This window comes from Variovorax sp. Soil_C_17 (assembly GCF_057657265.1).
Genome location: NZ_JBDGIT010000011.1, coordinates 1 through 55,789, shown reverse-complemented (window position 1 = coordinate 55,789; position 55,789 = coordinate 1). Strand labels below are relative to the sequence as shown.

Sequence of the window (55,789 nt, the reverse complement as noted above, 5' to 3'; positions counted from 1 at the left end):
AAGGCCAGCTTCGCCACCGTGCAGGACGCCAGCGGCCGCATTCAGCTCTACGTCACGCGCGATGCCGTCGGTGAAGAGGCCTATGCCGAGTTCAAGCGCTGGGACCTGGGCGACATCGTCGGCGCCGAAGGCACCGCCTTCAAGACCAAGACCGGCGAGCTCTCCGTCAAGGTCACGAAGCTGCGTATGCTCACCAAGAGCCTGCGGCCGCTGCCCGACAAGTTCCACGGCATGGCCGACCAGGAGCAGAAGTACCGGCAGCGCTACGTCGACCTGATCACCGACGAGACGGCGCGCGAGCGCTTCACCGCACGCAGCCGCGCCGTGAGCGCACTGCGCGAGTTCATGGTGGCCAACGACTTCCTCGAGGTCGAGACGCCGATGCTGCACCCCATTCCCGGCGGCGCCAACGCCAAGCCCTTCAAGACGCACCACAACGCGCTGGACCAGGAGATGTTCCTGCGCATCGCGCCGGAGCTTTACCTGAAGCGGCTGATCGTCGGCGGCTTCGAGCGCGTGTTCGAGATCAACCGGAGCTACCGCAACGAGGGCATTTCGGTGCGGCACAACCCCGAGTTCACGATGATGGAGTTCTACGCGGCCTACTGGAACTACCGCGACCTGATGGACTTCACCGAGACGCTGATCCGCACCATCGCTCAGAAGAGCGTCGGCAAGCTCCAGCTGGACTACCAGGGCAAGCCGGTGGACCTGAGCCAGCCCTTCGAGCGGCTCACCATCCGCGAAGCGATCGCCCGGCACACCGAAGCCGGCGCGAATGCCGACGATGCCGCGTGGCTGCGCGACGCCCTGCACAAGCTCGGCCTGAACGAGGAAAAAGACAAGCTTTCGCAGCGCAGCCTGGCCAGCCTGCAGGTGATGTACTTCGAGGAAACGGTGGAGGAAAAGCTCTGGCAGCCGACCTTCATCATGGAGCACCCGACCGAGATCTCGCCGCTGGCACGTGCCAACGACGAGCGCCCCGAAGTGACGGAGCGTTTCGAGCTCTACATCACCGGCCGCGAGTTCGGCAATGGCTTCAGCGAGCTCAACGACGCCGAGGACCAGGCCGCGCGCTTCAACGCCCAGGTCTCGGCCAAGGACAGCGGCGACGACGAGGCGATGTTCTACGACCACGACTTCGTGCGTGCGCTCGAATACGGCATGCCGCCCACCGGCGGCTGCGGCATCGGCATCGACCGGCTGATGATGCTGTTGACCGATTCCCCCAGCATCCGCGACGTGATCCTCTTTCCTGCACTGCGCCGGGAATCTTGAGCACTCCGGCCCCCGTCCTCGGCATCGACTTCGGAACCTCCAATTCCGCAGTCGCGTGCGTGGCGGGGCGCGAGCTGGCGCGCATGCTGCCGCTGGAAGGAGCGGCGACGACCATCCCGACCGCGGTCTTCTTCAACACCGAGGATCGCAGCACGCATTTCGGGCGCGATGCCATCGCGCTGTACCTGGCGGGCACGGAAGGCCGGCTGATGCGATCGCTCAAGAGCCTGCTGGGCAGCTCGCTGATGCAGGACCAGACCGAAATCGGCCACCAGCGGGTCAGCTTCGAGGACATCATCGCCCTCTTCCTGTCGGAGCTTGCGGCACGCGCCCATCGTCAGCTCGGCGTCCGGCCCGCGCACGTCGTCATCGGCCGTCCGGTGCATTTCGTGGACGACGATCCGGAGCGCGACCGCGAAGCCGAGGCCACGCTGCGCCGGGCCGCACTGAATGCCGGCCTGGGCAACGTCGACTTCCAGTACGAACCGATCGCCGCCGCTTTCGACTACGAGCGCCGCGTCGCCCGCGAATCGCTGGTGCTGATCGTCGACATCGGCGGCGGCACCTCCGACTTCACGGTGGTGCGCCTGGGCCCCGAACGCATGGCGAAGACAGAACGCGCCGGCGACGTGCTGGCCACCACGGGCGTGCACATCGGCGGCACCGACTTCGACCAGCGCCTCAGCGTCGAATGCGTGATGCCGCAGTTCGGATGCCGGCACATCGGCCCGCAAGGCCGCGAGGTGCCGAGCAGGACCTTCTTCGACCTGTCATCGTGGCACCTGATCAACTGGCTCTATGCGCCGAAGGCGCTCCGGCAGGTGCAGGAACTGCGGATCAACTACCTCGACACGCGACTGCACGACCGGCTCATGACGGTGCTGGCGGACCGGCAGGGCCACCGCATCGCCAGCGAGGTGGAGGAAGCCAAGATCGGGACGTCGATGACGAAGAACGACGTCGCGATCGACCTGTCGTTCGCGGAACCGAAGCTGAGCGCGTTGCTCAGGGCCGGCGACATGGAACGTCTGCTTTCGGCACTGCTCGACAGCGTGGTCGCGTGTGCGCGCGACTGCGTCGGCCGGGCAGGCCTGCGCGAGGACCAGCTCGATGCCATTTACCTCACGGGTGGCTCCTCGGCGCTGCGCCCCTTCCAGAGCACGCTGCGACAGGCCTTCCCTGGCACGGAGGTCATCGAGGGCGATCTCTTCGGCGGCGTGGCCTCCGGCCTGGCCTATGCTGCGGCCGGCGCGAGAACGCCGCAACCCGCATGAAATACCTGGCCGCCTACCCGGCGGCGTTGCGCGCCCAGGTCGAGCAGCTCATGGCGCAGGGCCGACTCGGCGACTGGCTGCTGAAGCGCCACGGCGGCGTGCACGGCATCCGGAATGACCGCGCGCTCTACGACTACGTGAGTGGACTGAAGAGCGAGTTCCTGCGCAATGCCGAGCCGCTGGCCAAGGTGGCCTTCGACAACAAGCTGCACGTGATCCGCAACGCGCTCGGCACCCACACGACCATCTCGCGCGTGCAGGGAAGCAAGCTGAAGGCGAAGCGCGAGATCCGCGTGGCCAGCCTTTTCAAGGAAGTGCCGATCGAATGGCTGCGCATGATCGTGGTGCACGAGCTGGCGCACACGAAGGAGCGCGCGCACGACAAGGCCTTCTACCAGCTCTGCACCCATATGGAGCCGGACTATCACCAGCTCGAATTCGACCTGCGCCTCTACCTGACGCACCTGGAGAGCGGCGGCCCCGCACTGTGGTCGGCCGCTGCCTGAACGCCGTCAGAGTCTGGACAGCGTCGCGGCCGACTGCCGGTAGGCGGGCTCGCGCATGAGATCGTCCCAGGCGAGCGCATCGCCCCGCGGCAGCAGCCGGCGCCGGCGCGCCTCGCGAGCCGCCTCCGGCTTCCAGCGGCCATCGCGGCGCGCAGCCGCGAAACCATCGAGCACTTCATCGAGCACCGTGCTCTCGCCGATGCTCTGGTTGCACAGCAGCGCGAGATCGCATCCCGCCTCGAGGGCGGCGAGCGCGGCATCGGTGTAGCTCAGCTGCTCGCCCTGGACACTGCGCGCGGCTTCCATGCTGAGGTCGTCGCTGAACACCGCGCCTTCGAAGCCCAGCCGGCCGCGCAGGATCTGCTGCAGCCACTTCGGCGAGAAGCCGGCCGGACGGGCGTCGACCTTCGGATAGATCACATGGGCGGGCATCACCGCCGCGAGCGTGCCGCCCAGCCAGTCGTAGGGCCGCGCATCTTCCGCGAGGATCGCCTTGAGGCTGCGGCGGTCCACGGGGATCGCCACGTGCGAGTCGGCGCGCACGAATCCATGCCCGGGAAAATGCTTGCCGCAGTTCGACATGCCCGCCTGCAGCAGGCCATGCGCCAGGCTGCGCGCGAGCATCGCGACAACGCGGGGATCGCGGTGGAAGCTGCGGTCGCCGATCACGCTGCTCTCACCGTAGTCGAGGTCGAGCACGGGCGTGAAGCTGAAGTCGACGCCGCAGGCGCGCAGCTCGGCGCCCAGCACATGACCGCAGGCAACGGCTGCCTGGGTGGCGCGCAGCGGATCGCGCGTCCACAGCTCGCCGAGCGTGCGCATGGAGGGCAGCAGGGTGAAGCCGTCGGAGCGGAAGCGCTGCACCCGTCCTCCCTCATGGTCGACGCAGATCAGGATGTCGGGCCGCAGCGCCTTGATCTCGGCGTTGAGGGCGCCCATCTGGGACCGGTCCTGCCAGTTGCGGGCGAAATGGATCACCCCGCCCACCAGCGGATCGGCGAGGCGGCGGCGGTCGGCCGCACTCAACACGGTGCCCGCGACATCGATGATCAAGGGGGCGTGCAGGGGGTTCAGGTCTGTCATGGCTTGCGTTCGACCACGACGAAGCTCGCCGCGTAGTCGGTCTCGTCGGTCACGGTGACGTGCGCCACCAGGCCTTCGGCCTCGAACCAATCCTTCAGCACGCCGTGAAGCACGATCACGGGTTTGCCGCTGCGCTGGTTCGCGATCTCGCACAGGCGCCAGCTCATCGGCATGCGCATGCCCTTGCCGATGGCCTTGCTGAAGGCCTCTTTGGCGGAAAAGCGCGTGGCAAGGTAGCGCAGGCCGCGCTTCGGCCACCGGGCGCTGCGGGCGCGCCAGACATCGAGCTCGGCGTCGCTCAGCACCCGCTGGGCAAAGCGCTCACCCTGGCGTTCGAAGGTGGCGGCGATGCGGCGGATGTCGCAGATGTCGGTGCCGATGCCGTAGATCACGCGGCCTCTCGAATACAGCGAAGGTAGTCCCGCGTGGCCGCGGCGTAGCCCAGTTCCAGGGAATCGGAGACGAAGGCATGGCCGATCGAGACCTCGCGCACGTCGCGCACCGCCCGCAGGAAGTCCGTGAGGTTGTCGCGGCTCAGGTCGTGGCCGGCGTTGACTTCCAGGCCGGCCGCCTGGGCCGCGCGGGCTGCTTCCGCATAGAGCTCCAGCACCGTCTGCGCCCTGGAAGTGCCGCGCGAGGCGGCGTAGCCCTCGGTGTAGAGCTCGATGCGGTCTGCGCCGACCGCCTTGGCGGCGGCCATCATGTCCGGCTCCGGGTCCATGAACAGGCTCACGCGCACGCCCAGCGCCTTCGCCTCGGCGATCAGAGGGCGCAGGCGATCGGCATCGTCGGGGAAGGTCCAGCCGTGGTCGCTGGTCGACTGGGCCACCTCGTCCGGGACGAAGGTGGCCTGGTGCGGGCGAAGCTCGCGCACGAAATCCATCAGATTGTGGAAGGGATTGCCCTCGATGTTGAACTCGGCCTGGGGCCAGTCCTTGCGCAGCAGCTCCGACAGGTCCTGAACGTCCTGCGGGCGGATGTGGCGCTGGTCAGGCCGGGGATGCACCGTGATGCCGTGCGCGCCGGCATCCAGGCACAGCGCGGCGGCAAAAAGCACGCTGGGGATGCCCAGCGAGCGCGTGTTGCGCACCAGCGCCACCTTGTTGAGGTTGATCGACAGGGAAGTGCTCATAGGGCTTGCAAGTCTTTCATCATCTGGCGCGTGCGCAGGGTGCTCACACCGCAATGGTAGTGGAGCAGTGCGCGCAGCTGAGTGCGCAGGGCGCTGCTGGCGCCGGCACTCATCGTGGCGGCCTGGCGCAGCGTGGAGGCCAGCGGTGCGCGCTCTTCCAACGAGCGTTGCAGCGCCTGCCATTCCGCGCCAACGAGCGCGGACTCTTCCTCGGCGGCCAGGCGCAGGCCGGCCTCGGGCACGAGCGCATAGCGGGCCTGCGGGTCCAGCGGCGCGAGCGTCAGCGTCTCGACATCGAGCACCGGCAGCAGTCCCACCTCGCGCAGGAGCAGGAGCTCGAAGGCGCGCAGCGCGGCCGCCTGGGTGGCGGCCTGGGCCCCGCCGTGGTCGCCCGCCAGCACCTGCACCACCACGGCGTAGCCGTCGAACAGCGCCTCGTGCGCGTCGTCGCGCGCCAGCAGGCGCAGCAGCAATTCGTTGAGGTAGTAGCCCGAGAGCAGGGCCTCGCCGGTCGGCATCACATGGCCGCCCATCCACTCGGCCCCCTTGAGCGTGCGGATCTCGGCGTCGCCGCCGTAGTTGAGCTGCAGCGGCTGCAGGGGCAGCAGTACCGGCCTGAAATTGGAACTGGGCCGCTTCGCCCCCTTGGCCACCAGGGCGATACGGCCATGGTGGCGGGTGAACACCTCCAGGATCAGGCTCGACTCGCTCCAGTCATAGTGGTGGAGCACATAGGCCGGTTCATGGGAAACGCGGTGGGTGGCCATTCACAGGCGAGTGCGCTCATTCATAGCCGAACGAGCGCACCCGCGCCTCGTCGTCGGCCCAGCCCGACCGCACCTTGACCCACAGTTCGATGAAGACCTTCGCATCGGCGAGCTTCTCGAGCTCCTGGCGGGTCTCGGTGCCGATGCGCTTGATGCGCTCGCCCTTGTCGCCGATCACCATCGCCTTGTGGCTGTCGCGCTCCACGACGATGGTGGCGGCGATGCGCAGCAGGCGCTTCTGGCCCTTGCGGGCGGGCGGCTCTTCCTGGAATTTGTCGATCACCACCGTCGAGGTGTAAGGGAGCTCGTCGCCGGTCAGGCGGAACAGCTTTTCCCGCACCAGTTCGCTGGCGAGGAACTGCTCGCTGCGGTCGGTGAGCTCGTCCTCGGAATACCACCAGGCCTGCTCCGGCAGGTACTTTTCACAGATCGCGAACAGGCGCTCGATGTCCTTGGGGTTCTTGGCCGACATCGGCACGAACTCGGCGAAGGCGTGTCGCCCCTGCATGTCTTGCAGCCAGGGCGCCAGCTCGCTGCGGCGGTGCACGTTGTCGAGCTTGTTGGCGATCATCACGGTCGGGATGCCGGTGCCGAGCAGCTTCAGCACGCGCTCGTCGGCGGGGGTGAAGCTGCCGGCCTCGACCACGAAGAGGATCAAGTCCACGTCGGAGACCGCACCCACGACTGTCTTGTTGAGCGAGCGGTTGAGCGCGTTGGCATGCAACGTCTGGAAGCCCGGCGTGTCGACGAAGACGAACTGCGTCGCCCCCCGCGTGCGCATGCCGGTGATGCGGTGCCGGGTGGTCTGCGCCTTGCGCGAGGTGATGCTGATCTTCTGGCCGACCAGCGCATTGAGGAGCGTCGACTTGCCCACGTTGGGCTTGCCGACGATGGCGACCAGGCCGCAGCGCTGGTTGGGAGATGCGTCCGGGGCCGCGCCCTCTTCGGGAGGGAGCGGATCGGATTCGATGGGATGGTTCATGGGGATGCCTTTGTCGCGCCGCCTCGCGCCTTGAGCCGGATCAACATGGCGGCTGCCGCAGCCTGCTCGCCGGCGCGGCGCGAGCCGCCGATGCCGCGTTCGCGCAAGCCCAGGTCGGGCACCTCGCATTCGACATCGAAAGTCTGCTTGTGCGCCGCGCCCAGCGTGCCGATCACGCGGTAGACCGGCAGCTTCATTTTGTGGCCCTGCAGCCATTCCTGCAATTCGGTCTTCGGGTCCTTGGCCACGGCGTCCATGCGCGGCGTGATGGCCACCGACTCGTAGAGCCGCCGCACCAGCGCCTGCGCCGGGCCATAGCCGGCGTCGAGGTAGACGGCGCCGATCAGCGCTTCGAGCGCGTCGGCCAGGATCGAAGGGCGGTTCGGCCCGCCGGAGCGCGCCTCCCCTTCGCCGAGCCGCAGCAGCGGGGACAGCGCCAGCTTGAGCGCCAGCTGATGCAGGGTGTCCTGCTTGACCAGGTTGGCCCGCACTCGGGACAGGTCGCCCTCGGGCAGTTGCGACAGCCGCTCATAGAGCAGATGGGCGACCGCGAGGTTGAGGACCGAGTCGCCCAGGAATTCGAGCCGTTCGTTGTGGTCGGCCGAGAAACTGCGGTGCGTCAGCGCGCGCTGAAGCAGCCGCGGGTCGGAAAAGGAATGCTGGATGCGCGCCTGCAGCGCGGCGAGGTCGCCGCCGGTCACAGCCGGCCCGCCGCGGCGCCGCCACGGGGCAGGCACGCGCCCCCCACAGGGCGATGCAAGGGCTGGGCTGCGATCCTGCGGGCTTCCATTTCAGCGCGATTGGCCTTCGTACTTGAGCGTCAAGTAGGCGGGGCCGAACAGGTGAATCTCGCGCTCGTAGGCGAAGGACACGACGACCTTGTCGCCGACCTTCTTCACGTCGAGGTCCTTGCCCGAGACCGACTGGAAGTCGTCGATGGCCTGGGCGCGATCGAAGATCGCCCGTACCTCGGGGACCGTCGTGCCTTCCTTGGCCTTGTTCGCCGCCTTGCTGATCGCCTGGTATTCGATCAGCGTCGGAATGACCTGCGCCACCACCACGCCGACACAGGCCAGCACGATGGCGACAAACAACAGCCCGATGAAGGAGATGCCACGCTGGCGCCTCCTGGATTGACTTGCACTCATGCCCTCTTTTCCCTCCAAACCCCGATTATTGGAATCCGCCGATGCGCTTCAGGTCGCCGAAATTCATCCAGACGAAGAAGGCCCTGCCTACGATGTTCTTGTCCGGCACGAAGCCCCAGTAGCGCGAATCGAGCGAGTTGTCGCGGTTGTCGCCCATCATGAAGTAGTGCCCGGGCGGCACCTTGCACACAACGCCCTCGACACTGTAGCGGCAATTTTCCTGATGCGGGAACGCCATGATCTCGGCCTCCGACAGGCCGGCGCGGCGGCCGTCGTCGTTGAGCAACATGTGCCGCTTGCCGCCGAGGTCCTCCGCATACTGCTTGAGGTAGCGCATCGCCTCCTCGTCGAAATACTCGGGCACCGCCTGCTTGGTGACCGGCTGGCCGTTGATGGTGAGCTTCTTGTTGAGATAGGCGACCTCATCGCCAGGCACGCCGATGACGCGCTTGATGTAGTCCATGCTCGGCTTGGGCGGGTAGCGGAACACCATCACGTCACCGCGCGCCGGCGGCGTGCCCTCGCTGATCTTCGTGTTGATGACGGGCAGGCGCAGGCCGTAGGTGAACTTGTTGACCAGGATCAGGTCGCCGGTCAGCAGCGTGGGCATCATCGAGCCGGAGGGGATCTTGAAGGGCTCGACGAGGAAAGAGCGCAGCAGGAACACCGCCAGGATCACGGGGAACAGGCCCGCCGTCCAGTCCAGCCACCAGGGCTGCATGAGCAGGCGCTCTCGCACCTTGGGGTCGGTGGTGTCGACCTGCGTGATGCCCTGGCGGGCCAGTTCTTCGCGCCGCTGGGCGAGAGAGCCCTCCAGCGCCTCGGCCGCCTTTCGGCGCCGCGGCAAGAAGTAGAAGCGCTCCGCCAGCCAATACAGGCCGGTGACCACGGTTGCAAGAAACAGCAGCAGCGCGAAATTGCCTTCGACTGCACCGAAGTACCAGGCACCGATATAACCAACGAAAGCCGCAAGGATCAGGGAGGTGAGAAATGCCATCGATGCCGTGTTCTTAGTCTTCGACCTGCAGGATGGCGAGAAAGGCCTCTTGCGGGACCTCGACCGAGCCGATCTGCTTCATTCTTTTCTTGCCCGCTTTCTGCTTCTCGAGCAGCTTGCGCTTGCGGGTGATGTCGCCGCCGTAGCACTTGGCGAGCACGTTCTTGCGCAGGGCCTTGATTGTCTCACGCGCAATGATGTTGGCCCCGATGGCGGCCTGGATCGCGACGTCGTACATCTGGCGGCTGATGATCTCGCGCATCTTGGAAACGACCGCCCGGCCACGGAACTGGCTCTGGCTGCGATGCACGATGATCGACAGCGCGTCGACCTTGTCGCCGTTGAGCAGGATGTCGACCTTGACCACGTCCGAGGCCCGGTACTCCTTGAACTCGTAGTCCATCGACGCATAGCCCCGGCTCACCGACTTCAGCTTGTCGAAGAAGTCCAGCACGATCTCGCCCAACGGCATCTCGTAGGTGAGCATGACCTGGCGGCCGTGGTAGGCCATGTTCATCTGCACGCCGCGCTTCTGATTGGCCAGCGTCATCACCGAACCCACGTACTCCTGCGGCATGTAGAGGTGGACCGTCACGATCGGCTCGCGGATCTCCGCCATGCGGCCGACGTCGGGCATCTTGGACGGGTTCTCGACCATGATGACCTCGCCGTCGTTCTTCACGACCTGGTAGACCACGCTGGGGGCGGTCGTGATCAGGTCCTGGTCGAACTCGCGCTCCAGCCGCTCCTGCACGATCTCCATGTGCAGCAGGCCCAGGAAGCCGCAGCGGAAGCCGAAGCCCAGCGCCTGGGACACCTCCGGCTCGTAGTGCAACGAGGAGTCGTTGAGCTTGAGCTTCTCCAGCGCGTCGCGCAGCGAGTCGTATTCGCTCGCCTCGGTCGGGTACAGGCCGGCGAACACCTGTGGCTGGATTTCCTTGAAGCCGGGCAAGGCCTCGGTGGCAGTGGCAGCCGCGCCGCCGCTGCCGGTCTTGATCTGGGTGACGGTGTCGCCGACCTTCGCGGCCTGCAGCTCCTTGATGCCGGCGATGATGAAGCCGACCTCGCCGGCCTCGAGCGACTGCCGCGGTTCGGTCGCTGGGGTGAAGACGCCCAGGCTGTCCGCGTTGTAGCTCGCGCCGGAGGCCATCATCTTGATGCGGTCGCCCTTCGCCAGGCGGCCGTCGACCACGCGCACCAGCATCACCACGCCCACGTAGGCGTCGAACCAGCTGTCGATGATCATCGCGCGCAAGGCCGCATCGGGATTGCCGCGCGGCGCCGGCACCTTGGCCACGATGGCCTCGAGAATCTCGTCGATGCCCATGCCGGTCTTCGCGGAACAGGGGATCGCATCGCCCGCGTCGATGCCGATCACGTCCTCGATCTCTGCCTTCGCGTTGTCGGGGTCGGCCTGTGGCAGGTCCATCTTGTTGAGCACCGGCACCACTTCGACACCGAGATCGAGCGCGGTGTAGCAGTTGGCCACCGTTTGTGCTTCGACGCCCTGGCTCGCATCGACAACGAGCAATGCGCCTTCGCATGCAGAGAGCGAGCGACTCACTTCATAAGAGAAGTCGACGTGACCCGGCGTGTCGATCAGATTGAGGTTGTAGACCTGTCCATCGCGTGCCTTGTAGTGCAGCGCGGCGGTCTGCGCCTTGATGGTTATCCCACGCTCTTTCTCGATGTCCATCGAGTCGAGGACCTGCGCTTCCATCTCGCGCTCGGCGAGTCCTCCGCAGCGCTGGATCAAGCGGTCTGCGAGCGTCGACTTGCCATGGTCGATGTGCGCAATGATCGAAAAGTTTCTGATGTGATTCATCAACGGGAACGCTTAAGTACTTGAATTGGCTCGTGCGCAGCAGGCGACAGGCAAGAAAAAAGGGCGCGTCCCCAAGAGACGCGCCCTGAACCAACAAGCAATGGCAACTGCAGTAGTTGGAACTTCATTGTAGGCAAAAAGGGGGGCGCGTACAGCCGGGCCGGGGCCTCGGATCCGTCGTTGCAGGTCAGCAACATGGGACTTATGAACAACTTATCAACAGGATCGGTGGACCAGTTCCTTAACAACTTGTGGGCGATCTGTGGAGCGTCGGTGGACGGCACGCAGGAATCTCGCATCGTGGAGAAGGCTTGCCCGCTTATGCGCCAGCTGCGGTCTGCGTTGGCCCTATTCTACCGAAAACCGTCATTAGCCTTCTTGGAAGTCAGTGCACACCAACTCAAAAAAGGCATTTGGAAGATCAAAAAATTTTTGCTCCGGGTTGCGAGAACGCCAAAAAGAGATGGAAAAAAAGCCCCAAACCCGACTGCGGGATGGGGCCACTTGACGTCCGCGGCGTTCAGCGTGCGGGCCGAATCAGGGCGTACTGCGCCCATTCGCCGCGACGGAAAAGCACGCTGACGGGCTTGTTCTTGTCGGCCTTCACCAGCGCTGACTCGAACTCCTTGGCGTTGCTCACTTCGGTGTTGTTGACCGCCAGCACGATGTCGCCCTCGCGCAGGCCAGCGCGGGTCGCGGCATCGGTCGCCGAATCGATCTTCACGCCACCCTTGAGCTTGAGCTCCTTCTTCTCCGCCGCGGTGAGGTCGCTGACGGTCAGGCCCAGCGATTTGGCGGCGGCCGAAGCGGAGGGCTTGCTGGCCGGTTGCTCCTCGCGCTCCGAGGTCTGCGTCGGCTTTTCAGGCTCGAACTCGGCGATCGTCACGGTCAGGTCGCGCGAATTGCCCCGGCGGAACACGGTCACGGTGCTCTTGGTGCCGGGCTTGGTGTTGCCCACAAGACGCGGAAGATCGCTGGGCTTCTCGATGGCCTTGCCGTCGAAGCGCGTGATGATGTCGCCAGGCTCGATGCCGGCCTTCTCGCCCGGCGAGCCGGTCTCCACCCCTCGCACGAGTGCCCCCTGCGCCTTGCCAAGGCCGATGGATTCGGCGACGTCCTTCGTCACCTGATCGATCTGCACGCCGATGCGCCCGCGCGACACGCGGCCGTTCGTGCGCAGCTGCTCGCTCACGCGAATCGCCTCGTCGATGGGAATGGAAAAGGAAATCCCCATGAAACCGCCCGAACGCGAATAGATCTGGCTGTTGATCCCGACCACCTCGCCACGCATGTTGATGAGCGGTCCGCCGGAGTTGCCAGGATTGATGGCGACGTCGGTCTGGATGAAGGGCAGGTAGTCGCCGGTGTCGCGCTGCTTTGCGCTCACGATGCCGGCGGTCACAGTGTTCTCGAGGCCAAACGGCGAGCCGATGGCCATCACCCACTCGCCAACGCGCAGCTTGGAAATGTCGCCGACCTTGACCGCAGGGAGCCCGGTCGCGTCGATCTTCACGACCGCAACGTCGGTGCGCTTGTCGGCGCCGATGATCTTGGCCTTGAATTCACGCTTGTCGACCAACGTCACCAACACTTCGGAGGCGCCGTCGACCACGTGGGCGTTGGTCATCACGAAGCCGTCGGTGGTCAGGATAAAGCCGGAACCCACGCCGCGCGGGCGCGCCTCTTCCTGCGGCCCCTGGGGCCTGTTCGGGCGCGGCCCTTGCCGCGGGATGTTGGGCAATGGCTGGCCGAAGAAGCGGCGGAAGAACTCCTGCATTTCCTCGTCCATCTCACCGCTGCCACCGCGCTCCGCCACTTTCTCGACCGTGCGGATGTTGACCACGGACGGACCGACCTGATCCACCAGATCGGTGAAGTCAGGCAGCACACGGGCTTGTGTCTGCGCACTGGCAGGTGTGGCCGGCAACAGTGCGGCGCCGGAGGCGAGCATGAATGCGCCGGCCATGAGGAATGAACGGATCCTGTTCCTCTCGGTTCTGAACATCATCGGCTTCCTTCGTTGGAGAAAACTGGAAAACATGGGATATGGCGGCTCAGCGCGCGCGCACAAGGCTTTGCGCAAACGCATCGAGCGTCTGCGGCGGAACCTCGCCGACGGCGGTCAGCCACCATTCGCCATCCTTGTCCTTCAAGCGGCGTGTCAGCGTGTAGGTCGCGCCGAGCGCGAGAAGGACCTCCCGAGGCTGGCGCTGCGCGTCATAAGGCTCCACGAAAAGCGACACGGTTGCCAAGCCATCCGAGAATATCCACTGCATCGTGTGTCCTTGCCCACCGGCCGCCGCGCCGCCCATCGCGCGCCTGTAGCAGCTGACCGGGTTGAAGCCGGCGATCGGGGTACGGAGGGACCAGCCCTCCTTGGCCGGCGTGCTGCGCTGAAGCTCGGATTTCTCCACCTTGTAACCGGCCGTGCTGCTCATCATCTGCGCCAGAACATGCGCTTTGACCGGTGCATCGAGCTGGAGTTCGGAAAACGCGGACTGTTCGATCACGCGGTTATCGCCGTCCAGGGTCTGCAACTTCACCACGAGCCCAGAGCGCCGCTCGCTCCAGACGCGATAGCCGAAGCGCAAGCCGTCACGCGGCTCCAGCTGCACCACGTCGGCATCGAAGCCCGCGACGCGATCTTTGCCCACCACCCGCGCACCGTAGTAGTTTCCGATGGCGGAGTCGGGTGCACCGAGCAGGTTCGGGAACAGTTCGAGGTTCTCGCGCTTCTCGCTCTTGACGATCTTCGTCTCGGGCAGAAAGGTCACGACGTGATCATTGCGCCTGAAGGTCGAGCGCGGCGGACCGGACAGCACCTCGACGCGCTCGAGCTGAAGATCGCCCTCGCACACGTGCCAGATGCGGGCGCTCGACAAGTTCCCGCCTGCAGCAGAAACGACAAAAGTCCCGGCGTAGGAACGCTGGCGGGACGCGGCATGCATGCGCCGCAGCCAATCGACCACGCTCAAGGCCGGTGCCTCGCCGCCTGACGCACTGATCGACCCCGTCGCAGACGGCAAAGCCCGGGTCTGGGCCACGACCACCTGCGCCATGCAAAGCACAGCAACAAGAATCACCGCACCACGCGCGGACATCGGCATCGACACAGTCATTGCGGAGGTTTGCAAACGAAGGATCAGCGAGCCGGGCCGTCGAAGGTCGCGTTGCGCAGGAAGCCGGAAGGCATCTGCGAAGCGCCGCCCGCCTGCTGGTGTGCTTCGAGCAGCTGGTCCAGGCGCGGATCGCGCAGCATGACCTGCGGATTGCCATTTCCGACCACGACCCGCATCGGGGTCAGTACGGAAGTGGCCTGCGGCGAAGACGCCGTGGCGGCAAGCACGGAACCTGAGCCCTGTTGCTGTTGCTGCTGTGCCAGTTGCGCCGACGGCTGAGGACCGACGCCCCCGACCCAATTCCAACCGATGGCCGCAGCGGCCGCCAGCGAGGCCGCACCGGCCACGAGTTTCCACCGGAACACCGGCTCGTTGGCCGCCTCGGCACGTCGCAGCACAGGCATTGACGCTGCTTCCGGTGCGAGCACCGGGGCGGAGGGCTCGGCCGCCAGCCGTTGCTGGAGTCGAGAGAGGAACTGCGAGCTGTCGCTGCATGCGCTATGGACGCCGGAACGCAAGACATCCCCGACCACATGGTAGGCATGCCAGGTCGCCCGCAACTCGTCGCTGCTGCAGACCTTGTCGATCACCTGAGCGAACTCGTCGTCCCGCAGGTGCCCGTCGGCGAGTGCGGAAACCTGCTCATGGACTGTGGTTGTGTGCTTCATCTCATTCACCTGCTTACCAACGCTTGCCGGACTGGTTGTCCAGCAACGGCTTGACCCTGGCCGAAATGGCTTCGCGCGCCCGAAAAATCCGCGACCGTACCGTGCCGATCGGACAATTCATGACCTCGGCGATCTCTTCGTAGCTCATGCCTTCGATCTCGCGCAGCGTGACCGCCTGCCTCAGCTCTGCGGGCAGGGCTTCCATCGCTGCGTCGACGGCGGCCGCGATCTCGTTAGCGGCCAGCACGGATTCGGGCGTCTCGTCGCTGGTTGGTTCGTTTCCGGGCCTGTAAGTTTCATCCTCGTCCTCGGAAGACGAACGCAGCGTGCTCTCCGTCACGGTCGGATCGCGTTTCATGTCCACCAGGGCCTTCTTGGCGGTATTGACGGCGATGCGGTAGAGCCAGGTGTAGAACTGCGCCTCTCCCCTGAACTGGTGCAGGGCACGGTAAGCGCGGATGAAGGTCTCCTGGGCGATGTCCTCCACGAGGTTGACATCACGCACCATGCGGCCGATGAGCCGCTCGATCCTGCGCTGGTACTTGATGACCAGCAGTTCGAAGGCCTTCTGGTCGCCCGCAACCGTGCGCTGGACCAGCAGGAGGTCGACCTCTCCGGCCTTCGGCGCAGCGGGAGATGCGTCGGTCAAGCCGGTGTCGGGCGGCACGGGCGGTGGAGAGGCGGTCATGAAAGAGGATGTTGCGCGCCGGCGGGCGCGGACCGGGGGTCGGTCAAGGCCTGGCCGGCCGGAACGGGGCGCGAATATACCGCACGGCGCAAGTCCTGCCAGCGCTGCGGCAGGACGCGCCGTTCCAGCCAGACCCATCGGACAGCGTGCCGAGGCTCTGCCAGGCGAACCAGCAGCCAGGACTGCCCATCCAGGGCCACCTTCGCGTCGGCCGCCTGCAAGCTCGCCGCACCGGGGATCGACCAGCGCAGGCCGTCGAAATTCAACAAGGAGAGCGGGACGGGGCGCAGCAAACTCGCCCAGGCCGCTCCGCCAGCGCCAAGGACGCTCATCACCAGGAGGCCGAAGCGCCAGTCAGCCTTGCCGAGCCGAAGGCACGCCGCAACCACGCAGCAGGCGCCGCAGATCCAAAGCAGGAGAAAAAGCCGGCCGGCGATGCGCGACCGCCCCACCGGATAACTCACCGACGGGGCGCCGTGCATGGATACTGGGAATTCAAGCGCGCTTGAACACGAGCGTGCCGTTGGTGCCGCCGAACCCGAAGTTGTTCTTGACTGCGACCTCGATCTTGAGATCGCGCGCCTCGTTGGCGCAGTAATCGAGATCGCACTCCGGGTCTTGATTGAAGATGTTGATCGTCGGCGGGCTTTTCTGATGGTGAACCGCCAGCACGGTGAACACGGACTCGATGCCCCCGGCGCCGCCCAGCAGATGGCCTGTCATCGACTTTGTCGAGTTCACCACCAGCTTCCCGGCCTGCTCGCCGAAGGCCTTCTTGATCGCATTGGTTTCGTTGAGGTCACCCAAGGGCGTCGAGGTGCCATGCGCGTTCAGGTACTGGACCTGGTCGGGATTGACGCCGGCATTGTTAAGCGCCGCCACCATCGAACGACAGGGGCCGTCGACATCTGGCGCGGTCATGTGGAAGGCGTCGGCGCTCATGCCGAAGCCGGCGACTTCGGCGTAAATCTTGGCACCGCGCGCCTTGGCCCGCTCGTACTCCTCGAGCACTACCACGCCGGCGCCCTCGCCTAGCACGAAGCCGTCGCGGTCACGGTCCCACGGGCGCGAGGCGGTGGCTGGATCGTCGTTGCGGGTGGACAGCGCGCGTGCAGCAGCGAAACCGCCGATGCCGAGCGGCGAGACCGTGGACTCGGCACCGCCGGCGATCATCACGTCGGCATCGCCGTACTCGATCATCCGAGCGGAGGTACCGATGGCATGCAAGCCGGTGGTGCAGGCCGTGACGATCGCGATGTTCGGCCCCTTGAAGCCGTACTTGATCGACACATGGCCGGAGATCATGTTGATGATCGACGCCGGCACGAAGAAGGGAGAGACGCGCCGCGGACCCCGGCTGGTCAGCTCGGCATGCGTGGCCTCGATCATGGGAAGCCCCCCGATGCCCGAGCCGATGTTGCAGCCGATACGAACGGCATCCTCCTGGGACAGCGCATCGCCGGTCGGCAGGCCGCTGTCCTGCACTGCCTGCATCGCGGCAGCCAGTCCGAGATGGATGAAGCGGTCCATGTGGCGCGCTTCCTTCTCGGCGATGTACTGGGTGATGTCGAAGCCCCTCACCTCGCCTGCGAACCTGCATGCGAGCGCGCTCGCATCGAAGCTGGTGACGGTGTCGATACCGGACTTTCCGGCGAGCAGATTGGCCCAGGACTCGGCAACGGTGTTTCCGACTGGGGCAATGCAACCGAGCCCGGTCACGACGACGCGGCGTTTGGTCATGCCGGCAAACCTTTCTGGAGCCACTGAGTCCGCCCGGCGGCTTGCGCCATCATGGCAGCCGGAGCCGATGCGGGAACCCAGTGCGGCCGATATCAGGCCTTTTGATTCTTGGTGGCGTAATCGACGGCGTTCTGGACGGTCGTGATCTTCTCGGCGTCTTCGTCGGGGATCTCGATGCCGAATTCGTCTTCGAGGGCCATCACCAGTTCGACCGTGTCGAGCGAGTCCGCACCGAGATCGGCAACAAAAGCCTTTTCGTTGGTGACCTGGGACTCTTCAACGCCGAGTTGCTCGGCAATGATTTTCTTGACACGTGCTTCGATATCGCTCATTTGGTTCCCTCTGAGGGTTGTAGGTAATCAATGATTTTAGCCGGCCGGATTGTGGCATCCGGCTCCGGATCGGCGGGGCAAAAGAATTGCGCCCTGCTTTCACATATGCATGCCGCCATTGACATGCAACTCCTGTCCGGTCACATAGGCCGCCTGCGGGGACGCCAGGTAGGCAACGGCATGCGCAATGTCGGCCGGCTTGCCGAGGTGGCCGAGCGGAATCTGCGCCAGCAGTGCCTGCTGCTGGGCTTCGGGCAGATTGGCGGTCATGTCGGTCTCGATGAAGCCGGGCGCCACGCAGTTGACCGTGATGTTGCGGCTGCCGAGTTCGCGTGCAAGGGCACGGGTCATGCCCGCGACGCCGGCCTTGGCGGCGGCATAGTTGGCCTGCCCTGCATTGCCCGACGCACCGACGACGCTGGTGATGCTGACGATGCGACCGTAGCGCTGCTTCATCATCGGGCGGATCGCCGCGCGCGAGAGGCGGAAGACCGCCTTGAGATTGGTGTCGAGCACGGCGTCCCAGTCCTCGTCCTTGAGACGCATGGCCAGCATGTCGCGCGTGATGCCCGCATTGTTGACCAGTACGTGGATCGCGCCATAGGCCTTGACGATCTGGTCGATCAATGCCTCGACCGCCGGCCCGTCGTTCACATCGAGCGCCAGGCCTCTCCCGCCGTACGCTCCGAGCGCAGCCGTGATCCTGTTGGCGCCTTCCTCGGTGGTGCCGGTGCCGATGACCTGGAGGCCGCGTTGGGCCAGCTCGAGCGCGATCGCTGCCCCGATGCCGCGCGAGGCGCCGGTGACCAGGGCAACCTGGCCCTCGAATTTGGGAATGCTCATAGGAAATGGATGTTCGAAGCCCGACGCTCAGGCGCCGAGCAATTGCTGGGTTTCCGCGCGCGTGGCGGGGTCGTACACCGAGGCCGCGAAGAGTTCGGGCGAAATGCGCTTGGCCATGCCGGCGAGCACCTTGCCGGGACCGCATTCGACGATGACTTCCACGCCGCGCGCCTTCAGGGCCAGCACGCTCTCGACCCAGCGCACAGGACCCGCCGCCTGGCGCACCAGGGCATCGCGGATCCGATCGGCATCGGTTTCCACCGCAACGTCGATGTTGTTGAGGATCGGAATCTGCGGCGCAGCGAAGCTCACCGACGCGAGGCGCTCGCGCAAGGCTTCGGCGGCCGGCCGCATCAGGCTAGAATGGAAGGGCGCCGACACCGGCAAGGGCAGCGCACGCTTGGCACCCTGTGCCTTGAGCACTTCGCAGGCCTTGTCGACCGCGGCCTTGCTGCCCGCGATCACCGTCTGCATCGGATCGTTGAAGTTCACGGCCTCGACGACCTCGGCACTGCCGGGGCCGAAGCCGGCCGTCACCTCGGCACAGCCTGCCTTCACCTTCTCCGCGTCCATGCCCAGGACTGCCGCCATCGCACCCACGCCCACCGGCACGGCCTGCTGCATCGCCTGGGCTCGAAAGCGCACCAGCGGCGCGGCCTGCGCCAGCGTCAGCACACCGGAAGCGACGAGCGCGGAGTACTCGCCCAGCGAATGGCCGGCGACCAGCGCCGGCTTGGAACCGCCCTCGGCCAGCCAGGCACGCCAGGCAGCGATGCCGGCGACCAGCATCACGGGTTGCGTATTGGTCGTGAGGGCCAGCGCTTCCTTCGGGCCTTCGTGGATCAGGCGCGCGACATCCTCGTCCAGCGCGTCGGATGCTTCGCGCAGCGTCGCGGCCACGACCGGGTGATCGCCCCAGGCGTCGAGCATGCCGACCGCCTGCGAGCCCTGGCCCGGAAAAACGAAAGCGAAGGATTTCATTGTTGTGTCTCCGTTGCACGCCCCGCCCGCCCACGGGCGGTGCGTCGTCGCACTACATAGTCAATAGCACCGCGCCCCAGGTGAAGCCGCCGCCTACGCCTTCGAGCATGACCGTGTCGCCCTTCTTCACCTTGCCCGAGCGCACCGCCTCGTCCAATGCCAGCGGGATGGAGGCGGCGGACGTATTGCCATGCTCGTTGACAGTCACGACCAGCTTGTCGAGTGCGAGCTTCAGCTTGCGAGCCGTGCCTTCCATGATGCGGATGTTGGCCTGATGCGGGATCAGCCAATCGATGTCCGCATCGGTCTTGCCGGCCTTCTGCAGGCAGGCGCGCGCCGCCTCTTCCAGCACGCGGACGGCCAGCTTGAACACGGCCTGTCCATCCATATGGAGCAACGGCGTGCCGAGCACATCACCACCCGAGACATGGCCCGGAACGCACAGAATGCCGACGTGTTTGCCATCGGCATGCAGATCGCTCGCCAGGATGCCGGGCTCGGCACTGGCCTCGAGCACGACCGCGCCGGCGCCATCGCCGAATAGCACGCAGGTGGTGCGGTCGTTGAAATCGAGGATGCGCGAGAACACTTCCGCGCCGATGACCAGCGCGCACTTGGCGCTGCCGGTACGGATCATCGCGTCCGCCACGGTCAACGCGTAGACGAAGCCGCTGCATACCGCTTGCACATCGAAGGCGGGACAGCCGGAAATGCCGAGTTTGCTTTGAAGAATGGCGGCCGACGAGGGAAACACCATGTCGGGCGTGGAGGTCGCCACGATGATGAGATCGATGTCAGCGGCGCTGCGGCCCGCGGCTTCGAGCGCTTGCTTGGCTGCCTGCAGCCCCAGATCGCTGCTCGCCACCTCGGGCGCCGCGAAATGGCGCGCGCGAATGCCGGTTCGCTCGACGATCCATTGATCGGACGTCTCGATGCCACGCACCGCCAGATCGCGGGCAAGGTCGTCATTGGTCACTCGACGCGGCGGCAGGTAACCGCCGGTGCCGGTGATGCGAGAAAAAGGAGTCATCAAACGTGGAGTGCCGCCGTGTCGACCGGCGTCGCCGGCTCTTGCCGCGCGAGCAGTGGCGCGGCGTGGGCGATGCGGGCCCGCACGCGATCGAGCAGGTTGTTGCGAGCGGCATCATAAGCGCGATCGAGCGCATGACCGAAAGCCACGTCGTCAGCAGAACCGTGGCTCTTGAACACGAGTCCGCGCAGTCCCAGCAGGGCAGCGCCGTTGTACCGCCGGTGGTCCAATCGGCGCTTGAGTGCCTTTAGCACCGGATAGGACACGATCGCGGCAAATTTGCTGAAAATGTTGCTCGAATACTCGATTCGAAGGAAATCGACGATCATCGATGCCACACCTTCCGTGGCCTTCAAAGTGATGTTGCCAACGAAGCCGTCGCAAACCACGATGTCCGTCGTACCCTTGAAAATGTCGTTGCCTTCGACGTTGCCGTAGAAATTCAGATCGTCGGAACTTGCTGCCTTGCGGAGCAATTGACTGGCCTTCTTGATTGTTTCGCTGCCCTTGATCGCTTCTTCGCCGACATTGAGCAAACCGACCGACGGTGACTCGTTCCCGGTCAGCGCAGAGACCAGCGCGGAGCCCAGCACCGCGAACTGCAGCAGGTCCTCGGCGTCGCAGTCCACATTGGCGCCCAGATCGAGCACCGTGGTGGCGCCGCCCTTGCTGTTGGGAAGCTGCGGAGCGATGGCCGGCCGGTCGATCCCCTCGAGGGTCTTGAGCAGATAGCGCGCAATGGCCATGAGGGCGCCGGTGTTGCCGGCCGAGACCGCCGCGTGAGCCGCGCCGTCCTTCACCTGCTGGATCGCGACCCGCATCGACGAGTCCTTTTTCTTCCGCAGCGCAACCTCGATCGGGTCGTCCATGCCGACCACTTCGCTGGCCGCAATCACCTGGGCACGCGGATGCGAAAAGCCAGCCATCGCAGCCGGCGCACCCACAAGGAGCAGCGAGGCCTCGGCGTGGCGCTCGAGAAAAGCCCGGCAAGCCGCGAGCGTGACGCGCGGCCCATGGTCTCCCCCCATGCAATCGACGGCCAGCGTGATCGCGGAGGGTGCGGAAGCAGTGGATTCGGAAGGCGTAGCCATCAAAACAAAGGCCCGACGCTACAGCAAAAGTAGCTTCGGGCCTTCAGCCTTGAAACAGCAGATCAGGCTTCTGACTTTGTCTTGAGCACCTTGCGGCCGCGGTAGAAGCCGTTCGGGCTGATGTGGTGCCGCAGGTGCGTCTCGCCGGTGGTCGGCTCGACAGCCAGGCCCGGCGTGCCCAATGCGTTGTGGGAACGATGCATGCCGCGCTTGGACGGCGACTTTTTGTTTTGCTGGACAGCCATGCTGGCTCCTGAAAGTGTTCGGGTGAGTGGGCGGGCACGCGCTCGACCGGAAGTCCTGACGGCCCCTGCCGTACATTGGCCACATGCAAAGGGCGGCGCGCGCGAAGCCCATGATTATAGCCCCATTCGGGCACTCGACGCCAGTTTGGCAATTCGGGGCCTATTTCTGCTTGTCGGAGCGCAGCGTGCCGAGTACGGCGAACGGCTTGGGGCGAGCGGCATCGGCGGCTTCGAAATCGGGATCCGCCGCCGACATCTTCACCGGCTCCGGGCACTGTTCATGTCGCGGGGTGACGGGGATTTCCATCAGCAGTTCGTCCTCGATCAAGGCGTGCAGGTCGAAATCGCGGCTGACGACGAGTACATCCTCCTCGGACTCCTCGTCTTCGGCGGCTGCAGTGTCTTCATCCGCGACGAATCTGAACCAGCGATCGACCTGCAGTTCGACATCGACGGGCGTCAGGCAGCGTTGACAGATCAGCGGCACCATGGTCGACGCGGTCAGATGAAGCCAGGGAACCGGGGTTCCGGCCTGCCCGTCGTGCTCAGCGCCGACGGCCTCCCACTGCACGCGCGCATGGGCCGCCGGACCGGCCAACTCGGCGCTCAGGCGCGGATAGGCCTGGAGGGGCTCGGCGCCTGAAAGCGTCGCGGCCGCCTCGGCGAAGTGGCTCACATCGAGCCTGCCGGGGGTGAATTCTCTGCTCATCGGCGCCAGTCTAAACCGCTCACGCACAATCATGGGCCATGCAACGCCCCGTGATACTTGCCTCGACCTCGCGCTACCGCCGCGAGCTCCTCGGCCGCCTTCGGCTGCCCTTCGATGTTCAGCCGCCGGAGGTCGACGAAACTCCGTTGCCGGGCGAGACGCCGCGCGCCCTGGCTGAAAGGCTGGCCCTCGAAAAGGCGCTGGCGGTGGCCCGCCGCTTTCCCGAGGCCGTGGTGATCGGTTCCGACCAAGTGGCCGACCTTGCGGGGGAACCGCTCGGCAAGCCCGGCGACCACGCCCGCGCGATCGCCCAGCTGCGACGCATGCGCGGCCAGACGCTCGTGTTCCAGACCGCAGTCGCCGTGGTCTGCCTGGCCAGCCGCTTCTCGCAGCGCGAGCTCGCGCCCGTGCGCGTCGTGTTCCGCAACTACAGCGATGCGGCCATCGAAAGCTATCTGCTCGCGGAGCAGCCCTACGACTGCGCCGGCAGCGCCAAAAGCGAAGGCCTCGGCATCGCGCTGCTGGATGCCATCGACAGCGACGATCCCACAGCCCTCGTGGGCCTGCCGCTGATCCGCACGGCCAACATGCTGCGCGCGGCCGGGGTCGATCTCCTGTGAGCCGGGGCAAGCTCTATCTGGTCCCAGCGCCGCTGGATTTCGGCTGCGACTCGCAGGCCCCTTTGCAGGAGGTGATGCCGCTAGGCACCCTGCAGGCCGCCGCGGGCCTCACCCATTGGATCTGCGAGAACGCAAAGTCGGCCCGCGCCTTTCTCAAGCGCATCGATGGCGTGGTGCCGCTGGCCGCGCCGCTGCAGGCGCAGCAGATCCAGGAGTTGCCGCGCGAGGTGCACAAGAAGGGTGACCACCAAGCAGGCCAGTTCGACGCGCGGCCGCTGCTCGCCGCGGCGCTGGCCGGCAACGACATCGGACTGCTCAGCGAGGCCGGCATGCCTGCCGTCGCCGATCCCGGGTCTTCCGTGGTGCGCGCCGCCCATGAGCTGGGCATCGCGGTGATGCCTCTCATCGGGCCGGTGTCGCTGCTGCTCGCCCTCGCGGCCAGCGGGCTCAACGGCCAGAATTTCGCCTTCGTCGGTTACCTTCCGCAAGACGCGGACGCGCGCACGCAGCGCATCCGCGAACTCGAATCGCTCGCGCTGCGCACCGGCCAGACCCAACTCTTCATCGAGACGCCCTACCGCAATGCGGCCCTGCTCCAAGCCTTGATGCAGACCCTCCAGCACAACACCCGCCTGGCGGTGGCTCGCGGGCTCACGCTCGCGAGCGCCGACATCCGCAGCGAAACGGTCAAGGCCTGGCGTGCCAGGCCGCCGGGTACCGACGACCGGATGCCGGCCGTATTCGCGATCGGACGCTAGAGCCATGTCTGCCACCGTGCTGCAACTGTCCGCCCGCATGCGCTGGGCCTCGCGTACCCAGTTCTTCGCGTCGGGTTTCATTTTTGCTACCTGGGGCGTCCATATCCCGACGGTAAAGGCCCACTACGGCGTCACGGAGGCGGAGCTCGGCTTGGCCATGCTCGCGGCCGGCGTGGGCGCCCTGCTGGGCTTGACCCAGGCGAGCCGCTGGATCGGGCGCTACGGCGCGCGGGCCACGGCCGGTCTCTGCGGTGCGGTCTACGCGCTGCTGCTGGCCGGCCTGCTGGTCATGCCGGGCTACGCCGCACTGCTGGGACTGCTGGCGGCCTTCGGCATCGTCACCAGCGTGTTCGATGTGGCGATCAACACGGAAGCCGCAGAACTCGAGCTGCGCAACGGCCATCCGCTCATGAGCGGGATGCACGGCATGTTCAGCCTGGGCGGCATGGCCGGGGCGGTGACCGGCAGCGCCGCACTGGCCGCCGGCGTGGCACCGCAGTCGCACCTGACGCTTGTCGCGGTGGCAATGGCCCTCGCGGTCGTGCTTTCCGCCCAGTGGATGCTGCCCAGGGAGGCCACCGCTTTCGCCGTGGGCAACGAAGGCTTCCGACTGCCTCGCGGCGCACTTGTGATCCTCGGCGTGCTGGCCGCTCTCGGCCTGATCGCCGAGGGCGCGATCTATGACTGGAGCGTGCTCTACCTCAAGCAGGAGCTGGGCAGCCCGCAGCAGCAGGCCGCCCTTGCCTATGCCAGCTTCTCGGCCGCGATGGCTGCGACACGCTTCGGCGGCGACGCGATGCGGGCGCGCTTCGCGCCGGCCGTGCTGCTGCGCGGCAGCGCCTTGCTGGCCGCCGCATCCATGACGCTGGTCCTGTCGACCGACGCGCCCTGGCTGGCGCTGGCCGGGTTCGCCGGCGTGGGAGCGGGGTTCGCCAACGTGGTGCCCATCCTTTTCGCCGCCTCGGCGAGGGTGCCGGGCGTCGAGCCGGCACGCGGCATTGCCGCAGTGTCGGCAGCGGCCTACCTGGGCTTCATGGCGGGGCCGCCCGTGATCGGCTTTCTCGCCGAGGTCAGTTCCCTGACCGCGGCGCTCTATGTGGTGGTGGCCTTCGCCGTGGCGCTCGCGGCATCGTCGCGCTGGGCGGACCCGGCCTGATCAACGCAGCGCCGGCACGCTGCGCATCGCACGCACCGAAGCATCTCCCAGTGCCGCACCGAACTTCTTGGCCAGTTTTTCGGCCACGTTGTCGCGGCGGGTGTAGTCGATGACTTCCTCGGCCTTGATGATTTCACGCGCGACGAAGTCGACATTGCCGAGCTGGTCCGCCAGCCCCAGGTCCACGGCCTGCTGGCCGCTCCAGAACAGGCCGCTGAAGAGGCCCGGCGTGCCGGTTTTCAGACGATCGCCCCGGCCCTTCTTGACCACGTCGATGAATTGCGCGTGGATCTGCTCGAGCATCTGCTGAGCATGCGCGCGCTGGGCGTCGCTCATCGGGCTGAAAGGGTCCAGGAAGCCCTTGTTCTCGCCGGCCGTCAGCAGCCGGCGCTCCACGCCGACCTTCTCCATGAGCCCGGTGAAGCCGAAGCCGTCCATCAGCACGCCGATGCTGCCGACGATGCTGGCCTTGTCGACGAAGACCCTGTCGGTCGCCGCGGCGATGTAATAGGCCGCGGAGGCGCAGGTCTCCTCGACCACCGCGTATACCGGCTTGTTGTGCTTGGCCCGCAGGCGGCGGATCTCGTCGTTGATGATGCCGGCCTGCACCGGGCTTCCGCCGGGCGAATTGATCAAGAGCACGACGCCCTTGGCGCCCTCGTCCTCGAAGGCGGTCTTCATCGCCGCCACGACGAACTCCGCGCTCGCATCGGCGCCGTTGGCGATCTCGCCCTTGATTTCGACGACCGCCGTGTGCGCGGTGGTCTTGGCGGCGGTTGGCGTGCCCTTCGAGACGGCGAGCCAGACCAGGAAGATGAAGAAGGCGAGCCAGCTCAGCCGCACGAAGGTCTTCCAGCGCCGTGCGGCCTGCTGCTCGCGCAGGCTGGCGAAGGCGAGCTTCTCGAGCGTCGTGCGCTCCCAGCCGGGTTGCTGGGTCGGATCGTTCCTCGAGCTGCGCGCCGGGGCGGCGCGCTCGAATGGCTCGAAACCCTCGGGTTCCGTGCGGTGCGGGTCGGTCATGTCAGCGCCCGCCCGGCCGCCCGAAAGGCGCTGAGCGACCCCTCGGGGGGCAGCGATACACGAAGTGATGAGCGTGGGGGCATTTCATTCAAGGGGTTGGAGGTTCCAGGCAGTATGCCAGTGCACCACGCCGTCCCGTTCGCTCAACGCGATCTTCACGAGGCCCCCTCGGCAGGGGCCGCCGGCGCATTCGCCGGTGTCCGGCTTGTAGACCGCCCCATGGGTCGCGCACAGCAGCCATTGCCCGCTGTCGTCGAAGAAGCGATCCGGCTGGAAGTCCAGTTCCATCGCCACGTGACTGCAGCGATTCAGATAGGCGTGCACCTGGCCTTCGAATCGGATTGCGAAGGCCCTGCAGGTCTGGCCGCCAAACGCCACATCGAAAGGCACGGCGCGGCCGCCCTCGACCAGGTCGGCAGCATTGCACAGGGGAATGCTTTCGCTCATCCCGCAATTCTCATGCGTTGTCGAGAAGCCACTGCGTCAGACCGGACACCGAATGCGCCACGTACAGCGGCTGCAGGGGGTCGAAGGTCTCGTGCTCATGCGCGCCGTAGCTCACCCCCACGCTCGCGCAGCCGGCATTGATCGCGAGCTGCAGGTCGTGCGTGGTGTCGCCGATCATCAGGGTGCGCTCGGCCGGCACTTCCGTCTCTTCCATCAGCTCCAGCAGCATCCGCGGATGCGGCTTGCCGAAGGTCTCGTCCGCCGTGCGGGAGGCGTCGAAGCGCTCGCGAAGCGCGACGGTGGCCAGCGCCTCGTCCAGGCCGCGCCGCGACTTGCCGGTGGCCACAGCCAGCTTGTGGCCTCGGGCATGGAGGGCGTCGAGCATCGGAAGGACGCCGTCGAACAGCACGAGGTCGTCCTGATGCTTGAGATAGTGATAGCGATAGCGGGCCCCGAGCTCGGCGTATTTCTCGCGCGGCACATCGGGTGCGGCGCGGGCCAACGCCTCGGCCAGGCCCAGGCCGATCACCCACGCGGCGTCGTTCTCGCTGGGCTTGGCGCCGCCGACATCGACCACCGCGGCCTGGATGCAGCGCACGATGAGCCGGGTGGAGTCATAGAGGGTGCCGTCCCAATCGAAGGCGATCAGGTCGAAGCGGCGTGGGCGGATGTCAATCATGGGCAAGGGAAGGAGCAGGAAGGGCAAGCACGTCGAGCGCCGGCTGCGGCATCAGCGCCCGAAGTTCGGGCGGCAGCTCGGCCTGCAGCGCCATGCGCTCGCCGCTTACGGGGTGAGTGAACTGGAGGCGCCAGGCATGCAGGAACATGCGCTTGAGGCCGAGCTTCTGCAACGCGCGATTGCGCTCGAAGTCGCCGTACTTGTCGTCCCCGGCGATCGCATGGCCGCCGGATGCGAGGTGGACGCGGATCTGGTGCGTGCGGCCGGTCTTGATGGTGACGGCGAGCAGCGAAAAGGCTGCCGGCTCGATCGGCAGCGAGACGCGCGCCAGCACCTTCACCAGCGTCACGGCGCGCATCGCGTCCGGGTGGTCCTTGGCGACGACGCGCACGCGCCGCTCCCCCGGCTCCGTCGAACCCGGCTTGCCCGGCAGCAGGTAGCGTGCGAGCGCTGCGTCGAGCACCTTCTTGTTGGCAGGCCAGTCGCCCTCGACCAGCGCCAGGTAGGTCTTGCCGGTCTCGCGCTCGCGGAACTGGTCCTGCAGGCCCGTCAGCGCGCTGCGCTTCTTGGCGACCAGCAGGATGCCCGAGGTCTCCCGATCCAGGCGGTGCACGAGTTCCAGGAATCGCGCCGCGGGCCGCGCGGTGCGCAGCTGCTCGATCACGCCGGAGCTCACGCCGCTGCCGCCATGAACGGCCACCCCGGCAGGCTTGTCGAGCGCGAGCAGCACGTCGTCTTCATATAACAAGGGAAATTCGCGGGCCGGAGCAGTCGGCGGGCGGCCCTCCCCTTCGGTCCGGACGGCCATCCGCAGCGGCGGCAGCCGCAGCACGTCGCCCGCCTCCAGGCGGGTTTCGGCCTGCGCCCGGCCCTTGTTGATGCGCACCTCGCCCGACCGGATGATCCGGTAGACATGGGTCTTGGGGACTCCCTTGAGCTCTCTGAACAGGAAGTTGTCGAGCCTTTGACCCGCGAATTCATCGTCGACCGTCAGAAAGCGAACTTCTGCTGCCGCGGGGCTTGGCTTCGCACCTATAATGTTTTTCACCAGCGCGGTCTTGTAAGTGCTTGATTAATCAGAAGTTTAGAGCACTGCCGGCAGCGCTGCGAGGTCGATGCCGCTTGGGCGTTGAATCTGCAGGCTACGCGCAAGAGTGCAAAGCGGCAGGCGCCACGTTCAAGTCAAGCCGACGCCCACGAAACACCGATACGGAATACCAGCCGGCAGGCGACAAGCTGCCGGCGGATCGAAGCGAGTCCCTTGTGTTGATGCTGCTGATTCAACTTTGCCTGCGCTGGCTGATGCCGGTGCCCTCGGGCGTTGAGTCATCGGTAGCGCCTTTCTCCACCGCGCCAGTTGCCATCGAAAACATGGCAAGTCAACATCACATCGGGCTCGCGCCCATCCACGCGCCCCCACCCTTGCTGCGCTTGAGCTGACGCTCAATCCAGGTTGCGCGCGCTCGCGCGCCGACCGGCAGCCGGGGTCAAGCGGCAATTCCTCCTTCGTTTCGCGAAGCGTCGTCCGTGCATCGTGGGTCCGTCATGGACCGGTGAGAACGAAGACACGACAAAGGAAACGCATCATGAAGCGGATGCTGATCAACGCCACGCAGGCAGAAGAACGCCGCCTGGCCATCGTCGACGGGCAGAAGCTCCTCGACTACGAGATCGAGATCGAAGGGCGCGAGCAGCGCAAGGGCAACATCTACAAGGCGGTGGTGACGCGCGTCGAGCCTTCGCTGGAGGCCTGCTTCGTCGACTACGGCGAGGACCGTCACGGCTTCCTTCCGTTCAAGGAAATCTCCAAGCAAAATTTCGCCGAGGGCGTGTCGGCCAGCCAGGCCCGCATCCAGGATGCGATCAAGGAAGGCCAGGAACTGGTGGTCCAGGTCGAGAAGGAAGAACGGGGCAACAAGGGCGCGGCCCTGACCACCTTCATCTCGCTGGCCGGCCGCTACGTGGTGCTGATGCCCAACAACCCGCGCGGCGGTGGCGTCAGCCGGCGCATCGAGGGCGACGACCGCGCCGAGCTCAAGGAGGCGATGGACCAGCTCGAATACCCCAAGGGCATGAGCATCATCGCGCGCACCGCGGGCATCGGCCGCTCGGCGCCCGAGCTGCAGTGGGACTTGAACTACCTGCTCAAGCTCTGGGCCGCGATCGACGGCGCCGCCAAGGGCGGCAAGGGCGCCTTCCTGATCTACCAGGAGTCGTCGCTGGTGATCCGCGCGATCCGCGACTACTTCAATCACGACATCGGCGACATCCTGATCGACACCGACGACATCTACGACCAGGCGCAGCAGTTCATGGCGCACGTGATGCCGGAACATGCCTCGCGCGTGAAGCGCTACCGCGATGACGCCGCGTTGTTCAGCCGCTTCCAGATCGAGCACCAGATCGAGTCGGCCTATGCACGCACGGTACAGCTGCCCAGCGGCGGTGCCATCGTGATCGACCACACCGAGGCGCTGGTCTCGGTCGACGTGAACTCGGCGCGCGCCATCAAGGGCGGCGACATCGAGGAGACGGCCACCCGCACCAACCTCGAGGCTGCCGACGAGGTGGCGCGCCAGATGCGCCTGCGAGATCTCGGCGGCCTGATCGTCATCGACTTCATCGACATGGACGAATCGAAGAACCGCCGCGAAGTCGAAAGCCGCCTGCGCGACGCGCTGCGCCAGGACCGCGCGCGCGTGCAGTTCGGCTCGATCAGCAAGTTCGGCCTGATGGAGATGAGCCGACAGCGTCTCAAGCCCGCACTCTCCGAAGGCTCATCGATCCCCTGCCCCCGCTGCGGCGGCTCGGGCCACATCCGCGACACCGAATCGAGCGCGCTGCAGATCCTGCGCATCATTCAGGAAGAGTCGATGAAGGACAACACGGCCGCCGTACACGTGCAGGTGCCGGTCGAAGTCGCCTCCTTCCTGCTCAACGAAAAGCGCCCCGAGATCGCCAAGATCGAGCTCAAGCAGCGCGTCACCGTGCTGATGGTGCCCAACAAGACGCTGGAGACGCCCAACTACAAGCTGGAGCGCCTGAAGCACGACGACCCGCGCCTCGATCACATCGAGGCCAGCTACAAGATGGCCGACGAGATCGAGGACCCGACTTCGGTCACGCGGCGCTCGCAGGAGCCCACCAATCGTCAGACGCCGGTGATCAAGGGCGTGCTGCCCGATGCGCCCGCACCGGTGGTGCCCCCCAAGCCCGAAGCGGTGCACCCGCCCGTGGCAGCGCCCGCCCCCGTCGCTCCGCGGCCCGCTGCGGCTCCGGAACCGGCAGAGGCCGGCTTTTTCGGCTTTATCAAGCGCCTGTTCGGCGCGACGCCGCCGGCGCCTGCACCTGCACCTGCACCGGCGGTCATTCCCGTCGAAGCGCCCAAGCCGCGCCGGGAAGGCGGCCGCGGCGGTCGCGACGGCGAAACGCGCACCGCGCGCGAAGGCGAACAGCGCCGCGGCGCACGCGGCGAAGGCCGAGGCGGCCGTGATGGCGAACGCCGCGGTGGACGTACCGGCGAGCGCCGGGAGGGCAGCGAGCGCCGCGAGGGCGAGCGTCGAGAAGGACGCGAAACGCGCGGCGAAGCGCGCAACGACGCACAGATCCGCGAGCCGCGGGAACCCCGCGAGGCACGCGCACCGCGCGACGGCGAGCGCCGCGGCCGTGGCGAGCGGCGCGACAGCGAGCCGCGCCAGACGCCGGCCGACGCCGAGGTCCAGCTCGACACGCAAGCGCTTGCACCGAGCGGCATCACGGGCGATGAGGTCGTGGCCCCGGCGGAACGTGCGCCGCGCGGACGCGGTGAGCGCCGCGACCGCGGCGAACGCAGCGCCGAGACCGTGCGCGACGCCGGTAGCGATTCCGTCCTACCGGAGGCCGAGCGCGGCTCCCGCAGCGGCCGCGAGGAGCGCGCTCCCCGCGGCGAGGGCCGGCGTGAACGTCGCGGCGAAGGAGCGCCACGCAACGCCGAAAGCTCCACCACGGAAGAAGCACCCCTGGCTGCAGAGAGCGCCACGGATGCAGCAAGCGGGGAAGGTGCGCCGCGCCGTGATGGTGATGAGCGCCGCGGCCGTTCGCGTGACCGCTATGGGCGCGACCGTCGCGAACGCGCCCCGCGCGGTGAAGAAGCCGAGGCCGACGCTGTCGCGGCGCAGCCGCTCGATGCGGCCGGCGCGAACGGCACCGTGGAGCTCGATACGCTGCCCAGGGCGCGTGCCGAGAGGCCCACGGCACCGCCGCCCTCGGCTCCCATCGTCGTCGAGGCGCCGGCCCCGCGCTCGCGCGCGCTGCCGAAGGTCCAGCCCTACGATTTGCCGCTGGACGAACTTGCCCAGATTGCCGTGGGCTCCGGCCTGCAATGGGTGAACTCCAACGCGGAGCGGGTGGCCGAGGTCCGCGCGGCGATCGCGGCGGAACCCCAGCCGGTCCACGTGCCGCGCGAACGGCCGCAGGCCATCGTGGTCGACGAAGGCCCGTTGATCCTGGTCGAGACGCGTCGCGACCTCGGCCATCTGGTTCTGCCATTCGAAGAGCCTGGCCGCGAGATCGGCGGGCGCCAGTAAGACTGGCCTGCGCAGGAGGCGAGCCGCCTCCGTTCCTCTCTCGTCATTCGCCGAGAGCGGCACACACGAAGGCCGCGCCAGAATTGGCGCGGCCTTTTTGCTTTGTTGCGTCGGAAGACCGGGTTGCCGAGCCCTGCTTGGGGAGACGCATTTGCAGGCGTTGTCCTACATAAGCCGGTGTAGTTCTTTCTGGCTCAAGACGGCACAGTCCATGCATGCTGCGGTGCAACAGCAAGAAACCGGTTAACTGAGTCACGAAACGCGGAATCGGCGTTTGTAAACAACAGGCAAACGTCAATGCGCGTTAACATGTTGTCATACAAAAGACCTACACTCTGGCTTGAAATGCTGCATCGCATCAAAAATGCGGTCAAGCTCTCGACAGAGGGTGGAGATTACACCGTTTGGTGAGCGATGTACGTCTTTTGTTCACAAGACAAACGGCTCGTCTTGTGTTCAAATTCTTGCGAATAGTAGTAAAGCGTTACACTGCAACGCTGCGAGAGCTTGATGCAGTAAACACCCGTACCGGGGGAGTATTTTCAATGTTTCGTTCCGACTCAACCGCACATGGCAACGTGGTTCGACGCTTCACCCCCGGGGGCGGCGGCCCTTCGGCGTCCCCCATGTACGTGCAACCGCGCAAGCTGAGCACGCTGGAGCGCGCAGCGAAGCGCACGATCGACATCGTGGGCGCGCTGACCTTCTTCGTTCTCTTCGGCCCCCTCTATCTGCTCGTGGCGCTCTGCGTCGGCATCAGCATGGGGCGCCCCGTGCACTTCTGGCAGCACCGCCTTGGGGCCAATGGACAGCGCTTTCGCTTCTACAAGTTCCGCTCGATGGTGCGCAACTCCGAGCATGTGCTCGACGAGTTCCTGAGCCGCAACGACATGGCGCGTACCGAATGGGACACCTTCCAGAAGCTGGAGAAGGATCCGCGCATCACGCCGATCGGCGTTTTCATCCGCAAGCTGAGCCTGGACGAACTGCCGCAGTTCTGGAATGTGCTCAAGGGCGACATGAGCCTCGTGGGCCCTCGCCCCTGCATGGAGCGCCAGCGCAGCCTCTATGGCAAAGGCTGGGAGCACTACTGCGCAATGCGCCCCGGCATCACCGGCCTGTGGCAGGTCAGCGGCCGCAACAGGCTGTCGTATGCCCGGCGCGTCGAGCTCGACGTCGAGTACGTCAGCAACTGGTCGCTCTGGCTGGACATCAAGATCCTGTTGAAGACGGTGCGCACGGTGGTCACGGGCGACGGGTCGAGGTGAGCATGATTCGTCCGATCGTCCTTTGCGGCGGCAGCGGCACGCGTCTGTGGCCGCTGTCGCGCAAGACCTTGCCCAAGCAGTTCGTCCCGCTGATCGACAACAAGAACCTGCTGGTGCTGACGCTGGAACGCCTGCGGCTGCTGAGCCCCGAGGTGACTTGCGTCGCCGCGGAGGAGCACCGCTTCCTGGTGCAGGAAAGCATCGAGGCCGCCGATGTGCGCGGCCAGCAGTTGCTCGAGCCCGTGGCGCGCAACACCGCCGCGGCGATGGCCGCCGTCGCCCTCCTGTCCGAGCCCGACCAGCTGCTGCTGTTCGCGCCGGCCGACCATCACATTCCGGATGCGGAGCGCTTCGTCGCGACGATCCGCAAAGGCGTGCCTGCTGCTCTCGCCGGTCATCTCGTGACATTCGGCGTCGAGCCCAGCTTTCCGAGCACGGCCTATGGCTATATCCGCCAGGGCGAGCGGCTCGGGGCCTCGCTCGGCGAGGACGCCGGCCACGTGGTGGCTGCCTTCGTGGAGAAGCCCGTCGCAGCGCACGCCGAGCAGTTGCTGCTGGCGGGCGGCCATCTCTGGAACGCCGGGATCCTGCTGGTCCAGGCCCGGGTGCTGATCGCGGCGCTGGAGCAGCACGCACCCGACATCCTGCAAAGCTGCCGCGAGGCCACCGCCTCCGTCGACGCCGACGGCGACTTCCTGCGCATGGACGCCGCCGCCTTCGGCCGCTGCCGCAGCCAGAGCATCGACTACGCGGTGCTCGAAAAATGCGAGAAGGTCGCAGTGCTCCCCTTCCAGGGCCGCTGGAGCGATGTCGGCAGCTGGAATGCCGTCGCCGACCTGCACGAGGCGGACGAGCACGGCAACCGGATCAGCGGACAGGGCTTCGCGATGGGCGCCACCAACACCTTCGTCTACGCGCCCAACCGCCCTGTCGTGGCGCTGGGCACCAAGGACCTGCTGGTGGTGGACACGCCGGACGCCTTGCTGGTCGCCCACGCGGAGTTCGCCGAACAGGTGAAGGACGCGGTCGCACTGCTGACCACCCAAGGCCACAGCCAGGCCACGCGCCACCGCCGCATCCCGCGCCCCTGGGGCGCCTACGACAGCGTCGACGACGGCGACCGGTTCGCCGTGAAGCGTCTGACGGTCAAGCCCGGCGCTCGCCTGGCGCTGCGCATGCACCACCATCGCGCGGAGCACTGGGTGGTCGTGAAGGGCACGGCCCGGGTGTTGTGCAATGGCGAGGCCTGCCTGGTCAAGGAAGACGAGTCGATCTACATTCCCGTGGGCGCGAAGTACCGGCTCGAAAATGCGGGCAAGACGGTGCTCGAGGTGATCGAAGTCCAGACCGGCGGCTACCTCGGCGAGGACGACATCGTCCGTTTCGAGGACGCGGAAGTCGGCGCGACCGTCAAGAAGCTGGCCTGAGCGTTTCGTCTTCGAACGTTCCGGTCTCTCTCCCCATCCTGCGCGGAAAGTCGTTATTTCAATGAGCCAGTTTCAAAAGCGGATTTTCGTGGCGGGGCACCGCGGCATGGTCGGAAGTGCGATCGTGCGCTGCCTGGCCGAGCAGGGCTACAGCAAGCTCATCACCCGAAGCCATGCCGAGCTCGACCTGACGGACCAGGCGCAGGTGCGCGCGTTCTTCGCCGAGGAGAAGCCGCAGGAGGTGTATGTCGCCGCGGCCAAGGTGGGCGGCATCCATGCCAACAACAGCTATCCGGCCGAGTTCATCTACTCCAACCTGATGGTCGAGGCGAACGTGATCCACGAGGCATGGCGCACCGGCGTGAGCAAGCTGCTCTTCCTGGGGTCGAGCTGCATCTACCCACGGCTCGCGGCCCAGCCGATGGCCGAAGATGCGTTGCTGACCGGCAAGCTGGAGCCGACCAACGAGCCCTACGCCATCGCCAAGATCGCCGGCATCAAGCTGTGCGAGAGCTACAACCGCCAGTACGGCTGCGACTTCCGCAGTGTGATGCCCACCAACCTCTACGGCCCGGGCGACAACTACCACCCGGAGAACAGCCACGTGCTGCCGGCCATGATCCGGCGCTTCCACGAAGCCAAGCTCGCCGATGCACCCGCCGTGGTCATCTGGGGCACCGGCTCGCCCAAGCGGGAGTTCCTCTACGTCGACGACATGGCCCGCGCCTGCGTGCACGTGATGGACCTGTCGCGCGAAGCCTACGCGGCGCATACTGAAGTCACCACCAGCCACATCAATGTCGGCACCGGCGAAGACCTCTCGATCGCGGAACTCGCCAGCCTGGTGAGCGATGTGGTGGGCTACCAGGGCGAGATCCGCTACGACACCAGCAAGCCTGACGGCACCCCGCGCAAGCTGCTCGACATCTCACGCATCCGCGAGCTCGGCTGGAAGCCCGAGACGAGCCTGCGCGAAGGCGTGGCACGCGCCTACGAGGACTTCCGCAGCGAAGAACTCGTAGCTTCCTGAGGAGTCGGCTTCTGCCGCGGCGCTGCATGAACGCTTCCTCGCTCTCCCTCATTCCGCCCGGCACGGGCGGTGTGCGAGACTACGCGTCCGCTGTGGGCCATCCGCTCCACGCGCCGCTGATGGAGTTGAAACACGACACCGACACCGCCACGCTCTCCGGCGACTTCGTGCTGCTGCATTTCAGCGGCTACGGCTTCGAGAAGCGCGGCATTCCTCTTTGGCTGGTCCGACGGATCCGCGGCCTGCGCACGCAGTTCAAGGCCGTCGGCGTGGTGTTCCATGAGCTCTTCGCGACCGGGCCGCCGTGGGGCTCGGCCTTCTGGCTCAGCGGCGTTCAGCAACGCATCGCACGCGAGCTGCTGCTCGCGTGCGACTTCTGGCTGACGAACCGCGAAGACGCCGCCCGCTGGCTGCTGACACAGTCGAAGTCGACGCCTCATCGCGTGCTGCCCGTGTTCTCGAATGTCGGGGAGCCCGACGCGGTCGACACCGAGCGCCGGCGCAGGGTGGTCGTGTTCGGCAGCGCCGGCATCCGGGCCCAGGTCTACGAGTGGGCCGACGGCGAGATCTTTCGCAGCGCGAAGCGCCACGGCCTGGAGATCCACGACATCGGTCCGGCCATGCCGGAAGGCCTGCTGTCGCAACGCATGGTGCACGAGGGCGTGGTGACGCACGGCAAGCTGGCCGCCGAGCAGGTCAGCGCGGCGCTGTCCGAGGCGGCCTATGGCGCACTGGCCTATCCTGCGGACTACGTGTCCAAGAGCAGCATCTTCGCGGCCTATTGCGCGCATGCCGTCTGCCCCATCCTGTTGGCCAAGGACTACGGCCAGCACGACGGCCTGACCGCCAACGTGCACTACGCGCGCGGCTTCGGCGCGCTCGAAGAGGCCACCATCGATGCCCGACGCGTGGGTCGCGAGGCGCGCAAGTGGTACGAGCCGCATCGCATCGACGCCCACGTGGCGGCGCTGCGCGAGCTCGCGATGAACGCCGCCCGGCCACTCGAAGGCATGTGCACGGCAGCGCATAGCGCGAAGGTCAGCCTATGAGCGCGATCGCCCCCACGACAGTGCAGGCACCTGCAGCCAGCCGCGCGGCGTCGCTGAGCCGCGCGGGAAAGCTCTTTCTCGCGGTCTTCCTGATCATCGTGTTCGAGGGCTCGGTACGCAAATGGGTGTCGTCGGCGTCCACCCTGCCCCTGATCCTGCTGCGCGACATGCTGGCGCTGATGCTCGTGGTCTACGCCTGGCGGCACGGCCACCTGAGGCGACACGGCAAGATCACCGCCGCCATGCTGGCCTGGACCTGCGTGGTGGTGGGCTGGGGGCTGCTGCAGCTGGTCGGCGGACAGAGCACGCCGGTCGTGTTCGTGATCGGCCTGCGCTTCTGGCTGCTCTACACGTGGTTCGCGGTGGCGGCCGCGGCTTCCATGAACGAGGCGGACTACCGGGCCGCCCTCAAGGCGGCCGCGCTCGTCATGCTTTTGCTGGCGCCGCTGGCGGTGGTGCAGCACTACTCGCCACCCGGCGCCCGCATCAACACCCAGATCGACGGCGACGAAGAAACCGTGTTCGTCGCGGTGGTGGGCGTGGTCCGCACCACCGGCACCTTCAGCTTCACATCGGGCTATGCCACTTACCTCACCATGGTGGCGCCCCTGGTGTTCGGCTTCCTGGCCGCACGCAAGCGCACGAAATTCCAGCTTCTGTTCACGCTCGCGCTGTTCGCGGCCTTCGCGGCCGGCGCGCTGGTGAGCGGCTCCAGAACGGCCGCGATCACCTCGGCGGGATTGCTGGCGGCCTATCTGGTCGGCCGGCTGCTTTTCTCGAAGGCGCGCAACAAAGTGGGCGCGGCAGCGGCCGTCGTGGTCATCGGCCTGCTGACCGCCCTCTTCGCCTACGTGTTCCGCGACGCCATCGGCGTCACGCAGACGCGCTTCGAGCAGGCTGCCGCAGCGGAAAACTTCACCGAACGGGTGCTCACGGTTCTGTTCGGCGAGCCGTGGGTGCTCGACCTCGTCACCTGGCTGGGCTACGGCGTGGGCTTCGGCTCCAATCTCGCCACCTATGTGCGCACCGGCTCCGCCGACGTCTTCGCTCTCGCGGAGGCTGAAGGCGGCCGCATCCTGATGGAGGGCGGCCTGCTGGGCTTCGCCTACATCGGCGTGAAGTACCTGGTGCTGGCGCTCGGCGTGACGCGCAGCTTGAAAATTTCGATCGCCACCAACTCTCCCTACGCCCTGCTGGTGTGGCTGACGACCGCGCTGGCGGTGGTCAGCTGGCCCGCGCTCGGGCAGTTGACGGCCAATGCCCTGCTGGGGCTCATGCTCGCCTACGCGCTCCTCGTATTCCGGTACCCGAGGCTCGAGATCTTTCCGCCGCGTGCCTCGCGACTGTGAGACTCCTGCATCTGGTCCCTTCCGTCGATCCCCAGGGCGGAGGCGTCATCGAGGGAGTGCGGCGCATCCACGACGCACTGGCGGCCATGGGCCACACGGGCGACATCGTGAGCCTGGACAGCCCCGAGGCGCCCTGCGTGAGCGCCTATCCGGGCCCGGTGGTCGCCACCGGCCCCTCGGTCTCCAGCTACGGCTACAACGAGCGCCTGCTGCCCTGGCTGAAGGCGCATGCCCGCACCTATGACGCCGTCATCGTGAACGGGCTTTGGCAGTACGTCGGCTTCGCCGCCCGGCGCGCGCTGCACGGTTCGGGCACGCCCTACTTCGTCTACAGCCACGGCATGCTGGACCCGTGGTTCAAGCGCCGCTACCCGCTCAAGCACCTGAAGAAGTGGCTCTACTGGCCCTGGGGCGAATACCGCGTGCTGCGCGATGCGTCCGCGGTGGTCTTCACCTGCGAGGAAGAGCGCCTGCTGGCCCGGCAGTCGTTCTGGCTGTATCGCTGCCGCGAGGTGGTGGGCTCCTACGGCACCAGCACGCCGCCGCGCGATGCAGGGCGCCTCTCGGAGGTCTTTCTCTCGGCCTATCCCGAGCTGCGGAACAAGCGCCTGCTGCTGTTCCTGGGCCGCATCCACGAAAAAAAGGGCTGCGACCTGCTGGTCGAGGCTTTTGCGCGCGTGGCGGCCACGTCGCCGGAGGTCCAGCTGGTGATGGCCGGCCCCGGCGACGAAGCGCTCACACGCCAATTGCAGGCGCGCGCCCAGAGCCTGGGCCTGGCCGCGCGCATCAGCTGGCCGGGCATGCTGTCGGGCGACCTCAAGTGGGGCGCCTTCCATGCCTGCGAGGTGTTCTGCCTGCCCTCCCACCAGGAGAACTTCGGCATCGCGGTGGTGGAGGCCATGGCCTGCAGCCGGCCCGTGCTGATCAGCGACAAGGTCAACATCTGGCGCGAGATCGCCGAGGACCGCGCCGGCTTCGTGGAGTCCGACACGCTCGAAGGCACCACGGCCCTGCTGCAGCGCTGGCTGGCCGCCACGCCGGCCGAGCTGGACGCGATGCGCGCCGCCGCGCTGCGCTCCTTCGAACAGCGCTTCCGCATGGAGCAGGTGGCGGAAAAGCTGGTGGACATCATCCGCGTGCACGCCCCCCATATCGCACAGGGGCCTGTAAACGCATGAAGGTGCTCGTCTATGGAATCAATTTCGCGCCGGAGCTGACCGGCATCGGCAAGTACACCGGGGAAATGGTGGCTTGGCTCGCCGCCCATGGGCACGAGGTGCGCGTGGTGACGGCCCCGCCCTACTACCCCGACTGGAAGGTTCGGCCCGGCCACCACGCCGGGCGCTACACCCGGCACGAATGGCAGGGCGCCCAGGTGCTGCGCACGCCGCTGTGGGTGCCGCGCAAGGTCACGGGCATGAAGCGTCTCCTGCACCTGGCGAGCTTCGCCGCCAGCAGCGTGCCGGCCCTGCTCGCCCAGTGGCACTGGAAGCCCGACGTGGTGTGGGTGACGGAGCCCCCGCTCTTCTGCACGCCGGCGGCCCTGGCCTTCGCGCGGCTGCGCTCGGCCAAGGCCTGGCTGCACATCCAGGACTACGAGGTGGACGCGGCTTTCGATCTGGGCCTGCTCAAGGGCGCGCGCACGCGTGCCTTCGTCGCGGCGGCCGAGCGCTGGCTGATGCGCCGATTCGATCGCGTCTCGACCATCTCGCAGCGCATGCTCGAACGCGCGCGCAGCAAGGGCACCGAGGACGCCCGGCTTGTCTCGCTGCCCAACTGGGCCGACGTCTCGGCGATCCAGCCGCTGCAAGGCACGAGCCCCTACCGCGCCGAGTTGGGCATCCGCCCCGATGCGGTGGTGGCGCTGTACTCGGGCAACATGGGCGCCAAGCAGGGCCTGGAGCTGCTGGCCGAAATGGCCTTGATGCTCAAGGATCAGCCCGGCCTGGAATTCGTGTTCTGCGGCAATGGCGCCGGCCGCGCCGAGCTGGTCAAGCGCTGCGAATCGATGGCCAACGTGCGTTTTCTGGACCTGCAACCGGTCGAGCGGCTCGGTGATTTCCTCGGCCTGGCGGACATTCATTTGCTGCCCCAGCGCGCCGATGCGGCAGACCTGGTGATGCCCTCCAAGCTGACCGGCATGCTCAGCAGCGGCAGGCCGGTGGTGGCCGGGGCGCGCCCCGAGACCGAGCTCGGCCAGGTGACGGCGGAATGCGGCATCGCCGTGGCGCCGGACGATGCCAAGGCCTTCGCGGACGCCGTGCTCGCCCTGGCAACGCAACCCGAGCGTCGGCGCGAGCTGGGCCTGAAGGCGCGCGAAGTGGCCGAGGCGCGCTTCGATCGCGAAGCCGTGCTGGCACAGTTCGAGCGCGATCTGCTCGCCTGCGCGGCAGGGCGCTGAGTCTGCGCCGTCACGCAAGAAAAAGCCGGGTCGAGCCCGGCTTTTTTTGCTTCACTGCTCTTCGGGCAGGATGCTCTCGTAGTTGTAACTGGTGTAGCGATAGCGCCCGTACTTGTAAGGCGCGAAAGTGCGGCGCCCGAGGTCCATCGCGTTGAGCAGCACACCCGTCGCGGCCTTGCCGCCCATGGCGAGCCGGCGCGTGCTCTCCTTCAGCTCGCCCATGGTGGACTGGTCGGCCCGCGCCACCAGCAGCACCGTGCCCGCATGGACCGCCACGGTGGAGGTGTCGGCCGCCACCAGCACCGGCGGTGTGTCGATGACGACCAGGTCGTACTGCTCGGACAGGCGCTCCAGCGTGGTCTTGAACGAGTCCGACACCAGCAGTTCCGCGGGGTTCGGCGGCAGCTGGCCGGTGGCGAGGAAGTCGAGGTTGGGAACCACCTGGCGATGCACGGTCTGTTGCACCGTCAGGCTGCCCGCGATCAGCTCCGACAGGCCGCCGTGGCGCTGCAGGCCGAAGTACTGGTGCGTGTGGCCGCGGCGCAGATCGGCGTCGATCAGCAGCGTCCGCTTGCCGGCGGCGGCCATCAGGGCGGCGAAGTTCGCCGTCACGAAGCTCTTGCCGACGCCCGGCGTGGGCCCGCTGATCAGCACCCGGTTGTTGGGCGACTCCAGCATCGCGAACTGCATCGCCGTGCGCAGGCTGCGCAGGCTTTCCACAGCCGGATCGTCGGGGTTCTCGATCGCCAGCAGGCGAACGCCGGTGGCACCGCTGAGACGGCGCTTGGCGATGGCGGACTGCGAGGGGCTCAGCGGAATGGTCGAGAAGACCGGCAGGCCGGTGTCGGCCTCGACCTCGTGCGGATCGCGCAGGCGCTGCTCGACGAAGGAGCTGCGGATGAAGGCCGCGACGATGCCGAGGAACAGGCCCAGCGCCAGCGCAGCGGCCATGATCACCTTGCGGTTCGGCTTGACCGGCTGGCTGGGCACCACCGCCTCGTCGAGGACGCGGACGTTGCCGATCTTGCCTTCCTTTACCAGGCGCAGTTGCAGGGCGTTGTTGAGCAGCGACTGGTAGAGCTCCGTGTTCACCTTGACGTCGCGCTCCATGCGCACCGCCTCCTGCTGAATGGCAGGCAGGCCCTTGATGCGCTCCTGGATACTGCCCATGTCGGACTTCAGTGCCGAGATCTGGCTGTCCAGGGTTTGCACCGCCGGGTGCGCGGAGGTGAAGCGTGATTCGAGCTCGCGCCGGCGCTGCTGGGCGTCCAGCAGCTTGGTCTGCCGGTCGACCGACTGGCCGAGGATCAGCGCGGCTTCCTCGCTGAAGGCCACGGTGCCCTTCTGGTTGCGATAGCGGTTGTAGACCTCTTCCGAAGCCTCCAGCTGCTTCTTGAAAAGAGGCAGCTGAACGTCCAGGAAGGCCAGGGTCTTCTGCGCCTCCGCGGCCTTGCGCTCGATGTTCTGCCTGACGTACTGGTCGCCCACCGCATTGAGCACCCGCGTCAGCTTGAAGGGGTCGGTGTCCTGCAGCATCACGTTGACGATGCCGGAGTTCTTGCCGCGCTCACTGAGGTTGAGGCTGGACTGCAGCCCGATGGTGGTCGGCAGCTTCGCGTAGCGGTACAGGTTGAACAGCGCCCCCGGCTTGCCGGCCAGGACGTCGATCTGCAGGGAGATCGGGCCCTCGGGCGTGTCGGCCTTGAGCGGCGCGCCGACCGTGCCCTTGATTTGCTGCATGCCCGGATAGTCGAGCGTGTACTGGTTGTTTCCCGCGGCGGTCACGGTGAACAGGCCGCCTTCCATCGTGGTCGGCACGTCGAACTGCGACACCAGGATTCGTTCCGTGCCCGACACATAGCCGTTCAGCCAGAGGAAGCCGGGATCCGACAGGCCATTGGCGCGCCGTGCCAGCCACCCGCCGATGTAGGGCACGTAACGCGGCGCGGCGACGATGTAGAGCTTGGTCGCCTCCACCGCCTGGCCCGCGATCATGCGCGAACGGATGATCTCGATCTCGGCGGTTGCCGGCGTCTTGACGTCCACCAGGCCGCCTGCCTCGGCCAGGATGCCCTTGCCGCCGGGTTCGACGTCCTCGACCTGGATCACCATGTTGGACTCGTAGACCGGACGCTCCAGGAAGGCGTAGGTCGCGCCGATCAGGAACACGACGAGCGTGATCGCCGCGATCAGCCACTTGTTCGAGACCAGGACGTCGACGTAACGCCCGAGGTCGAGGTCTTCCTCGTCCGCCGCGCTTGCCGGGGAGGGATTCGTTTTGGTAATGATTGAGGAAGTCATCAACTGGATACTCTTGAAATGCGTTGAGCCCACTGCCTGGCGCCGCCTTCGATGAGCCGGAGCGAGTGCTCGAAGGCGTCGCGATCAGCGCGGTAGGGATCGGGAACGTCCTCGTCGCTGAACTCGCAGAGGCGAAATACCTTGCCGGCGGCGAAAAGATAGCGCTCCTGCACCGCGCGCCGTTGCTCGCGGTCCATCACCAGGATCAGGTCGGCGCTCTGGCACAGGTCGAGATCGAGCTGCTGCGCCCGATGCTCTGCGATGTCGATGCCGCGCTCTTCCAGCAGCTCGCAGGCGGTAGGGTCTGCCGGATGGCCGACCAGCGCCTGCAAGCCGGCAGACGCGACCTGCACGCCGGGCAGGTCGGCCGCCATCAGCGCTTCGGCCATTGGGCTACGGCAGATGTTGCCGACGCAAACGACAAGAACGTTCTGGATGGCCACTATTTGCCGCTCCCGGTGCTGCGCGAACCCAGGTCGCGATAGGAGGTCGCGGTGGTGGCGGTGGGGAGGATCAAACTCAACACGCGGTTCCACTGCACCAGCGGCACCGGGTCGACGTAGACCACGTCCTTGGGCCTGAGCGCGAAGCCGTCCGCCATCGCAATCGCCGTCGGCGTGCGGGCATCCAGGTGGAAGATCGACAAGCCGTTGGTCTCGTTGCGGATCACGTAGATCTGGCGCGGATTGGCGGTGCCCAGGTTGACGCCGCCCACCTCGGTCAGCGCATCGTTCAGGGACAGGCGGCCGTTACGCATCATCACGCCCGTCTGCAGGTTCACTTCGCCCATCACCGTGACCTTGCGCTCGTCGCGGCTGCGCACCAGGACCAGGTCGCCCGAGCGCAGCGGGATGCGGGTGGGATCGATGCCAGCCTCGGCCATGGACATCAGGTCGAGCGAGAAGGTCTTGCCATCGCGCGTCAGGTTCACGGCGGAGCGGTCCCCGTTGGCCGAGAACCCGCCGGCGCGATTGATCGCCTCGGCCAGGGTCATCGGAATGTCGGTGAAGATCTGCAGGCCAGGTTGGCGCACCTCGCCTTCGACGTAGGTGCGCTTGCTGCGGAATGCGTTGACGCGCACGCTCAGCTGCGGGTTCTTGAAGACGCGGGACAGCCGCCTGATCAGCGTTTCTTCGAGCTCTTGAACCGTCATGCCCTCGGCCTTGAGCTGGCCCACGTAGGGGAAGCTCATGAAGCCGGTGTTGGACACGATGAAGCCCGGCGCCGGCGACACGCTCGCCTGGTCGGCCACGGTGGTCGCCGGGATGCCGCTGAACACGATTTCCGGATGGTCGTAGACCACCACGCTCACCACGTCGCCCGGACCGATCTTGTAGACCGGCGCCTCGCCCACCAGCGCACGCACCTCGGGCGGTACGTTGTTGCCGACGGCGGCACGCTGGGCGCGGATCAGCTGGGGCGTGATCTCGGTGATCGCGCCGGGCGGCGGCGGATCGATGTCCGCCGTGGAAAAGCCCGATGGCGAGACAGCCTGGTCGGCATCGTTGCCCGCCGAGCGAAAGCCCGGCGCCAAGGGCGCGCAGGCCTGTAACAGCAGCCCCGCCGAGGCAAACAAAATGGCATGTAATAGAAAACGTTTCAAACCCGACTCCGCGTCATGACCCTGAATGAATACTTTTGCAAACAGTTACGACTGTACATCAGCAAAGCGCTCCGCTCAAATTGTTTCTTGGCTTAGAGCGTTAGGCAGAGTAAACGGGTGTGGGCGCGGATGGGGTAAGCAAGCTCCTACATGTTGCATTTCAGGCGGGAATTGGGCCTTCAGCTATCAAAAAGATAGCGGTTGCCAGGGCGATGTAGGCCCCTCAGGAGGTCTCGATCTGCGCGGCGCGCTTCCAGGCGGCGGAAGCCTGGTCGGCGTCGTCGCGAGCTTCCGCCAGAAGTGCGAGCGCCTGCCAGGCGCGGCGGTGCAAGACCGGATCTTGTAACCCGAGGCCGGCATGCGTGAGCAGTTGTTGCGCCTTGCCCCAGAGCTGGCGCTTCATGCAGGCCATGCCGGCGAGGTACTGCAGATTGGCGTCGCGGGGATCGTTGCGCTGCGCGGATTCGATGCGGGCCAGCCAGTCGGCATCGACCGAATCGAGCCCGGCCTCGAGCGCTCGCACCAGCTTCACGCGCAGGGATTCGCCCAGGCTGCGGGGCTGCGCAACCATGCGCTCCCAGACTGGCAGGAGCCAGGCTCGCGCCAGCGTGAGGTCGCCCCGCAGCGCCACCATGCGCTGCGCCGCCTGGATGGCGACCTCGGGCATCTCGCGCTCGGCGGGCTCGAGCTCGCCCCAGGCCCTCAGCAATTGGTTAGGGTCGTGCGCGCCCGAGAGCAGTTCGGCCGCCAGCCCACGCACGATGCTCTGCGCGGCAGCATCGGAGAAGGCGCGATGCTTGGCCAGCAGGCGAGCGGTCTCGAGCGCTTCCAGGGTGCGCCGGTCCTGGCGCGCTGCCTTGAGCCGCAGGCGCAAGGCCAGCGTGCGGCGCTGGGCACCCTGCGGCAGTTCCTCCAGCCGCGCCAGGGCGGCAGGCGCATCGCGATCGTCGAGCGCCCACCGGGCCGCGCGCAGTTGCACGCCTTCGCGCGTCTCGGGGCTGACGAGCATGCCGCGCTCGGCGCTCTCGTTGAGCGCCTGCTGCAGGTGCGCATCGCGCGCGGGCCGGTCCTGCAGGGCCTGGGCGCTTTCGGCGGCGAGCAGGTGCGACAGCACGCGGATCTGCTGTGCCTGCGGCAAGTTTGCATCCAGGGCGGCCAGGGTCCGCTCCTGCGCGAGGGCGGCCTGCGCCGCCTTGCGCGAGCGCGAGAAGCGCCCGGCCAGCAATTGCGCCAGGGCGTCGAGCAGGGCTGCGTGCAGTGACCGCTCCTTTTGCTGCAGGCGCCATTGCCGCGCCTGCCGCGGCAGAGAAAACAGCGCCGACAAGGCGCGCAAGGCCACATGCAGGAGGCCGAAAGCCAGCAGCAGGATCAGCAGCGTGAGATTGAGCGAGAGGTCGACCCGCCATGGCGGCCAGAAGACGGTGATGGTGCCCTGGTTGTTGCCGGCGAACAGCGCCACCGCCGCGGCGATGCCGAACAGGGCCAGGAACCAGAGTGCTGCGCGCATACCCTGCCCTGGCCCCCTAGCGTCCGGCCGCGGCCGTCGCGAGCGCGGCCAGCGTGTCGTCGATGCGCGGCGTCTCGCTGGTCTTGATTTGCGCCTGCAGTTGCTGCAGCAGCGTCGCCGCCGACTGGACGCGTCGCGAGGCGGGGTCGAAGTAGCGATTGAGGGAGGCCGACACAGCAGCCAGCTCGTTGCGCGCCGTGTCGAACTGCCGGGACAGCAGGGCCAGGCGCGCATTGAGCAGTTGGAGCTTCAGGTTCTCGCGCAGGAAGAAGGTCTGGTCCGGCGACAGCAGCACGGCCTCGGGGCGGTCGATGCGGCCCACGCGCAGCAGCGAACGCGCCTCGTTGCGCACCATCAGCAGCGCACGCTGCCACCAGGGCGCGTCGGCCGGCACCGGCTCCGCCTGCCAGGGGTTGAGGCCGCCACCGCGCGTGGCCACCGCATTGAGCGGCGGCAGCTCGTCCACCATGCGCACGAGGTCGTCGAGCTTGCGAAGGGTCTCGCCGCTCTCGGCACTGGCGCTGGCCTGCAGGCGCTCGGCATCGCGCTGAATCGAACGCTGCAGGGGCGCCAGCCGCGGCTGGGCGGCGCGCGCGATGCGCTGGTCGCCGGCCTTGAGCGCGGCCAGCAGCGGCTGGACGTTGCCCGTGACCTCCGCCTGCTGCAACGCGAGGCGCACCGCGGCCTCGATGTCGACCACGAGGTTCTCGTCGCGCGATCGCGAGAGGCTCTGCATCAGTTCCTCGAGCTGCGAGCGCTGCAACGCCACCTCCGCCACCCGGGTCTCGTTGAGGGCCAGGCGCGCCGCCGTGTCTCGCACCGTCTCCTGCGCCTGGCGCGCCAGGGTGCGGGCCTCCATGGATTGGGCCATCGCGTCGGCACTCTGCCGCGCCAGCTGCTCCTGCATACCGCTGACCTTCTGCCAGAGGACCAGCACCGCCACCAGCGCCAGCATCGCGGCGCCTGCGAGGAGCCCGAGCAAGACCTTCGACAGCGTGTTGGCGTGGACCGGCGCCGCCTGCAGCGGCGCCGGCACGTGCGCGCGCGCCGCTGCCGGTTCCTGCAGGGATTCGTTCAACACGGACGCGTCGCTCATGCGAAGGATTCTATCGACGCGATCAGCGCCGCCAGCGCCGGGGAAGAGACCCGCACCGCCCCGAAACCCGCGTCCCGCGCGGCTTGCGCGATGCGGGGGTGGGTGGCGATCGCACGCGCCGAGGTCCACGCGGTGGCGGGCAGCGCGGCGCGCAGATGGGCGATGGCTTCGGCGCTGCTGAAGAGCCAGACGGCCTCGCCGCGTGCGCCTTCTGCGGCCAATGTGCGCGCGGCGTGGTCGAGCGGCGCGGGCAACCGCCGATAGGCGACCACAGTGTCGCAAATGCCACCGGCTGCGGCGATCTCGCGCGCCAGCCAGGCGCGTCCGGCCGGCCGTCCCGACGCATCGCCGCCGCGCACGATCAGCACGCGAACGCCGGCATGCACCTGCGAATGCACACGGGCCCACAGCGCCTCGGAATCGAACTGTTCCGCGTCCTCGGCCGGCGCATCGATCGCGGAGGCCGGCACCCCGGCCTGTCGCAATGCGCGCAGGGTGCCGGGGCCGGTGGCCCAGCAGCGCGGACGCAGGCCGTCAGCAAGGGCGCGGGCATCGTCGAAGAAGTGTTCGGCGGCTGCGGCGCTCACGAACATCAGCGCGGCGTAGTCGCCGAGGCGCTGGCGTGCTGCCTGGAGCTCCTTGCCGTCGGCAACCGGCTCGATCGCAATCAGGGGCAAGGCTTGTGCGTCCAGTCCGGCAGCGCGCAGCGCCTCCACCCAGCGCGCCGCCTCGCGCGTCGGGCGCGTGACGATCACTCGGGGCGCCGGCATCTCATTCAGTGCGCGCCGGCCTCGCGCAGGAGGCGGGCGGCGTGGTCGCCGAGCGCGGCGGCCTGCACGGCATCGGCAACCGCGGCTTGCGCGTTGACGCGGACCAGCTGCGCCGCGCCTTCGGGATCGCCCCAGGCCGCATCGATGCGCAGTTCGTCGCCGGCCCCCCAGCGCGCGTGGGCTGCGAGCGGCATCGAGCAGCTGCCACCCATGGCCCGGCTCACGGCGCGCTCGGCCGCGGTGGCGAGCTGATCGCGGGGGCTCGCGAGCGGCGCCAGCAAGGCGATCAGGTCGCTGCGGTCGGCGCGCACCTCGATGCCGAGCGCGCCCTGTCCTGCGGCCGGCAGCATGGCCTCGGGTTCGAAGACGGCGCGGATGCGATGTTCCAGGCCCAGGCGCTTGAGCCCGGCAGCCGCCAGCACGATGGCGTCGTACTGCCCCTCGTCGAGCTTGCGCAGCCGGGTATCGAGGTTGCCGCGCAAAGGCTCGATGCGCAGATCGGGCCGCAGCGCGCGCAGCAGCACCACGCGGCGCAGGCTGGAGGTGCCGACGACCGCGCCCTGCGGCAGGGCGGCGAGCGAACCGTGGCGCGGCGACACCAGCGCATCGCGCGGGTCCTCGCGCTCCAGCACGCAGGCCAGCGCGAAACCGGCGGGCAGGTCCATGGGCACGTCCTTGAGCGAATGCACCGCGATGTCGGCACGGCCCTCCTCGAGTGCAAGCTCGAGTTCCTTCACGAACAGGCCCTTGCCGCCGACCTTGGAGAGCGAGCGGTCGAGGATCTGGTCGCCCCGCGTGGTCATGCCGAGCAGGTCGGCCGTATGGCCTTGCTGCCGGAGCAAAGACTGCACGTGCTCCGCCTGCCAGAGGGCCAGGCGGCTTTCGCGCGTGGCGATCACGATGTTGCTCAAGGGCCGTTTCCGTTGCTGTGGGGGATCGGGGAGATGCTAGCATTGTTGCAACGCAGCAACGACCGCGCAGACCAGGCCGAACGAGGAGATATTCCAATGAAAAGCAGCCCCGCCCCCGCTTCGGCATCCAGGCGCCGCGACAGCAGCGAAGAGCAGCCGCTGATCGACGACATCCGCCTGCTCGGCCGCATCCTCGGCGATGTGATCCGCGAGCAGGAGGGCGAGGAAGCCTTTGCGCTGGTGGAGAAGATCCGCACGCTGTCGGTCTCCTTCCGGCGCGATGCGGACCATGCGGCAGACCGCGCGCTCAAGAACCTCCTCAAGGGCCTGAGTGCGGCCGAGACGGTGCGTGTGATACGCGCCTTCACGTACTTCAGCCATTTGGCGAACCTGGCCGAAGACCGCCATCTGATCCGCCGCCGCACCGAGGCCGAACGCGCCGGCGAAAACGCCGCCCCGGGCAGCCTCGAGTTGGCGCTGGCACGCATCCGCAAGGCCGGCATCGCGCCGGCGGCGGTGGTGGAGTCGCTGGCGCACAGCTACGTGTCGCCGGTGCTCACCGCCCACCCGACCGAGGTGCAGCGCAAGAGCATCCTGGATGCCGAGCGCGCCATCGCACAGCTGCTCACCGAGCGCGACGACATCAAGCTGCGCCAGCGCGCCTTCGCCGGCGCCAAGGACGCGCTGACGCCCGTTGCGCTGGCCGACAACGAGAGCCGCATGCGCTCGCGCGTGATCCAGCTCTGGCAGACGCGCTTGCTGCGCTTCTCCAAGCTCACCGTGGCCGACGAGATCGAGAACGCGCTGAGCTACTACGAGGCCACCTTCCTGCGCGAGATCCCGCGGGTCTACGCCGACCTCGAAAAGGCGCTGGGACAGCGGGAGATCGCGCCCTTCCTGCGCATGGGCCAGTGGATCGGCGGCGATCGCGACGGCAACCCCAACGTCAGCGCCGAAAGTCTCGAGTACGCAATGCGCCGCCAGGCGGAGCTCGCGCTGCGCTATTACCTGACGGAGGTGCACTTCCTCGGCGGCGAGCTGTCGCTGTCGGCCACCCTGGTCGATGTGTCGGTGGAGATGCAGGCGCTGGCGGAGCGCTCGCCCGACCACAGCGAGCACCGCCAGGACGAGCCCTACCGCCGCGCCCTCACCGGCATCTATGCGCGCCTGGCGGCCACGCTGCGCGAGCTCACGGGCGGCGAGGCGGCGCGCCATGCGGTCGCGCCCCAGAACCCGTACCACCACGCGGAGGAATTCCTGGCCGACCTGCGCGTGATCCAGGAATCGCTCCTCGACAAGCATGGCGTCGCGATGGTCGCGCAGCGGCTCGCTCCGCTGATCCGCGCGGTCGAGGTGTTCGGATTCCATCTCGCGACGGTGGATCTGCGCCAGAGCTCGGACAAGCACGAGGCGGTGGTGGCCGAGCTGCTGGCGACCGCGCGCATCGAGCCCGACTACGCGGCACTGGCCGAGGAAGCCAAGCAGACGCTGCTGCTGCGCCTGCTCGACGACGCTCGCCCCCTGCGCGTGCCCGACGCCGACTATTCGCCGCTGGCGCAGAGCGAGCTCGCGATCTTCGCGGCCGCGCGTACCGCCCGCGCGCGCTACGGCGCGGCGGCGATCCGCCACTACATCATCAGCCACACCGAGACGGTGAGCGACCTGCTGGAGGCGCTGCTGCTGCAGAAGGAAGTGGGCCTGCTGCGTGGCACTTTGAACAACGGCGCCCCGATGCTCGGCACCGGAGTGTCCTCGTTGCCCGGCGACGGGGCGCGCGCCGGCTCGGGGCGGCCCGGCGCTGCGCACGGCAACGCCACCTGCGATCTCATCGTCGTGCCGCTGTTCGAAACCATCGAAGACCTGCGCAATGCCGCGCCCATCGTGCGCGCCTTCTACGCCCTGCCCGGCATCCAAGCTCTGATTCAGCGCTCGGGCGCCGAGCAGGATGTGATGCTGGGCTACAGCGACAGCAACAAGGACGGCGGCATCTTCACCAGCAACTGGGAGCTCTACCGGGCGGGCACCGCGCTGGTGGCCCTCTTCGACGAGCTGAACAAGAAATCAGGGACCTCCATCCGCTTGCGCATGTTTCACGGGCGCGGCGGCACGGTGGGGCGCGGAGGCGGTCCGAGCTACCAAGCCATCCTGGCCCAGCCGCCCGGCACGGTGCGCGGCCAGATCCGCCTGACCGAGCAGGGCGAGGTCATCGGCTCCAAGTACGCCAACCGCGAGATCGGCCGGCGCAACCTCGAGACGCTGGTCGCCGCTACGCTGGAGGCCACGCTGCTGCCATCGGCCAAGCCCGCGCCTTCGAGCTTCATGGCCGCCGCCGCCGAGCTGTCGGCGGCCAGCATGGCGGCTTACCGCGCACTGGTCTACGACACACCGGGCTTCGGCGATTACTTCTTCAGCGCCACGCCGATCCGCGAGATCGCCGAGCTCAACATCGGCTCGCGGCCGGCCTCGCGAAATCCCAGCCGCCGCATCGAGGACCTGCGCGCCGTGCCCTGGAGCTTCAGCTGGGGCCAGTGCCGGCTCACGCTGCCGGGCTGGTACGGCTTCGGCTCGGCGATCGAGCAGTTCCTCGCTGCCGCCGGCGGCGCCTCGGCGCGCAAGGAGCGGCAGGCCCTGCTGCAGCGCATGTATGCGCAATGGCCCTTCTTCAGCACCCTGCTGTCGAACATGGACATGGTGCTGGCCAAGAGCGACCTCGCCCTGGCCTCGCGCTATGCCGAGCTGGTCGAGGAGCGCAAGCTGCGCCAGAAGGTGTTCTCGATGATCGATGCCGAATGGCACCGCACCTCCGACGCGCTGGCGCTGATCACCGGCGCGAAGCAGCGGCTGGAAGGCAACGTCGAGATGCAGCGCTCGATCCGCCACCGCTTCCCCTACATCGATCCCCTGCACCATCTGCAGGTCGAGCTGATGCGCCGCTGGCGCGCCGGCCAGCAGGACGACGAGCGCCTGCAGCGCGGCATCCACATGTCGATCAACGGCGTGGCCGCGGGGCTGCGGAACACGGGCTGATCGGCTGAAAATCCCGGGCCGCCGCACAATCGGCGACTGACATGGACAGCCTCGACCTCATCCGCACTTTCCGTGAAGTTGCCGCTTACGGCAGCTTCTCCCGCGCCGCCAGCCGACTGGATATGTCGAAGGCCACGGTGAGCAAGTACGTGGCCGAACTGGAGAGCCGCTTCGGCGTGCGCCTGCTCAACCGCTCGACCCGCTCCGTCAGTCTCACCGACGCCGGGGCGCTGCTGCTGGAGCGCAGCAAGCCGGTGATGGAAATGGTGGAGCTCACCCAGGCCGAGTTGCAGGAGCATGCGAGCCAGCCGCGCGGCCGGCTGCGGATCTCGGCGCCGCACGGCATGGGCCAGGGCGACCTCCCCAAGCTGCTGGCGCAGTTCATGGGCTACTACCCCGAGGTCAGCCTGAGCCTGCATCTGAGCAACCGGCAGGTCGACATGGCCGAGGAGGCCATCGATCTCGCGCTGCGCGTCGGCCCGATCGAGGACGACAACCTCATCGTGCGCAAGTTGACGCAGCTGACGCTCGTGGTGTGCGCCTCGCCGCGCTATTGGCAGAAGCACGGCACGCCGTCGCACCCGGCCGAGCTGGCGCAGCACGACGCGCTGACCCATTCCCGGCTCGGCACCCATCCGCAATGGCGTTTCGAGGTCGACGGCCAGCCGCTGGACGTGCCGGTGAAGAGCCGCATGGACGCCTCCGAGGCCGGGCCGCTCATCGAGGCGGCGCTGATGGGTTTCGGTGTGCTGTACCTGCCGGCACTGCTGGTTCAGGCGCACATCGACAACGGCGAGCTGGTGCCGGTGCTGAAAGACTGGGTGCGCAACGACATGTGGCTCTCGGCCGCTTACCTGCAACGCCGCCACAACAGTGCGGCCTTGCGCGCGCTGCTGGACTTCCTGCAGACCCGGATTGGGCAGAAATACCCCTCGGGCAAGCGCTAATGCCATGAAGGACTGCCCCGGGTGCAACCGCTCAGCTGGACGGAGAAGCACAGGGCTGGCGAGCCGCAGGTCTAGAAGAGCGAAGCGGTCATCGCCAGCTCGGTCGCGGCGCGCGATTGTCCCGAGGGTCCGCCGTGCGCCGGCGCCAGCAGGGACTCCGGGCTGCCCGCCTTTACCAGCGCCCCGACGCGCACGCCCAGCAGGCGCAGCGGCCGTTCCAGCGGCACGCGTTTGAGGCAGCGTCCGGCTGCCTGGCGGATGGTCTTCGCGTCCGCGGTGAACTGCGCGATGGTCTGGTCGCGCGTCGCGATCTTGAAGTCGTCGTAGCGAAGCTTGATGCCGATGGTTTTGCCCACATAGCCCTTGCGTTGCAGGTCCTCCGCAACCTTCTCGCACAGGTGCGTGAAGATGGCGCCCAACTCGGAGCGGTCGCGCACCGCGTGCAAGTCGCGCTCGAAGGTGGTCTCGCGGCTCATCGACACCGGCTCGCTCTCGGTCACCACCGGACGCTCGTCGCGGCCCCATGCCACCTCGTGCATCCAGGCGCCGGTGGCCTTGCCGAAGTTCTGGATCAGCCAGTCGCGCTCGCGGGCCGCGAGTTCGCCGATGGTGCGGATGCCGAAGCGCTGCAGCTTCTCGTCGGCCTTGGGACCGATGCCGTTGACCTTGCGGCAGGGAAGTGGCCAGATGCGCGTCTGCAGATCGTGCTCGTAAATCACGGAGATCCCGTTCGGCTTCTCGAACTCGCTCGCCATCTTGGCCAGCAACTTGTTCGGCGCGACGCCGATGGAGCAGGTGAGCCCGGTGGCCTCGAGAATCGAGCGTTGGATCAGCCGCGCCAGCGCGCGCCCGCCCTCGCGCTGACCGCCGGGCACCTCGGTGAAGTCGATGTATACCTCGTCGACGCCGCGGTCTTCCATCACCGGTGCGATCTCGGTGATCACCTTCTTGAACATGCGCGAGTAACGGCGGTACTCGTCGAAATCGACTGGCAGGATGATGGCCTGCGGACAGAGCTTCGCCGCCTTCATCAGCCCCATCGCGGAGCCGACACCGAACGGGCGCGCCGGATAGGTCGCGGTGGTGATCACGCCGCGGCCCACGTAGTCCTTGAGCAGCGGGAAGGCCTCGACGGGAATGTCGGCGAGGGTGCTGCCTTCCGGAAGCGCGCGGATGGCCTCGTCCACCTTTCGGCGGCCACCTCCGATCACCACCGGAAGCCCCTTGAGCTGCGGGTAGCGCAGCAATTCCGCCGAGGCGTAGAACGCATCCATGTCGAGGTGGGCGATGCGGCGGATCGGAGCAGTGGTCACGGCCGGATTTTGAACGCTCCTGGCCGGGCACTGGTGCGGCGGGGGCATCGATGCCATCATCCGGTTCATGCAAATCGTAGCCACCATGTTCTGGCGCCGGCTCGACCTGCCCGGCCATGATGCCTGCCGCCTGGAGAAGCACGGCGACGGGTGGCAGCTCGACGGGGCCGCCGTCTTTCGCGGCGAGAACGGCCAGCCTGCCCGACTGGACTACCGCGTACATTGCGACAAGGCATGGCACGCGAAATGGGGACGTGTGCGCGGCTGGATCGGGAGCCTGGCCGTGGACTTTGCGATCGCGCGTGGCGCAAATGGCGAATGGTTGCTCAATGACCAGCGGGTGCCGGGCTTGGCTCATTGCACGGACCTGGACCTCGGCTTCACGCCTGCCACCAATCTGGTGCCGCTGCGCCGCCTGAATCTCCAGGTCGGCGAGAGCGCCGGGGCGCCGGCGGCCTGGCTCGACCTCGACGACGAAGGCTTGAGCGCGCTGGAGCAGCACTACGAGCGTCGCAGCGAGACCGAGTATTGGTACCAGTCCCCGCGCTTCGACTACGAAGGGGTACTGCTGACGACACCGGAGGGCTTCGTTACGCACTACCCGACGCTCTGGCAGCCCGGAGATTGAAGGCCCTCTCTCAGCGCCCAACCCGGAAAGGTGGCTTACTGCGGTAGCTACTGCTCACCACGCAAGGCGACGGTGTCGTGTGCGAGATGCGAGCCGCAGGCGTGGATCGGTCATCCAAGGGCGTGGATCGGACCCGTATCGCTTGCAGCGTCCTACAGCCGTGCGGGCTGCCCGCCATCTCCCCGGGGCGCGCCGAAGAATGCACCCTTGCGATCCATCCGCCCAAAGTGCATGGCTGACGCTGCCAATACTCGACCTCTGCCCCTCGCCAACGGCCTCGTCTATGTGAATGCCGAAATGCCCGGCCTCACGCGTGCCCGGCATGGCAACAGCTTTCGCTACCGGGATGCCAAAGGCCAATGGGTGCGCGACGTCGATGAGATTTCCCGCATCAGGCAGTTGGCCATCCCACCGGCATACACCGATGTCTGGATCTGTCCCTTGCCCAACGGCCATTTGCAGGCAACCGGAATCGACGCACGCGGCCGCAAGCAGTATCGCTATCACGCCGAATGGCGCCTGTTGAAGGACGAAACCAAATTCGAGCGACTCGAGCTGTTCGGGCGCGCGTTGCCGAAGATTCGTGCACGTGTGGCGCAAGACCTCCGGAAAGGGGCGAGGGAGGCCCTCCCGGGACGCGCGACTGTGTTGGCGACGCTCGTACGCCTCCTTGACGTCACCTTCCTGCGCGTGGGCAACGAAGAGTATGCGAGCAGCAATCGCTCCTACGGTCTCACGACCTTGCGCAACCGGCATGTGGATGTTCGCGGGACCTCGCTCAAGCTGCGCTTTCGGGGTAAGAGCGGTGTGTTGCATGAGGCGCGCATCGACGATCCGAAAGTCGCGCGCGTGATTCGGCGGTGCCAACAGTTGCCAGGTCAGGAGCTGTTTCAGTATCAAGATTCGGAAGGCGAGCTGCGCACCGTTTCGTCAACCGACGTCAACGACTACCTGCGCGAGGCCGCGGGAGACAATTTCACTGCCAAAGATTTCCGAACCTGGCACGGAACGGTGCAGGCCCTTGAGCTCACGCGGCTTGCTTGCAGCAGTGATTCGGTGGGCGTTTCGGCAGCCCCACGCTTTAGCGCCAAGGAAATCCTCAGTACGGTGGCCAAGCAACTCGGCAATACGCCGGCGGTTTGCAAAAAGGCCTACATTCATCCGGCGGTGCTGGCGCTCGGCGCCAAGCTGGCAGCCGATTCAGGTGCAATGACCGAGATTTGGAAAGAACTTACCTCCACGACTGCAAGTCTGCGCCGGCTTCACTCAGCAGAGGCGAGATTGCTCGCCTTTCTCCGGCGGCATCGCGTCGAGGCACGGCGTGCCCAGAGGGCTATTGCGGCGAATAAGCGAGGTTCGCGAGTATTCGCCAAATAGCTCGCGGCACGGCGGAAAACAACTACAAAAAAGCAAAAAGCCCAACCATGACTGGTTGGGCTTTTTGGGGCTGTAAGAGCCTGACGATGACCTACTTTCACA

Annotated in this window: 53 protein-coding genes (1 of these 53 cut by a window edge); 19 read left to right on the top strand and 34 right to left on the bottom strand. The window is 67.0% G+C overall.

Annotation, left to right across the window (positions count from 1 at the left end; genetic code table 11):
* The 3 genes in view from lysS to AC3A6Y_RS30200 are tightly spaced (each overlapping or abutting the next) and all read left to right on the top strand, a layout consistent with a single transcriptional unit that may run on beyond the window.
* Positions 1–1,278, top strand: partial view of a lysine--tRNA ligase gene (gene lysS, locus AC3A6Y_RS30210; protein WP_487871906.1) — the 3' portion only. 255 nt of this gene lie to the left of the window's left edge; only the last 1,278 of its 1,533 coding nucleotides appear in the window; its start codon lies beyond the left edge, outside the window; its stop codon occupies positions 1,276–1,278.
* A complete protein-coding gene (locus tag AC3A6Y_RS30205; protein ID WP_487871974.1) occupies positions 1,272–2,552 on the top strand; it encodes an Hsp70 family protein in 1,281 nt (426 codons plus the stop codon). The genes lysS and AC3A6Y_RS30205 overlap by 7 nt, the downstream gene beginning before the upstream one ends.
* The gene (locus AC3A6Y_RS30200; protein ID WP_487871905.1) at positions 2,549–3,058 is read left to right on the top strand and encodes a YgjP-like metallopeptidase domain-containing protein; all 510 of its coding nucleotides are present in this window, start codon (positions 2,549–2,551) and stop codon (positions 3,056–3,058) included. Before AC3A6Y_RS30205 ends, AC3A6Y_RS30200 begins: the two co-directional genes overlap by 4 nt.
* Positions 3,059–3,064: 6 nt before the next feature.
* Here the strand turns inward: AC3A6Y_RS30200 and nagZ are convergent, their stop codons facing one another.
* The 22 genes from nagZ to AC3A6Y_RS30090 all read right to left on the bottom strand — a co-directional run bounded on the left by nagZ (position 3,065) and on the right by AC3A6Y_RS30090 (position 22,438).
* Positions 3,065–4,141: a beta-N-acetylhexosaminidase gene (gene nagZ, locus AC3A6Y_RS30195; RefSeq protein WP_487871904.1), complete on the bottom strand. Its 1,077-nt coding sequence runs from the start codon at positions 4,139–4,141 to the stop codon at positions 3,065–3,067.
* A complete protein-coding gene (acpS, locus tag AC3A6Y_RS30190; RefSeq protein ID WP_309972600.1) occupies positions 4,138–4,533 on the bottom strand; it encodes a holo-ACP synthase in 396 nt (131 codons plus the stop codon). The genes nagZ and acpS overlap by 4 nt, the downstream gene beginning before the upstream one ends.
* Positions 4,530–5,273, bottom strand: coding sequence for a pyridoxine 5'-phosphate synthase (locus tag AC3A6Y_RS30185; RefSeq protein ID WP_487871903.1), 744 nt, complete (start codon positions 5,271–5,273; stop codon positions 4,530–4,532). The genes acpS and AC3A6Y_RS30185 overlap by 4 nt, the downstream gene beginning before the upstream one ends.
* Positions 5,270–6,040 carry a DNA repair protein RecO gene (recO, locus tag AC3A6Y_RS30180; protein ID WP_487871902.1) on the bottom strand — a complete coding sequence of 257 codons (771 nt, stop codon included), beginning with the start codon at positions 6,038–6,040 and terminating at the stop codon, positions 5,270–5,272. Before recO ends, AC3A6Y_RS30185 begins: the two co-directional genes overlap by 4 nt.
* Positions 6,041–6,056: 16 nt before the next feature.
* The gene (era, locus tag AC3A6Y_RS30175) at positions 6,057–7,022 is read right to left on the bottom strand and encodes a GTPase Era (RefSeq protein WP_487871901.1); all 966 of its coding nucleotides are present in this window, start codon (positions 7,020–7,022) and stop codon (positions 6,057–6,059) included.
* Positions 7,019–7,759, bottom strand: coding sequence for a ribonuclease III (gene rnc, locus AC3A6Y_RS30170; RefSeq protein ID WP_487871900.1), 741 nt, complete (start codon positions 7,757–7,759; stop codon positions 7,019–7,021). Before rnc ends, era begins: the two co-directional genes overlap by 4 nt.
* Before the next feature lie 54 nt (positions 7,760–7,813).
* Positions 7,814–8,170, bottom strand: a complete 357-nt coding sequence (locus AC3A6Y_RS30165) for a DUF4845 domain-containing protein (RefSeq protein ID WP_487871899.1) — start codon at positions 8,168–8,170, stop codon at positions 7,814–7,816.
* A gap of 25 nt (positions 8,171–8,195) precedes the next feature.
* A complete protein-coding gene (lepB, locus tag AC3A6Y_RS30160) occupies positions 8,196–9,167 on the bottom strand; it encodes a signal peptidase I (protein ID WP_487871898.1) in 972 nt (323 codons plus the stop codon).
* Positions 9,168–9,180: 13 nt separating this feature from the next.
* Positions 9,181–10,992, bottom strand: a complete 1,812-nt coding sequence (gene lepA / locus AC3A6Y_RS30155; protein ID WP_487871897.1) for a translation elongation factor 4 — start codon at positions 10,990–10,992, stop codon at positions 9,181–9,183.
* A gap of 520 nt (positions 10,993–11,512) precedes the next feature.
* Positions 11,513–12,958, bottom strand: a complete 1,446-nt coding sequence (locus AC3A6Y_RS30150) for a DegQ family serine endoprotease (protein WP_487871896.1) — start codon at positions 12,956–12,958, stop codon at positions 11,513–11,515.
* 88 nt (positions 12,959–13,046) lie between these two features.
* Positions 13,047–14,111, bottom strand: a complete 1,065-nt coding sequence (locus AC3A6Y_RS30145; RefSeq protein WP_487871895.1) for a MucB/RseB C-terminal domain-containing protein — start codon at positions 14,109–14,111, stop codon at positions 13,047–13,049.
* A 23-nt stretch (positions 14,112–14,134) separates the two neighbouring features.
* Positions 14,135–14,779 carry a sigma-E factor negative regulatory protein gene (locus AC3A6Y_RS30140; protein ID WP_487871973.1) on the bottom strand — a complete coding sequence of 215 codons (645 nt, stop codon included), beginning with the start codon at positions 14,777–14,779 and terminating at the stop codon, positions 14,135–14,137.
* A 13-nt stretch (positions 14,780–14,792) separates the two neighbouring features.
* Positions 14,793–15,467 (bottom strand): RNA polymerase sigma factor RpoE, encoded by a 675-nt coding sequence (gene rpoE / locus AC3A6Y_RS30135; protein WP_487871894.1) that lies wholly within the window; start codon positions 15,465–15,467, stop codon positions 14,793–14,795.
* On the bottom strand, positions 15,464–15,949 hold the full coding sequence (locus AC3A6Y_RS30130) for a hypothetical protein (protein WP_487871893.1): 486 nt from the start codon (positions 15,947–15,949) through the stop codon (positions 15,464–15,466). The genes rpoE and AC3A6Y_RS30130 overlap by 4 nt, the downstream gene beginning before the upstream one ends.
* 13 nt (positions 15,950–15,962) lie before the next feature.
* Positions 15,963–17,207, bottom strand: a complete 1,245-nt coding sequence (fabF, locus tag AC3A6Y_RS30125; protein WP_487871892.1) for a beta-ketoacyl-ACP synthase II — start codon at positions 17,205–17,207, stop codon at positions 15,963–15,965.
* A gap of 92 nt (positions 17,208–17,299) precedes the next feature.
* The gene (acpP, locus tag AC3A6Y_RS30120; RefSeq protein ID WP_007830471.1) at positions 17,300–17,539 is read right to left on the bottom strand and encodes an acyl carrier protein; all 240 of its coding nucleotides are present in this window, start codon (positions 17,537–17,539) and stop codon (positions 17,300–17,302) included.
* 99 nt (positions 17,540–17,638) lie between these two features.
* A complete protein-coding gene (gene fabG / locus AC3A6Y_RS30115) occupies positions 17,639–18,382 on the bottom strand; it encodes a 3-oxoacyl-ACP reductase FabG (protein WP_487871891.1) in 744 nt (247 codons plus the stop codon).
* A 27-nt stretch (positions 18,383–18,409) separates the two neighbouring features.
* Positions 18,410–19,363: an ACP S-malonyltransferase gene (fabD, locus tag AC3A6Y_RS30110; RefSeq protein ID WP_487871890.1), complete on the bottom strand. Its 954-nt coding sequence runs from the start codon at positions 19,361–19,363 to the stop codon at positions 18,410–18,412.
* A 52-nt stretch (positions 19,364–19,415) separates the two neighbouring features.
* Positions 19,416–20,393 carry a beta-ketoacyl-ACP synthase III gene (locus AC3A6Y_RS30105; protein WP_487871889.1) on the bottom strand — a complete coding sequence of 326 codons (978 nt, stop codon included), beginning with the start codon at positions 20,391–20,393 and terminating at the stop codon, positions 19,416–19,418.
* A complete protein-coding gene (gene plsX / locus AC3A6Y_RS30100) occupies positions 20,393–21,484 on the bottom strand; it encodes a phosphate acyltransferase PlsX (protein ID WP_487871888.1) in 1,092 nt (363 codons plus the stop codon). Before plsX ends, AC3A6Y_RS30105 begins: the two co-directional genes overlap by 1 nt.
* A 62-nt stretch (positions 21,485–21,546) precedes the next feature.
* Positions 21,547–21,729 carry a 50S ribosomal protein L32 gene (gene rpmF, locus AC3A6Y_RS30095; protein ID WP_006297202.1) on the bottom strand — a complete coding sequence of 61 codons (183 nt, stop codon included), beginning with the start codon at positions 21,727–21,729 and terminating at the stop codon, positions 21,547–21,549.
* A gap of 160 nt (positions 21,730–21,889) precedes the next feature.
* Complete coding sequence (locus AC3A6Y_RS30090; protein WP_487871887.1) at positions 21,890–22,438, bottom strand: YceD family protein; 549 nt, start codon at positions 22,436–22,438, stop codon at positions 21,890–21,892.
* 38 nt (positions 22,439–22,476) lie between these two features.
* On the opposite strand from AC3A6Y_RS30090, the gene AC3A6Y_RS30085 reads away from it, so the two are divergent.
* From AC3A6Y_RS30085 to AC3A6Y_RS30075, 3 genes are read left to right on the top strand one after another with little or no spacing between them, the layout of a single operon-like run.
* Entirely contained in the window at positions 22,477–23,058 is a 582-nt protein-coding gene (locus tag AC3A6Y_RS30085) for a Maf family protein (RefSeq protein ID WP_487871886.1), read from the top strand.
* A complete protein-coding gene (locus tag AC3A6Y_RS30080; protein ID WP_487871885.1) occupies positions 23,055–23,816 on the top strand; it encodes an SAM-dependent methyltransferase in 762 nt (253 codons plus the stop codon). Before AC3A6Y_RS30085 ends, AC3A6Y_RS30080 begins: the two co-directional genes overlap by 4 nt.
* Before the next feature lie 4 nt (positions 23,817–23,820).
* Positions 23,821–24,972, top strand: coding sequence for an MFS transporter (locus AC3A6Y_RS30075; RefSeq protein WP_487871884.1), 1,152 nt, complete (start codon positions 23,821–23,823; stop codon positions 24,970–24,972).
* On the opposite strand, the gene AC3A6Y_RS30070 is transcribed toward AC3A6Y_RS30075, so the two are convergent.
* The 4 genes from AC3A6Y_RS30070 to AC3A6Y_RS30055 form a co-directional block, all read right to left on the bottom strand.
* Positions 24,973–25,992, bottom strand: coding sequence for a S49 family peptidase (locus tag AC3A6Y_RS30070; protein WP_487871883.1), 1,020 nt, complete (start codon positions 25,990–25,992; stop codon positions 24,973–24,975). It abuts the gene before it with no gap.
* Positions 25,993–26,076: 84 nt separating this feature from the next.
* Positions 26,077–26,439, bottom strand: coding sequence for a Rieske (2Fe-2S) protein (locus tag AC3A6Y_RS30065; protein ID WP_487871882.1), 363 nt, complete (start codon positions 26,437–26,439; stop codon positions 26,077–26,079).
* A 10-nt stretch (positions 26,440–26,449) separates the two neighbouring features.
* Positions 26,450–27,118 (bottom strand): HAD family hydrolase, encoded by a 669-nt coding sequence (locus AC3A6Y_RS30060; RefSeq protein WP_487871881.1) that lies wholly within the window; start codon positions 27,116–27,118, stop codon positions 26,450–26,452.
* Entirely contained in the window at positions 27,111–28,166 is a 1,056-nt protein-coding gene (locus AC3A6Y_RS30055; protein ID WP_487871880.1) for an RluA family pseudouridine synthase, read from the bottom strand. Before AC3A6Y_RS30055 ends, AC3A6Y_RS30060 begins: the two co-directional genes overlap by 8 nt.
* A 74-nt stretch (positions 28,167–28,240) precedes the next feature.
* Between AC3A6Y_RS30055 and AC3A6Y_RS30050 the strand changes: the two genes are divergently transcribed.
* From AC3A6Y_RS30050 to AC3A6Y_RS30010, 9 genes are all read left to right on the top strand, one after another.
* Positions 28,241–28,558 carry a hypothetical protein gene (locus AC3A6Y_RS30050; RefSeq protein ID WP_487871879.1) on the top strand — a complete coding sequence of 106 codons (318 nt, stop codon included), beginning with the start codon at positions 28,241–28,243 and terminating at the stop codon, positions 28,556–28,558.
* Between the two features lie 146 nt (positions 28,559–28,704).
* Positions 28,705–31,683 (top strand): Rne/Rng family ribonuclease, encoded by a 2,979-nt coding sequence (locus tag AC3A6Y_RS30045; protein ID WP_487871878.1) that lies wholly within the window; start codon positions 28,705–28,707, stop codon positions 31,681–31,683.
* Positions 31,684–32,309: 626 nt separating this feature from the next.
* Positions 32,310–32,951, top strand: a complete 642-nt coding sequence (locus AC3A6Y_RS30040) for a sugar transferase (protein WP_487871877.1) — start codon at positions 32,310–32,312, stop codon at positions 32,949–32,951.
* 2 nt (positions 32,952–32,953) lie between these two features.
* A complete protein-coding gene (locus AC3A6Y_RS30035) occupies positions 32,954–34,378 on the top strand; it encodes a mannose-1-phosphate guanylyltransferase/mannose-6-phosphate isomerase (RefSeq protein ID WP_487871876.1) in 1,425 nt (474 codons plus the stop codon).
* Between the two features lie 61 nt (positions 34,379–34,439).
* Positions 34,440–35,408, top strand: coding sequence for a GDP-L-fucose synthase (fcl, locus tag AC3A6Y_RS30030; protein ID WP_487871875.1), 969 nt, complete (start codon positions 34,440–34,442; stop codon positions 35,406–35,408).
* 26 nt (positions 35,409–35,434) lie between these two features.
* Complete coding sequence (locus AC3A6Y_RS30025; protein WP_487871874.1) at positions 35,435–36,457, top strand: hypothetical protein; 1,023 nt, start codon at positions 35,435–35,437, stop codon at positions 36,455–36,457.
* On the top strand, positions 36,454–37,806 hold the full coding sequence (locus tag AC3A6Y_RS30020) for a hypothetical protein (RefSeq protein WP_487871873.1): 1,353 nt from the start codon (positions 36,454–36,456) through the stop codon (positions 37,804–37,806). Before AC3A6Y_RS30025 ends, AC3A6Y_RS30020 begins: the two co-directional genes overlap by 4 nt.
* Entirely contained in the window at positions 37,803–38,984 is a 1,182-nt protein-coding gene (locus AC3A6Y_RS30015; protein ID WP_487871872.1) for a glycosyltransferase, read from the top strand. Before AC3A6Y_RS30020 ends, AC3A6Y_RS30015 begins: the two co-directional genes overlap by 4 nt.
* Positions 38,981–40,207, top strand: coding sequence for a WcaI family glycosyltransferase (locus AC3A6Y_RS30010; protein ID WP_487871871.1), 1,227 nt, complete (start codon positions 38,981–38,983; stop codon positions 40,205–40,207). The genes AC3A6Y_RS30015 and AC3A6Y_RS30010 overlap by 4 nt, the downstream gene beginning before the upstream one ends.
* 51 nt (positions 40,208–40,258) lie before the next feature.
* Here AC3A6Y_RS30010 and AC3A6Y_RS30005 read toward each other — a convergent pair whose 3' ends face one another.
* The 7 genes from AC3A6Y_RS30005 to hemC all read right to left on the bottom strand — a co-directional run bounded on the left by AC3A6Y_RS30005 (position 40,259) and on the right by hemC (position 48,395).
* Entirely contained in the window at positions 40,259–42,508 is a 2,250-nt protein-coding gene (locus tag AC3A6Y_RS30005; RefSeq protein ID WP_487871870.1) for a polysaccharide biosynthesis tyrosine autokinase, read from the bottom strand.
* Positions 42,508–42,945, bottom strand: coding sequence for a low molecular weight protein-tyrosine-phosphatase (locus tag AC3A6Y_RS30000; protein WP_487871972.1), 438 nt, complete (start codon positions 42,943–42,945; stop codon positions 42,508–42,510). Before AC3A6Y_RS30000 ends, AC3A6Y_RS30005 begins: the two co-directional genes overlap by 1 nt.
* A 5-nt stretch (positions 42,946–42,950) precedes the next feature.
* Complete coding sequence (locus AC3A6Y_RS29995) at positions 42,951–44,111, bottom strand: polysaccharide biosynthesis/export family protein (RefSeq protein ID WP_487871869.1); 1,161 nt, start codon at positions 44,109–44,111, stop codon at positions 42,951–42,953.
* A 223-nt stretch (positions 44,112–44,334) separates the two neighbouring features.
* Positions 44,335–45,618 carry a heme biosynthesis HemY N-terminal domain-containing protein gene (locus AC3A6Y_RS29990; protein ID WP_487871868.1) on the bottom strand — a complete coding sequence of 428 codons (1,284 nt, stop codon included), beginning with the start codon at positions 45,616–45,618 and terminating at the stop codon, positions 44,335–44,337.
* A gap of 16 nt (positions 45,619–45,634) precedes the next feature.
* The gene (locus AC3A6Y_RS29985) at positions 45,635–46,714 is read right to left on the bottom strand and encodes a uroporphyrinogen-III C-methyltransferase (protein WP_487871867.1); all 1,080 of its coding nucleotides are present in this window, start codon (positions 46,712–46,714) and stop codon (positions 45,635–45,637) included.
* A complete protein-coding gene (locus AC3A6Y_RS29980) occupies positions 46,711–47,484 on the bottom strand; it encodes a uroporphyrinogen-III synthase (protein ID WP_487871866.1) in 774 nt (257 codons plus the stop codon). Before AC3A6Y_RS29980 ends, AC3A6Y_RS29985 begins: the two co-directional genes overlap by 4 nt.
* 5 nt (positions 47,485–47,489) lie before the next feature.
* Entirely contained in the window at positions 47,490–48,395 is a 906-nt protein-coding gene (hemC, locus tag AC3A6Y_RS29975) for a hydroxymethylbilane synthase (RefSeq protein WP_487871865.1), read from the bottom strand.
* Between the two features lie 96 nt (positions 48,396–48,491).
* Between hemC and ppc the strand changes: the two genes are divergently transcribed.
* Entirely contained in the window at positions 48,492–51,422 is a 2,931-nt protein-coding gene (gene ppc / locus AC3A6Y_RS29970; RefSeq protein WP_487871864.1) for a phosphoenolpyruvate carboxylase, read from the top strand.
* Positions 51,423–51,463: 41 nt separating this feature from the next.
* Positions 51,464–52,369 carry a LysR family transcriptional regulator gene (locus AC3A6Y_RS29965; RefSeq protein ID WP_487871863.1) on the top strand — a complete coding sequence of 302 codons (906 nt, stop codon included), beginning with the start codon at positions 51,464–51,466 and terminating at the stop codon, positions 52,367–52,369.
* Between the two features lie 71 nt (positions 52,370–52,440).
* Here AC3A6Y_RS29965 and dinB read toward each other — a convergent pair whose 3' ends face one another.
* Positions 52,441–53,643 carry a DNA polymerase IV gene (dinB, locus tag AC3A6Y_RS29960; RefSeq protein ID WP_487871971.1) on the bottom strand — a complete coding sequence of 401 codons (1,203 nt, stop codon included), beginning with the start codon at positions 53,641–53,643 and terminating at the stop codon, positions 52,441–52,443.
* Positions 53,644–53,749: 106 nt separating this feature from the next.
* On the opposite strand from dinB, the gene AC3A6Y_RS29955 reads away from it, so the two are divergent.
* Together AC3A6Y_RS29955 and AC3A6Y_RS29950 are read left to right on the top strand one after the other, a co-directional pair.
* A complete protein-coding gene (locus AC3A6Y_RS29955; RefSeq protein WP_487871862.1) occupies positions 53,750–54,310 on the top strand; it encodes a putative glycolipid-binding domain-containing protein in 561 nt (186 codons plus the stop codon).
* A 231-nt stretch (positions 54,311–54,541) separates the two neighbouring features.
* Positions 54,542–55,687, top strand: a complete 1,146-nt coding sequence (locus AC3A6Y_RS29950; RefSeq protein WP_487871861.1) for a DNA topoisomerase IB — start codon at positions 54,542–54,544, stop codon at positions 55,685–55,687.
* Positions 55,688–55,789: the final 102 nt, after the last annotated feature.

Bases quoted from the DNA above. Each gene is read 5' to 3' on its own strand.
- AC3A6Y_RS30200 (WP_487871905.1), top strand. From the start codon at position 2,549: ATGAAATACCTGGCCGCCTACCCGGCGGCGTTGCGCGCCCAGGTCGAG.
- nagZ (WP_487871904.1), bottom strand. From the start codon at position 4,141: ATGACAGACCTGAACCCCCTGCACGCCCCCTTGATCATCGATGTCGCG.
- AC3A6Y_RS30185 (WP_487871903.1), bottom strand. From the start codon at position 5,273: ATGAGCACTTCCCTGTCGATCAACCTCAACAAGGTGGCGCTGGTGCGC.
- recO (WP_487871902.1), bottom strand. From the start codon at position 6,040: ATGGCCACCCACCGCGTTTCCCATGAACCGGCCTATGTGCTCCACCAC.
- era (WP_487871901.1), bottom strand. From the start codon at position 7,022: ATGAACCATCCCATCGAATCCGATCCGCTCCCTCCCGAAGAGGGCGCG.
- AC3A6Y_RS30165 (WP_487871899.1), bottom strand. From the start codon at position 8,170: ATGAGTGCAAGTCAATCCAGGAGGCGCCAGCGTGGCATCTCCTTCATC.
- lepB (WP_487871898.1), bottom strand. From the start codon at position 9,167: ATGGCATTTCTCACCTCCCTGATCCTTGCGGCTTTCGTTGGTTATATC.
- lepA (WP_487871897.1), bottom strand. From the start codon at position 10,992: ATGAATCACATCAGAAACTTTTCGATCATTGCGCACATCGACCATGGC.
- AC3A6Y_RS30150 (WP_487871896.1), bottom strand. From the start codon at position 12,958: ATGGCCGGCGCATTCATGCTCGCCTCCGGCGCCGCACTGTTGCCGGCC.
- AC3A6Y_RS30145 (WP_487871895.1), bottom strand. From the start codon at position 14,111: ATGACTGTGTCGATGCCGATGTCCGCGCGTGGTGCGGTGATTCTTGTT.
- AC3A6Y_RS30140 (WP_487871973.1), bottom strand. From the start codon at position 14,779: ATGAAGCACACAACCACAGTCCATGAGCAGGTTTCCGCACTCGCCGAC.
- rpoE (WP_487871894.1), bottom strand. From the start codon at position 15,467: ATGACCGCCTCTCCACCGCCCGTGCCGCCCGACACCGGCTTGACCGAC.
- AC3A6Y_RS30130 (WP_487871893.1), bottom strand. From the start codon at position 15,949: ATGCACGGCGCCCCGTCGGTGAGTTATCCGGTGGGGCGGTCGCGCATC.
- fabF (WP_487871892.1), bottom strand. From the start codon at position 17,207: ATGACCAAACGCCGCGTCGTCGTGACCGGGCTCGGTTGCATTGCCCCA.
- acpP (WP_007830471.1), bottom strand. From the start codon at position 17,539: ATGAGCGATATCGAAGCACGTGTCAAGAAAATCATTGCCGAGCAACTC.
- fabG (WP_487871891.1), bottom strand. From the start codon at position 18,382: ATGAGCATTCCCAAATTCGAGGGCCAGGTTGCCCTGGTCACCGGCGCC.
- fabD (WP_487871890.1), bottom strand. From the start codon at position 19,363: ATGAAATCCTTCGCTTTCGTTTTTCCGGGCCAGGGCTCGCAGGCGGTC.
- AC3A6Y_RS30105 (WP_487871889.1), bottom strand. From the start codon at position 20,393: ATGACTCCTTTTTCTCGCATCACCGGCACCGGCGGTTACCTGCCGCCG.
- plsX (WP_487871888.1), bottom strand. From the start codon at position 21,484: ATGGCTACGCCTTCCGAATCCACTGCTTCCGCACCCTCCGCGATCACG.
- rpmF (WP_006297202.1), bottom strand. From the start codon at position 21,729: ATGGCTGTCCAGCAAAACAAAAAGTCGCCGTCCAAGCGCGGCATGCAT.
- AC3A6Y_RS30090 (WP_487871887.1), bottom strand. From the start codon at position 22,438: ATGAGCAGAGAATTCACCCCCGGCAGGCTCGATGTGAGCCACTTCGCC.
- AC3A6Y_RS30085 (WP_487871886.1), top strand. From the start codon at position 22,477: ATGCAACGCCCCGTGATACTTGCCTCGACCTCGCGCTACCGCCGCGAG.
- AC3A6Y_RS30075 (WP_487871884.1), top strand. From the start codon at position 23,821: ATGTCTGCCACCGTGCTGCAACTGTCCGCCCGCATGCGCTGGGCCTCG.
- AC3A6Y_RS30070 (WP_487871883.1), bottom strand. From the start codon at position 25,992: ATGACCGACCCGCACCGCACGGAACCCGAGGGTTTCGAGCCATTCGAG.
- AC3A6Y_RS30065 (WP_487871882.1), bottom strand. From the start codon at position 26,439: ATGAGCGAAAGCATTCCCCTGTGCAATGCTGCCGACCTGGTCGAGGGC.
- AC3A6Y_RS30060 (WP_487871881.1), bottom strand. From the start codon at position 27,118: ATGATTGACATCCGCCCACGCCGCTTCGACCTGATCGCCTTCGATTGG.
- AC3A6Y_RS30045 (WP_487871878.1), top strand. From the start codon at position 28,705: ATGAAGCGGATGCTGATCAACGCCACGCAGGCAGAAGAACGCCGCCTG.
- AC3A6Y_RS30040 (WP_487871877.1), top strand. From the start codon at position 32,310: ATGTACGTGCAACCGCGCAAGCTGAGCACGCTGGAGCGCGCAGCGAAG.
- AC3A6Y_RS30035 (WP_487871876.1), top strand. From the start codon at position 32,954: ATGATTCGTCCGATCGTCCTTTGCGGCGGCAGCGGCACGCGTCTGTGG.
- fcl (WP_487871875.1), top strand. From the start codon at position 34,440: ATGAGCCAGTTTCAAAAGCGGATTTTCGTGGCGGGGCACCGCGGCATG.
- AC3A6Y_RS30025 (WP_487871874.1), top strand. From the start codon at position 35,435: ATGAACGCTTCCTCGCTCTCCCTCATTCCGCCCGGCACGGGCGGTGTG.
- AC3A6Y_RS30020 (WP_487871873.1), top strand. From the start codon at position 36,454: ATGAGCGCGATCGCCCCCACGACAGTGCAGGCACCTGCAGCCAGCCGC.
- AC3A6Y_RS30010 (WP_487871871.1), top strand. From the start codon at position 38,981: ATGAAGGTGCTCGTCTATGGAATCAATTTCGCGCCGGAGCTGACCGGC.
- AC3A6Y_RS30005 (WP_487871870.1), bottom strand. From the start codon at position 42,508: ATGACTTCCTCAATCATTACCAAAACGAATCCCTCCCCGGCAAGCGCG.
- AC3A6Y_RS29990 (WP_487871868.1), bottom strand. From the start codon at position 45,618: ATGCGCGCAGCACTCTGGTTCCTGGCCCTGTTCGGCATCGCCGCGGCG.
- AC3A6Y_RS29985 (WP_487871867.1), bottom strand. From the start codon at position 46,714: ATGAGCGACGCGTCCGTGTTGAACGAATCCCTGCAGGAACCGGCAGCG.
- AC3A6Y_RS29980 (WP_487871866.1), bottom strand. From the start codon at position 47,484: ATGCCGGCGCCCCGAGTGATCGTCACGCGCCCGACGCGCGAGGCGGCG.
- ppc (WP_487871864.1), top strand. From the start codon at position 48,492: ATGAAAAGCAGCCCCGCCCCCGCTTCGGCATCCAGGCGCCGCGACAGC.
- AC3A6Y_RS29965 (WP_487871863.1), top strand. From the start codon at position 51,464: ATGGACAGCCTCGACCTCATCCGCACTTTCCGTGAAGTTGCCGCTTAC.
- dinB (WP_487871971.1), bottom strand. From the start codon at position 53,643: ATGGATGCGTTCTACGCCTCGGCGGAATTGCTGCGCTACCCGCAGCTC.
- AC3A6Y_RS29955 (WP_487871862.1), top strand. From the start codon at position 53,750: ATGCAAATCGTAGCCACCATGTTCTGGCGCCGGCTCGACCTGCCCGGC.
- AC3A6Y_RS29950 (WP_487871861.1), top strand. From the start codon at position 54,542: ATGGCTGACGCTGCCAATACTCGACCTCTGCCCCTCGCCAACGGCCTC.